Origin of the sequence: Prosthecobacter sp. SYSU 5D2, assembly GCF_039655865.1 — a bacterium.
In the GTDB taxonomy this organism is placed as follows: Bacteria; Verrucomicrobiota; Verrucomicrobiia; order Verrucomicrobiales; family Verrucomicrobiaceae; genus Prosthecobacter.
Genome location: NZ_JBBYXL010000013.1, coordinates 1 through 56,156, shown reverse-complemented (window position 1 = coordinate 56,156; position 56,156 = coordinate 1). Strand labels below are relative to the sequence as shown.

General features: G+C 60.0%; 52 protein-coding genes and 1 pseudogene (1 of these 53 running past the window's edge). 25 read left to right on the top strand and 28 right to left on the bottom strand.

Annotated elements, in window-relative coordinates; translation table 11 throughout:
• The 4 genes from WJU23_RS20335 to WJU23_RS20320 form a co-directional block, all read right to left on the bottom strand.
• Positions 1 to 182, bottom strand: partial view of an SDR family oxidoreductase gene (locus WJU23_RS20335; protein ID WP_346334458.1) — the start only. Its footprint begins 592 nt before the window's first position; only the first 182 of its 774 coding nucleotides appear in the window; its start codon is at positions 180 to 182; its stop codon lies off the left edge, out of view.
• Between the two features lie 15 nt (positions 183 to 197).
• Entirely contained in the window at positions 198 to 1,007 is an 810-nt protein-coding gene (locus WJU23_RS20330) for an aldolase/citrate lyase family protein (protein WP_346334457.1), read from the bottom strand.
• Between the two features lie 48 nt (positions 1,008 to 1,055).
• The gene (locus WJU23_RS20325) at positions 1,056 to 2,486 is read right to left on the bottom strand and encodes a hypothetical protein (RefSeq protein WP_346334456.1); all 1,431 of its coding nucleotides are present in this window, start codon (positions 2,484 to 2,486) and stop codon (positions 1,056 to 1,058) included.
• Between the two features lie 161 nt (positions 2,487 to 2,647).
• Positions 2,648 to 4,675: an FAD-dependent oxidoreductase gene (locus WJU23_RS20320; RefSeq protein WP_346334455.1), complete on the bottom strand. Its 2,028-nt coding sequence runs from the start codon at positions 4,673 to 4,675 to the stop codon at positions 2,648 to 2,650.
• 72 nt (positions 4,676 to 4,747) lie between these two features.
• Between WJU23_RS20320 and WJU23_RS20315 the strand changes: the two genes are divergently transcribed.
• A complete protein-coding gene (locus WJU23_RS20315) occupies positions 4,748 to 5,491 on the top strand; it encodes an AraC family transcriptional regulator (protein WP_346334454.1) in 744 nt (247 codons plus the stop codon).
• A 59-nt stretch (positions 5,492 to 5,550) separates the two neighbouring features.
• On the opposite strand, the gene WJU23_RS20310 is transcribed toward WJU23_RS20315, so the two are convergent.
• Both WJU23_RS20310 and WJU23_RS20305 read right to left on the bottom strand, forming a co-directional pair.
• Entirely contained in the window at positions 5,551 to 5,721 is a 171-nt protein-coding gene (locus WJU23_RS20310) for a hypothetical protein (RefSeq protein WP_346334453.1), read from the bottom strand.
• A gap of 33 nt (positions 5,722 to 5,754) precedes the next feature.
• Complete coding sequence (locus WJU23_RS20305) at positions 5,755 to 6,111, bottom strand: hypothetical protein (RefSeq protein WP_346334452.1); 357 nt, start codon at positions 6,109 to 6,111, stop codon at positions 5,755 to 5,757.
• Between the two features lie 545 nt (positions 6,112 to 6,656).
• Here WJU23_RS20305 and WJU23_RS20300 point away from each other — a divergent pair.
• Complete coding sequence (locus WJU23_RS20300; protein WP_346334451.1) at positions 6,657 to 7,382, top strand: SUMF1/EgtB/PvdO family nonheme iron enzyme; 726 nt, start codon at positions 6,657 to 6,659, stop codon at positions 7,380 to 7,382.
• Between the two features lie 283 nt (positions 7,383 to 7,665).
• A complete protein-coding gene (locus WJU23_RS20295; protein ID WP_346334450.1) occupies positions 7,666 to 9,363 on the top strand; it encodes a VWA domain-containing protein in 1,698 nt (565 codons plus the stop codon).
• A 217-nt stretch (positions 9,364 to 9,580) separates the two neighbouring features.
• Here WJU23_RS20295 and WJU23_RS20290 read toward each other — a convergent pair whose 3' ends face one another.
• Together WJU23_RS20290 and WJU23_RS20285 are read right to left on the bottom strand one after the other, a co-directional pair.
• Positions 9,581 to 9,973 (bottom strand): DUF6799 domain-containing protein, encoded by a 393-nt coding sequence (locus WJU23_RS20290; protein WP_346334449.1) that lies wholly within the window; start codon positions 9,971 to 9,973, stop codon positions 9,581 to 9,583.
• 181 nt (positions 9,974 to 10,154) lie between these two features.
• Positions 10,155 to 10,475 carry a hypothetical protein gene (locus WJU23_RS20285; protein WP_346334448.1) on the bottom strand — a complete coding sequence of 107 codons (321 nt, stop codon included), beginning with the start codon at positions 10,473 to 10,475 and terminating at the stop codon, positions 10,155 to 10,157.
• Between the two features lie 77 nt (positions 10,476 to 10,552).
• Between WJU23_RS20285 and WJU23_RS20280 the strand changes: the two genes are divergently transcribed.
• Positions 10,553 to 11,635, top strand: a complete 1,083-nt coding sequence (locus WJU23_RS20280) for a mannose-1-phosphate guanylyltransferase (RefSeq protein ID WP_346334447.1) — start codon at positions 10,553 to 10,555, stop codon at positions 11,633 to 11,635.
• A 54-nt stretch (positions 11,636 to 11,689) separates the two neighbouring features.
• Positions 11,690 to 12,439, top strand: coding sequence for an HAD family hydrolase (locus WJU23_RS20275; protein ID WP_346334446.1), 750 nt, complete (start codon positions 11,690 to 11,692; stop codon positions 12,437 to 12,439).
• A 72-nt stretch (positions 12,440 to 12,511) separates the two neighbouring features.
• On the opposite strand, the gene WJU23_RS20270 is transcribed toward WJU23_RS20275, so the two are convergent.
• The 7 genes from WJU23_RS20270 to WJU23_RS20240 form a co-directional block, all read right to left on the bottom strand.
• On the bottom strand, positions 12,512 to 14,791 hold the full coding sequence (locus tag WJU23_RS20270; protein ID WP_346334445.1) for a bifunctional SulP family inorganic anion transporter/carbonic anhydrase: 2,280 nt from the start codon (positions 14,789 to 14,791) through the stop codon (positions 12,512 to 12,514).
• A 247-nt stretch (positions 14,792 to 15,038) separates the two neighbouring features.
• Positions 15,039 to 15,542, bottom strand: coding sequence for a hypothetical protein (locus WJU23_RS20265; RefSeq protein WP_346334444.1), 504 nt, complete (start codon positions 15,540 to 15,542; stop codon positions 15,039 to 15,041).
• Positions 15,539 to 16,186 (bottom strand): hypothetical protein, encoded by a 648-nt coding sequence (locus tag WJU23_RS20260; protein ID WP_346334443.1) that lies wholly within the window; start codon positions 16,184 to 16,186, stop codon positions 15,539 to 15,541. The genes WJU23_RS20265 and WJU23_RS20260 overlap by 4 nt, the downstream gene beginning before the upstream one ends.
• Positions 16,170 to 16,781 carry a sigma-70 family RNA polymerase sigma factor gene (locus WJU23_RS20255; RefSeq protein WP_346334442.1) on the bottom strand — a complete coding sequence of 204 codons (612 nt, stop codon included), beginning with the start codon at positions 16,779 to 16,781 and terminating at the stop codon, positions 16,170 to 16,172. Before WJU23_RS20255 ends, WJU23_RS20260 begins: the two co-directional genes overlap by 17 nt.
• Before the next feature lie 122 nt (positions 16,782 to 16,903).
• Positions 16,904 to 17,344, bottom strand: coding sequence for a RidA family protein (locus tag WJU23_RS20250; RefSeq protein ID WP_346334441.1), 441 nt, complete (start codon positions 17,342 to 17,344; stop codon positions 16,904 to 16,906).
• Positions 17,345 to 17,375: 31 nt separating this feature from the next.
• Entirely contained in the window at positions 17,376 to 17,858 is a 483-nt protein-coding gene (locus WJU23_RS20245) for a hypothetical protein (RefSeq protein WP_346334440.1), read from the bottom strand.
• A 10-nt stretch (positions 17,859 to 17,868) separates the two neighbouring features.
• Positions 17,869 to 20,604, bottom strand: a complete 2,736-nt coding sequence (locus WJU23_RS20240) for a valine--tRNA ligase (RefSeq protein WP_346334439.1) — start codon at positions 20,602 to 20,604, stop codon at positions 17,869 to 17,871.
• A 73-nt stretch (positions 20,605 to 20,677) separates the two neighbouring features.
• On the opposite strand from WJU23_RS20240, the gene WJU23_RS20235 reads away from it, so the two are divergent.
• Positions 20,678 to 21,571 carry a potassium channel protein - like protein gene (locus tag WJU23_RS20235; RefSeq protein WP_346334438.1) on the top strand — a complete coding sequence of 298 codons (894 nt, stop codon included), beginning with the start codon at positions 20,678 to 20,680 and terminating at the stop codon, positions 21,569 to 21,571.
• Between the two features lie 24 nt (positions 21,572 to 21,595).
• Here WJU23_RS20235 and WJU23_RS20230 read toward each other — a convergent pair whose 3' ends face one another.
• Complete coding sequence (locus tag WJU23_RS20230) at positions 21,596 to 22,825, bottom strand: folylpolyglutamate synthase/dihydrofolate synthase family protein (RefSeq protein WP_346334437.1); 1,230 nt, start codon at positions 22,823 to 22,825, stop codon at positions 21,596 to 21,598.
• A gap of 140 nt (positions 22,826 to 22,965) precedes the next feature.
• Between WJU23_RS20230 and WJU23_RS20225 the strand changes: the two genes are divergently transcribed.
• Positions 22,966 to 23,472, top strand: coding sequence for a hypothetical protein (locus WJU23_RS20225; RefSeq protein WP_346334436.1), 507 nt, complete (start codon positions 22,966 to 22,968; stop codon positions 23,470 to 23,472).
• 11 nt (positions 23,473 to 23,483) lie between these two features.
• On the opposite strand, the gene WJU23_RS20220 is transcribed toward WJU23_RS20225, so the two are convergent.
• A complete protein-coding gene (locus WJU23_RS20220) occupies positions 23,484 to 24,215 on the bottom strand; it encodes a 16S rRNA (uracil(1498)-N(3))-methyltransferase (protein WP_346334435.1) in 732 nt (243 codons plus the stop codon).
• A 45-nt stretch (positions 24,216 to 24,260) separates the two neighbouring features.
• Complete coding sequence (locus WJU23_RS20215; protein ID WP_346334434.1) at positions 24,261 to 25,502, bottom strand: PQQ-binding-like beta-propeller repeat protein; 1,242 nt, start codon at positions 25,500 to 25,502, stop codon at positions 24,261 to 24,263.
• 262 nt (positions 25,503 to 25,764) lie between these two features.
• Here WJU23_RS20215 and WJU23_RS20210 point away from each other — a divergent pair, with 262 nt between their 5' ends.
• From WJU23_RS20210 to WJU23_RS20180, 7 genes are all read left to right on the top strand, one after another.
• Entirely contained in the window at positions 25,765 to 26,685 is a 921-nt protein-coding gene (locus tag WJU23_RS20210) for an adenylate/guanylate cyclase domain-containing protein (RefSeq protein ID WP_346334433.1), read from the top strand.
• A gap of 22 nt (positions 26,686 to 26,707) precedes the next feature.
• Positions 26,708 to 27,451 carry a DUF2071 domain-containing protein gene (locus WJU23_RS20205; protein ID WP_346334432.1) on the top strand — a complete coding sequence of 248 codons (744 nt, stop codon included), beginning with the start codon at positions 26,708 to 26,710 and terminating at the stop codon, positions 27,449 to 27,451.
• A gap of 39 nt (positions 27,452 to 27,490) precedes the next feature.
• Entirely contained in the window at positions 27,491 to 28,396 is a 906-nt protein-coding gene (locus WJU23_RS20200) for a TIM barrel protein (RefSeq protein WP_346334431.1), read from the top strand.
• Positions 28,397 to 28,485: 89 nt separating this feature from the next.
• On the top strand, positions 28,486 to 30,540 hold the full coding sequence (gene waaF, locus WJU23_RS20195; protein ID WP_346334430.1) for a lipopolysaccharide heptosyltransferase II: 2,055 nt from the start codon (positions 28,486 to 28,488) through the stop codon (positions 30,538 to 30,540).
• A gap of 9 nt (positions 30,541 to 30,549) precedes the next feature.
• The gene (locus WJU23_RS20190) at positions 30,550 to 31,197 is read left to right on the top strand and encodes a Uma2 family endonuclease (RefSeq protein WP_346334429.1); all 648 of its coding nucleotides are present in this window, start codon (positions 30,550 to 30,552) and stop codon (positions 31,195 to 31,197) included.
• 193 nt (positions 31,198 to 31,390) lie between these two features.
• Positions 31,391 to 33,007, top strand: a complete 1,617-nt coding sequence (locus WJU23_RS20185; RefSeq protein ID WP_346334428.1) for an LptF/LptG family permease — start codon at positions 31,391 to 31,393, stop codon at positions 33,005 to 33,007.
• A 16-nt stretch (positions 33,008 to 33,023) separates the two neighbouring features.
• On the top strand, positions 33,024 to 33,773 hold the full coding sequence (locus WJU23_RS20180; RefSeq protein WP_346334427.1) for a hypothetical protein: 750 nt from the start codon (positions 33,024 to 33,026) through the stop codon (positions 33,771 to 33,773).
• A 2-nt stretch (positions 33,774 to 33,775) separates the two neighbouring features.
• Here WJU23_RS20180 and WJU23_RS20175 read toward each other — a convergent pair whose 3' ends face one another.
• The 3 genes from WJU23_RS20175 to WJU23_RS20165 all read right to left on the bottom strand — a co-directional run bounded on the left by WJU23_RS20175 (position 33,776) and on the right by WJU23_RS20165 (position 38,560).
• Positions 33,776 to 35,701, bottom strand: a complete 1,926-nt coding sequence (locus WJU23_RS20175; RefSeq protein WP_346334426.1) for a hypothetical protein — start codon at positions 35,699 to 35,701, stop codon at positions 33,776 to 33,778.
• Positions 35,702 to 35,708: 7 nt separating this feature from the next.
• Positions 35,709 to 36,107 carry a hypothetical protein gene (locus tag WJU23_RS20170; protein ID WP_346334425.1) on the bottom strand — a complete coding sequence of 133 codons (399 nt, stop codon included), beginning with the start codon at positions 36,105 to 36,107 and terminating at the stop codon, positions 35,709 to 35,711.
• A gap of 92 nt (positions 36,108 to 36,199) precedes the next feature.
• Complete coding sequence (locus WJU23_RS20165; RefSeq protein WP_346334424.1) at positions 36,200 to 38,560, bottom strand: tetratricopeptide repeat protein; 2,361 nt, start codon at positions 38,558 to 38,560, stop codon at positions 36,200 to 36,202.
• Between the two features lie 132 nt (positions 38,561 to 38,692).
• Between WJU23_RS20165 and WJU23_RS20160 the strand changes: the two genes are divergently transcribed.
• Positions 38,693 to 39,253 carry a YaeQ family protein gene (locus WJU23_RS20160; protein WP_346334423.1) on the top strand — a complete coding sequence of 187 codons (561 nt, stop codon included), beginning with the start codon at positions 38,693 to 38,695 and terminating at the stop codon, positions 39,251 to 39,253.
• A gap of 12 nt (positions 39,254 to 39,265) precedes the next feature.
• Here WJU23_RS20160 and hflX read toward each other — a convergent pair whose 3' ends face one another.
• A complete protein-coding gene (gene hflX / locus WJU23_RS20155; RefSeq protein ID WP_346334422.1) occupies positions 39,266 to 40,594 on the bottom strand; it encodes a GTPase HflX in 1,329 nt (442 codons plus the stop codon).
• A 154-nt stretch (positions 40,595 to 40,748) separates the two neighbouring features.
• Between hflX and WJU23_RS20150 the strand changes: the two genes are divergently transcribed.
• From WJU23_RS20150 to WJU23_RS20125, 6 genes are all read left to right on the top strand, one after another.
• Positions 40,749 to 41,261, top strand: a complete 513-nt coding sequence (locus WJU23_RS20150) for a hypothetical protein (protein WP_346334421.1) — start codon at positions 40,749 to 40,751, stop codon at positions 41,259 to 41,261.
• Positions 41,262 to 41,341: 80 nt separating this feature from the next.
• Entirely contained in the window at positions 41,342 to 42,358 is a 1,017-nt protein-coding gene (locus tag WJU23_RS20145; protein WP_346334420.1) for an alpha/beta hydrolase, read from the top strand.
• Positions 42,359 to 42,457: 99 nt separating this feature from the next.
• On the top strand, positions 42,458 to 43,411 hold the full coding sequence (locus tag WJU23_RS20140; RefSeq protein WP_346334419.1) for a hypothetical protein: 954 nt from the start codon (positions 42,458 to 42,460) through the stop codon (positions 43,409 to 43,411).
• A gap of 9 nt (positions 43,412 to 43,420) precedes the next feature.
• Positions 43,421 to 44,071 carry a hypothetical protein gene (locus WJU23_RS20135; RefSeq protein ID WP_346334418.1) on the top strand — a complete coding sequence of 217 codons (651 nt, stop codon included), beginning with the start codon at positions 43,421 to 43,423 and terminating at the stop codon, positions 44,069 to 44,071.
• Positions 44,072 to 44,111: 40 nt separating this feature from the next.
• Complete coding sequence (locus WJU23_RS20130) at positions 44,112 to 44,885, top strand: aldolase/citrate lyase family protein (protein WP_346334417.1); 774 nt, start codon at positions 44,112 to 44,114, stop codon at positions 44,883 to 44,885.
• Entirely contained in the window at positions 44,854 to 45,393 is a 540-nt protein-coding gene (locus WJU23_RS20125; protein ID WP_346334416.1) for a hypothetical protein, read from the top strand. Before WJU23_RS20130 ends, WJU23_RS20125 begins: the two co-directional genes overlap by 32 nt.
• Here the strand turns inward: WJU23_RS20125 and WJU23_RS20120 are convergent.
• The gene (locus tag WJU23_RS20120) at positions 45,390 to 45,776 is read right to left on the bottom strand and encodes a helix-turn-helix domain-containing protein (protein ID WP_346334415.1); all 387 of its coding nucleotides are present in this window, start codon (positions 45,774 to 45,776) and stop codon (positions 45,390 to 45,392) included. The genes WJU23_RS20125 and WJU23_RS20120 overlap by 4 nt on opposite strands.
• Positions 45,777 to 45,837: 61 nt before the next feature.
• Between WJU23_RS20120 and WJU23_RS20115 the strand changes: the two genes are divergently transcribed.
• Positions 45,838 to 46,449 (top strand): DinB family protein, encoded by a 612-nt coding sequence (locus tag WJU23_RS20115; RefSeq protein WP_346334414.1) that lies wholly within the window; start codon positions 45,838 to 45,840, stop codon positions 46,447 to 46,449.
• Between the two features lie 74 nt (positions 46,450 to 46,523).
• Here the strand turns inward: WJU23_RS20115 and WJU23_RS20110 are convergent, their stop codons facing one another.
• Complete coding sequence (locus WJU23_RS20110) at positions 46,524 to 46,760, bottom strand: hypothetical protein (protein ID WP_346334413.1); 237 nt, start codon at positions 46,758 to 46,760, stop codon at positions 46,524 to 46,526.
• Positions 46,761 to 46,874: 114 nt separating this feature from the next.
• On the opposite strand from WJU23_RS20110, the gene WJU23_RS20105 reads away from it, so the two are divergent.
• The gene (locus WJU23_RS20105) at positions 46,875 to 47,213 is read left to right on the top strand and encodes a hypothetical protein (RefSeq protein WP_346334412.1); all 339 of its coding nucleotides are present in this window, start codon (positions 46,875 to 46,877) and stop codon (positions 47,211 to 47,213) included.
• 99 nt (positions 47,214 to 47,312) lie between these two features.
• Here the strand turns inward: WJU23_RS20105 and WJU23_RS20100 are convergent, their stop codons facing one another.
• Positions 47,313 to 49,100, bottom strand: a complete 1,788-nt coding sequence (locus WJU23_RS20100; RefSeq protein WP_346334411.1) for an ATP-binding cassette domain-containing protein — start codon at positions 49,098 to 49,100, stop codon at positions 47,313 to 47,315.
• 105 nt (positions 49,101 to 49,205) lie between these two features.
• On the opposite strand from WJU23_RS20100, the gene WJU23_RS20095 reads away from it, so the two are divergent.
• Positions 49,206 to 50,747: a hypothetical protein gene (locus tag WJU23_RS20095; RefSeq protein ID WP_346334410.1), complete on the top strand. Its 1,542-nt coding sequence runs from the start codon at positions 49,206 to 49,208 to the stop codon at positions 50,745 to 50,747.
• 6 nt (positions 50,748 to 50,753) lie between these two features.
• Here WJU23_RS20095 and WJU23_RS20090 read toward each other — a convergent pair whose 3' ends face one another.
• The 3 genes from WJU23_RS20090 to WJU23_RS20080 form a co-directional block, all read right to left on the bottom strand.
• Positions 50,754 to 51,890, bottom strand: coding sequence for an ROK family protein (locus tag WJU23_RS20090; RefSeq protein WP_346334409.1), 1,137 nt, complete (start codon positions 51,888 to 51,890; stop codon positions 50,754 to 50,756).
• 90 nt (positions 51,891 to 51,980) lie between these two features.
• On the bottom strand, positions 51,981 to 52,409 hold the full coding sequence (locus WJU23_RS20085; protein WP_346334408.1) for a hypothetical protein: 429 nt from the start codon (positions 52,407 to 52,409) through the stop codon (positions 51,981 to 51,983).
• Positions 52,410 to 52,435: 26 nt separating this feature from the next.
• Positions 52,436 to 54,319, bottom strand: coding sequence for a KUP/HAK/KT family potassium transporter (locus tag WJU23_RS20080; protein ID WP_346334407.1), 1,884 nt, complete (start codon positions 54,317 to 54,319; stop codon positions 52,436 to 52,438).
• A 626-nt stretch (positions 54,320 to 54,945) separates the two neighbouring features.
• Between WJU23_RS20080 and WJU23_RS20075 the strand changes: the two are divergent.
• Positions 54,946 to 56,156: pseudogene (locus WJU23_RS20075) on the top strand (RNA-binding protein); the annotation flags it as partial.

Below are 56,156 nucleotides of genomic sequence, written 5' to 3'. Positions count from 1 at the left end.
AGGACACGGTGGCCGCGTGCGGTTTCTTCCTCCGCCACGGCCTGCAACTTGTCCGCACTGCGGGAGGCGATGATGAGCGTGGCACCGGCCTCGGCCAGGGCGCTGGCCAGTCCGCGACCGAACAAGCCGGCGGCTCCGGTGAGCAGGACGGTGTGATCTTTGAGGGAGAAGGAAGGAAGCATGGCAGAGCGCAGCGGTTATTTGGAGGCGTACACGGAATCGGCGGCGGCTGCGGGAGCATCGCCATGGAAACTGGTGACCATTTTGCGCAGGGCATTGCCCAGTTCAATCACGTCGGCACCGAGGGTGAAGATGCGGGTGCCTTCTTCGATGAGCTGTTCCTTCTGGCCAAAGAGGGAGGCGACGGCGACGTGCTTGCCATGCTTCAGCGCGGCGGCGGCCACACGCTTGCGGGCGGCGACGACATCCGGATGCGTGGCCTGGCCTAGCAGGCCGACGCGGTGGCTGTAATCACCCGCGCCAAAGAGGAGCGCATCATAACCGGGGACGGCGGCAATCTCGTCCACCTGCTCCAGGGCCTCGGGGGATTCGATCTGGAGAATAACCAACTTTTCGGTATTGCAGTGGGTCACGTAGTCGGCCAGGGACACCTGGCAGAAAAGACCGTCCATGTTGCCGCCGTCCAGGGCCTTGCTGCCCAGCGGGCGGCAGCGCACCATGTCCACGACATTGCGGGCTTCTTCGGCACTGGTGATGTGAGGCACCATGATGGCGGTTGCATCGCACTCGAAGGGTTTCACATATTCGCTGTAGCCGCCTTTGTTCACGCGCACGATGGTGTCCATGTCATGGAGCTTGGCGGCGCGGATCTGATGCTCCAGGTTCAGCCAGTCATTGGGCACGTGCTCATTGCAAAGCCACACAGCGGAGGCCCCGGCGAGGCCGGCGAGCTCGATGATGCGCGGATCTATGAGGTTGAGTTTGAAGACAGTGGGATTCTGACCGGCACGGAGTTCGCGAAGGATTCGGGAAGGGCGGAGTTTCATGTGGGAGTGGACAAAGAAAAAGGCCTGGGCGCAACACGGCAGCCAGTGTTATTCGGCAAATCGCAGGGCGTAAAGGTCAGCATCACGCAGGACGATGCGCAGGCGGACGGTCTGGCCGTTGAGCGTGGAGAGGGAAGTGCCGTTTTTCCAGGTGGCGGCGGCTTCAAATTCATCGCCATAAAGCTCAGCCATGTCTGTCAATGCAAAGCCGGGGAGGGGCTGACCGGAGGCATCCTGAATCTCGATCTGCACGCTGCCGCTGGCGGAGGTGGCGTAATTGAGCAGCAGCTTTTGGCCGGTAAAAGTGAGCGGCGGCGTCACAAACTCGCCGCCTCTGGCATCGGCATGGACGGAGGCGAAACCCTGCTTGCGGACGGTGAGGCGGCGCAGGCGGTGGTCGGGGTAGCGGTAGTGCTCACTGGCATAGAGGGACCATTCGCCGGGGCCGGTTTCGACAATGCCGGAGGCGACCATGTTGTTGCGGTCCGTCCAGTTGAGGGGATCCGGGCCGGGGCGCAGCCAGGCTTCCAGGAAAGGCCGGTCCCACTTCACACCATCGCGGCTGGTCATGAAGATGGTGTCTGAGACGCCTCCAATCTTGTGATCGGGAATCTTCTTGCGGGTCTGGACGAAGCGTTTGGGAAAGGCCAGGTAGAGGTGCGGAGCTGTCGGGCAGGGAACGGTGGCGGAGGTGTAAAAGTGCTCCCGGGGTGCGTCTTCCGCATAGCGGTTTTGAGTGGAGTCACCCCAGCTCAGAAAGTCGGGTGAAGAGCTGCTCTGGATGGCGCGGGTGCGGTTGCTGAAGATGCGGGTGTAGCTGGTGTAGCGGTTGTTTGGCGCATCCCAGAAGGCGATGTTTTGGGAGTCAAAAGCGCCTTTGGTCATGACGGTTTCCGGGCGCATCTTGCGCCAGGTGAGGCCGTCTGCGGAGGCAAAGGCATAGAGGCCGCCGGGAGTCTCGCCAGTCTGCCAGTTCTTGCCGGGCTGCTTGACGCCACCGAGGGCCTTGAAGCGCTCCTCCGGCCTGGCAGCGGGGTTGGTATCGAGAAAAGCGGCGAAGTTATGGGACTCGACACCGCGCCAGAGGACATTGTTTTCCTTCGTGCCGCCGGCTTCGATGAGGTTGAGATTGGGGCGGGTGAAATGGATGCCGTCCTCGCTTTCCACCACACAGGTGACCTGGTCTGCCGAGTGGTCCGATCCGCCCGATGAGCCACGATAATAAAGCCGCACTTTTTTTCCATCCTGCACGGCAGAAAAGTACGCGCAGGTGGGGCCTTCCCAGGGCTTGTCGGTGGTCAGCACCACCTCGCGGCGGACCGGTTCGTGCAGCTTCAGGGAGACGCCTTCTTTTTTGGCAATGAGATGCTCATCCAAAAACAGTTCCCAGCGGGACCCGAGATCGAGAGGCTTGGCGGGGTCGGCTGCGGACAGCAGCGCCGTGGTCAGCAGCAGAGCAAAGGGGAGCAGCGTTTTCATAAAAGGCAGGTGAGGAACAAACGCCGCAGGCTGCTGAAAAAACAACCGGTTCCCCTGGTCACATTGTGAGGCCAGGGAAACCGGTTGGGTATCCAAGGTGTGAGGCTGTCCCGGCCTCAGGTTGAGGGCAAGATGCCCTCACGCCTTGTTGGCGGGCCGGCTTACTTATTCAGCAACTGCACGGCGTCGGCGCCGACGATGCCGTCGGTGTCTTTGTTGCTGATGGTGATGATGGCGGGCTTGTCGGCGCTGAAGGTGAAGGTGCCGAGGCTGGTGAAGATTTTCTCCACGGTGGGTTTCTTTTTTTGGTTCACCAAGACGGTTTCACTGCCATTGGCGTGCTGGATGGTGACGGGTACATTGGTGGCGCGGTTGGGCGCATGAGCATAGGACACGCGTACTTCGTAGCTGCCATCGGCAGGGATCTGGAGACGGTAGATGATGCTTTTTTCGCCTTTGTCCGTGTTTTTGTCATGGCGGCTGGTAGCATCCACCGGGGCACCATAATTGCTGGAGGACCAGTCTCCGATGAGCTCGGCAGCTTTGTCATCCATGACGAGGCCGGGCAGCTTGGAGGAGCGGATGAGATTGGCCATTTCCGTCAGTTCGATGACGGCTTTTTGTTTCTTTAACTTTTCTCGCAAAGCTGGGACATCAATGGTCTGCACGGAGCTGCCACTTTGAATGGCCATCACGGCTGCCAGGCCGGAGGCATGACCCATCGCCATATACACGGGCTCCATGCGCAGGGAGCAATAGGCAATGTGGCTGGCGGAAAGGCAGACGGGGACGAGCAGGTTTTCACACTCGGAGCGCTTGGGCGTGAGGCTGCGGTAGGCGATTTGGTAGGCCATGGCGGGATCATCCGGGAAGCTGCCTTCATCGCGGACGGTGCCGTCCTCAGCGACGATGCGCTGGACGATGTGGCAATCAATGAGGAAGGAGCCCATGGCGATGGAATCGTCCTTGAAGATGTCGTTTTGCAGGTCGCCCTGGATCATGACGTATTCGCCGATCATGCGGCGGCCTTCGCGGATGTAGAGGGCGTAGGGCCAGTGGTTGTTATCGGCAAATTCATCTTTGCAAAGCCCCCAGGAATTGGCCTGGTCGCGCAGGGTTTGCGGCACGCGCTCATCGTGGCCGAGGAACCACAGCATGCCCTGGATGAAGTCCACGTGATCCTGCCAGATGCGGGCGCGGGTGGCGGCATCGCCATCGGGATACTCGGTGTTCGCACCGGGATAGTCGGTGGAAAACAGGCCCTGGGCATTGAGGTCAAATTTGCCATGGGAAGTGCTGCCGATGTGGAAGATGCGGCCAAAACGGATGCCAGGGAAGGCTTTGATGAGGCGCAGGAGAAGCTCGTATTTGTGGGGTTCGTAGTTCGCCGGCTTGGGGAAGGGGATCATGATGTCCGGGCGCTGGGTGACACAAAGGCGGAAGTTATAAGCCTGGGTGCGGTGGTCGGCGCTGCCGGGTTCCAGCTTGGGATCTTCATAGACGCCGAAGATGGGTTTGCCGGCGTCATCCAGGGCCGGGATGGCGATGGGGGTGCCGTGGACATAGGCAGGGCCGGTGCCGCCGATGCTGGGGCAATCGCTCTCCATCACTTCCACGGTGCGCGGGCGGATGGGCATGGGGTAGTAGCCGGCAAGTGGCTCGCCATACTGCGCGCGGCTTTCGCGACCCACGATGTAACTGACTTTGGCGGCGGCCATGAGGTCGCCCTCATAGGTGGCATCGACGAACATTTTGCCTTTGTAGGTGCTGCCATCGCTGGTGGTCAGGCTGGTGATGCGGGTGCCGTCTTGGGTGATGGATTTTAAGGACTGGGCGGTGATGACTTTGACCCCGGCTTCCTTCAGCATTTCCTGATAGGTGGCCAGATTCACTTTGGGTTCGGCATACCACATGACGGTGTCCGGTTTGGCGGCGGCGGCGCGGGTGAAGAACTCACGCGGAAAGCCGCCTATGGTCTGTTCCTTGCCTTTGTCTGTGCGGCTGAGGCCACCGGTGACCATGCCTCCAATCCACTTCGTGGGTTCGATGATGACCACGGATGCACCTTCACGGGCGGCGGTGACTCCGGCACTGATGCCGGCTGGTGTGCCGCCATAGATGACGAGGTCGGTTTCCTGCGCGCCGAGCAATGGCGTGAGGGTGAGCAATGAGAAAATCAGAGTGCGCATGACTTTAAGAAATAGCAGAGGTAAACGGACTGCGTCTTGTGAGTGAGCGCCAATTTTTGTTAAATCCCTGCCATGAACCGACCCCGGCTCCAGACTGACTTTTTCTCCCGCATGTCCGATCCGCAGGCGATGCGGACGATGTTCGACCATCTGCCTGGGGTGTTCTTTTTTGTGAAAGACGCGCAGGGGCGGATGATCACGGCGAATGCGGCCAAGCTGGAGCGCCTGAGGCTGAAGAGTGAGCGGGAGATCGTTGGCAAGACGGATGATGATTTTTTCCCGCCGGACGTGGCCGTGGCCTTTCGCAAAGATGACCAGGAGATCATCCGCACGGGCCGCCCGGTGGTGAACCGGCTGGAACTGTGGCTGGATGAGCAGCGGGTGCTGAACTGGTTCATGACGACCAAGCTGCCCATCCAGGGCAAGGGCGGGAAGATCATCGGCATCATGGGCCTGAGCCGTCGTTATGATGAGCAGGCTACAAGACACACCGCGCGTGAAGTGACGGCGGCGGTGGCTTATTTGCAGGCGCATCTGCATGAAAGCCTGAGCGCTGCGGATGTGGCCGTGGCCGTCGGAGTTTCCGAGCGGCAGCTTCACCGCAAGCTGCGCGAGGCCCTGGGAACCACCCCGCATGAGCTGATGGTACGGATGCGCATTCAGGCAGCGGCGGAGGCGCTGACGAATACGGGCGACAGCCTGGCGGACATTGCGCTAAACCATGGATTTTGCGACCAGAGCGCGTTTACGCAGCAGTTCCGCAAACGCACGGGTATGACACCCCGGCAGTTCCGTCAGCGTCATGCACCAGTATAAAGAAAACGGGGCGGATGGACTGGTGCCATCCGCCCCGTGGGGGTTTTAAAGTCTCCTGGTTACAGGCCAATGGAGGTTCCCACATTCGCCCGGACACTGGTGTCGGAACGGTTGTGGGAAGCTTTGGATTTTTTAACGCCAACGCGGGAGTTGGAATTGACACTGGTGCTGCAACTTGGAGCGGCCAAGGCCAGAGTGGTGAGGAGACCGAGGGTGACGAGGTGTTTCATGATGCGTATATGGTTGGCTGAGAATGCTGACCGTTAACGGAAGATTCCAAGGTTGGTTCTCACGCGGGCGTCCACTGCACTGCGTGAGCTGCGGCTGCTGCGAGGGCTGTAACGGACATTGCGGTGGCCGTCATGGCGGTCGCGGTCATAACGGTCATGACGATCTCGACGGCCATAATCCCGATGACCGTAGCGCGAAGAACTCCGGTAGGAGACGGGGCTGCCCCGGTAGTAACGGTTGCTGCTGGTATAAAGAACCCCCTGGTTCAAGCTGGAACTGCGGTAGTGACCGACTGGACGTGAGGAGACATAACCTTGGTCATAAGTCGCACAACTGGACAGACCCAGGACGGCCACGGCAAGAAAGAGAATTTGGAAAATGCGTTTCATTTGGGTGGGTTGGTTAGGTTTTGAAATGAAGGCCGGTCAAGAACTGGCGGCCTGCTCGCTTATTCTCTCCAGCGAGATGCGTGCCGAGGGTGTCTGGATCCTGTATAATGTGTTGAATATGAGCATATTAAGCATAATTTATGGCCGCTTTAATGAGGTGCTTTTATGTTGCCATTTGCAGCACATTTCCTGGTGATTCAGACTTTTGCACGATATCCAAGGCACACATGACTTCGCGGATGAACCATCTTTATGGCGGACACCAAGTTCTGCCGGGCCTCTGAGAAGCTCCTCAACCAGGCGGGCAATCCTTGAAAATAGGCTAGGCTATACTTGCCGGAAATGATCAAACCCCACGCGGTCACAGCAGCATTCAGACTCCACGAATCGGTTGACGGGTGATTTTCCAGGCCGTCACTGGTTCATCACGGTCCTTGCTCCCGAACATCCTGGCCGTTGCACCTATGAACTGCTTTTGTCTCCCGACCGTCTTCCGATGGCTGCCAGTCACAGTGCTCATGATTGCGGTCAGCGGCTGCGTTTCCATGGATCCTAAGCCTGTAAATCATGCGGCCTGGATCAACAGCCTGGGCATGTCCTTTGCAGAGGTGCCTGTGGGGACGGGGAGCATCCTGGTGGCAAGGGAGGAGACGCAGGAGCGGCATCTGGCTCTGTTTCGCCGCTCGCGGAATCAGCCTTTTTCACATGCGGCACGCCCCGCCACCCAGGTGAGCTGGACGGAGGCGGTGGCCTTTTGCGACTGGCTCACTCAACGGGAACGGGCGGCGGGGGGGCTCAGTTTCCGACAGCGCTACCGCCTGCCCTCGGATCATGAATGGAGCTGCGCGGCAGGCATTGGACATCTGGAATCAGCCACCAGGCGACCGGAGGAAAAATCCAACCGCCTTCCCGGCCATTACCCCTGGGGCAGAGCCTGGCCACCGCCACAGGATGCGGGCAACCTCTGCGGGGAGGAGTCGGCTGGCGACTTCCCGGACAACTTCATCGCCGGCTACCAGGATGCCTGGTCCGGTGGCGAGGTGCATGCGCGGGCCTCCGGGCCGAACCCCTACGGCCTCTATGACCTGGGCGGCAATGTGTGGGAATGGTGTCAGGACCGCTACCGTGAGGACAAGGACTGGCGGGTGCTGCGCGGCGGCTCCTGGAAAAGCGCACGCCGGGAAACACTGCTGACCTCCCATCGCACGCATGATCCTGAAAACTACCGGAGTGACAGCGTGGGCTTCCGCTGCGTGCTGGCGGAAGAGTGAGAACATATCGCCTAACTAATTATGCCTTTTGGCTGGTTCCGGTGTCAACCGCTCTGGCTGAGACGGCCGCAGTCTTCAAAATCCGCCCGCACCGGCATCGGCGAGCGCGCGCTTCAGCGGGCTTTGCCATCCTTTTCAATACATTGCTGTTTCCGACGATGATACGGTCGAAGTCACTGGCCGGGATTTTTTTCCATGCAATGCTGCGGGCATCATTTGCATTCAGGAGAATACTGAAACGAAGCCATCGGAAAGGGGGTATCATTCACTGCACCTGCGACCTATGAAAAATCGTTTTCTGATAGCCCTCCTGGCACTGGTTTCCTTGCTTCATCCAGGGTTCGCCCAAGAGCTGGCGACTCCTGCACGCGCGGTATTGATCCTGGACTGCTCCGGCAGCATGTGGGGAAAGATCCAGGGACGTGCCAAGATTGACATCGCCCGGGCTGCGGTCGCGCAGATCATCGAAGGCCTGGATACGAATCTGCATCTCGGACTGATGGTTTATGGGCATCGCAAGCGCGGTGACTGCGCGGACATGGAGATGCTGATCCAGCCCGGCCCGGTGGACAAGACGGCCTTCATCAAGACCGTGAACGCTCTCATCCCCAAGGGACGCACCCCGCTCACAGGTTCCTTGATTCAGGCTGCGGAGGCCCTGAAAAATGCCGAACAAAAAGCAACGGTCATCCTGGTGAGTGACGGCATCGAAACTTGTGACGAGGATCCCTGCCTGGCCGTGAAGGAACTGGAGAGCCTGGGCATTGACTTTACAGCTCATGTGGTGGGTTTTGACCTGGGGAGCGACGAGCAGGATGCCATCCGCTGCATCGCTGAAACGACCGGGGGTGAATTTCTGGCAGCGTCTGACGCGCCCACCCTTCTCAATGCGCTGGCCACAGCGCTGGTCAAAACCGCAGATCCCCAGGCGGCTGCCCCGGAGGTGATGCCCGCCCCTGCTCCGAAACCCGAGCCTCCTGCACCGGCACCGGCACCCAAGCCGGAGGTGGACATGGCGAACGTGACCTTCATCACGCTGCTCTCAGAGGGCGGCGAAGCTGTGAAGAGCTACTTTAACATTACTCCAGATGGGGAGACCAAGATGGTGGCGCGCGGGTCTGGTGAAAGCTACAAGCTGGCCCCTGGCAAATATCAGGTGAAGGCCACCTGGGGCACCGCGGTCATCACGGAAGCGGTCACCGTCCCGGCCGAGCCTGATCCGCAAATCACCCTGGTTTACAATGCCGGCATTCTCCGGCTGCAAGCCCTGGCCCGTGAAGGGGGAGAAAAACTCAAGGCCTACTTCACCATCTCCCGGGCTGGAAAAGACCTCAAAGGCAACCGGCCCCGCGTAGCAGGCGGCTCGGGTGATGAATACAAACTGCCTGCCGGGGAATATCACGTGCAGGCCAAGTGGGGCGGCTCCCAGGCAGAAGGCATGTTCGAAGTCACGCCCGGTGAGGTGACGGAGGGGGAATTGATCGCCAATGCCGGAGTGCTGAAACTGACGGCCTCCCCGGTGGAGGGAGGCGAGCCGCTGAAAGCTTATTACACCATTCTGTCCGCAAGCGCCAAGCTGGACGGCAGCCGCCAGCGCATCGGAGGCGGAAGCTCCAGCGATCATCAGGTGCCGGCCGGACGTTACCTCATTCAGGCCAAATGGGGCGAAGTCACTGGCGAGACCGAGGCCGAGGTGAAAGCTGGAGAGGTCACCGAAGCCCACGTTTTGTTGCCGGGTGGAGTGCTCAATGTCACGCTCAAGGACGCATCCGGAGCCGTGGTGAAATCCTACACGACAGTGTACACTGCCAAAACAAACCTGGAGGGCAAACGCACCCGCATCACCGCCAGCTCCAACACTTCATTCATCATCCCTGCGGGAGACTATTATCTGGAAGCGAAGATTGGCAAAGAAACGGTTTCCGCAGAGGCCGCCGTCAAAGCAGGGGAAGCCTCATCCGTGACTTTGCAGGCCCGGTAAGTCATCGCATCATGAAGGCCATGAAGATGCCCGGACTCATCTTGGTGGCGCTGGCTGTAATCTACCTCATTTTCGAGCTTTTTACACCTTTCGGACTCAAGATTTAGAGAAGGCCAGACAAAAAAAACAAGCGCGAAGGGGATGCCTTCGCGCTTGGTGGAATGGAGGAAGCATGGATTTCCTGAGGTAAAGCCATCAGGGAAGCTGCCTCATCCGCTTATTTCTTTTCAGCTTCCTTGGCGGCTTTCGCAGCCTTCTTCTCCTTGTGCTTTTCGATGTCCTTCATGACTTTGTCATGGTCGGTCACCTTGCCCTTCCAGGTGATGGCTTCACCTTCCTTGAGCATCTTCTTTTCAGCACCGGCTTTCTCCATGTAGGAGCCGTCTTGCATGACCTGGGTGCCGTCCATCAGGGTGACGGTTTCGGTCAGCTCAGTGGTCTTGCCGTCTTTCATGACCCACAGCTTGCCATCTTTCATGGCGATGTGGTTCATCTCGGCGGCCTTCTCCGCCATTTTGGCGGCTTTGTCTTTATCATCGGCACCAAAGCTGGTGTTCACGACGCAAAGACTGAGGCATGCAAATGCCAGGGACTGGATCAATGTTTTCATAATGGGGTAGGAATCAGTTTTTTTGAAGCCGCCACCTGCCAGGACTGGCAGCCCTGTCTCAGGCGGCAGACACAGTTATTCGCCAGCACACTTCAGGCTGGTTGTATGGCAGTTGATTCCTTTGTCCGGCAGCAACGTGGCTGCGGATTCACCTGGTTTTAAGTTTCACCCTCACTGCAGCTCAGGGCAGCAATGGGTTAGGGGAGTCCACGTAAAATTCCTTCAGCCCGTCATCAGGGAGGGCGCCGTTGCGGATGCCTTCCAGGCGGCGGCGGCTGCCCCGTGCTGAGGTGGGGCGGTTGGCCGTGCGGGAGACGATGTCTGTGATCAGCGGAGCCGCAATGGCAGCGCTGGCGGCCAGAAGGGAAAGGGAGACGATGTTGGACGTGCCACGCCCCATGCCGCGCCCAAAGAGGATGCCCAGAGCACAGCCTGCAGCGGCAGGAGCGATCATGCTGGCGTAGGTTTCGTAGTGGCGTTCGGCGGTGGTCTCGGGTGGCATATCATTGCCAAGATAGCATTCATGCAGATTCTCTAAAGTGGAATTTGATCCACGGCCCGATTGCTCCATGATTCTTGATGAGCCAGCCTGCCTCACCCTCACGATATGCCCTCATTTTAGCAGGGGGCAGCGGACAACGTTTTTGGCCCGTCAGCCGGGATGCCCTGCCCAAGCAGCTTCTGAAACTGTTCGGCGGGAAAACCCTGCTGGAGATGACGGTGGAGCGTCTTGAGGGTGTTGTCCCGAAGGAAAACATCGTCATTCTGACCAACAGGCAGCAGGAGGCGGCGGTGCGTGCCCTGCTGCCGCAGCTTCCTGCGGAAAACATCATCGCCGAGCCGGAAAAACGTGATACGGCCCCTGCGATCGCCCTGGGCGTCGGCTGGGTCGTGGCGCGGGATCCTGGTGCCACCATGATGGTGTTGCCTGCGGACCACCTGATCCAAAACACGGCGGAATTTCAAAAAGTGCTTCTTTGCGCCGCCCAGGCGGCGGAATCCGCCAGCAGCCTGGTCACGGTGGGCATCAAACCCACCTGGGCCTGCCCCAGCTACGGGTATGTGGAGCGGGGAAAACGCACTTCCGTGCTCGGCGTCAGCGATGTCGCCATCTACGAAGTGGCCCGCTTCCGTGAAAAGCCCAATCCGGATCTGGCGGAGCACTTCATTGCCCAGGGAAATTTCACCTGGAATGCCGGCATGTTCATCTGGACCATCCCTGCCATTTTCAGCGAGCTTTCCCGCCATTGTCCGGCCCTGGCGGATTTTGTTTCAGAGCTGCGCGGCTCCAAGGATTTCAATGCTACCGTGATGCGGCAGTTTTCCAAGCTGCCCAAGCTCTCCATTGACTATGCGCTCATGGAGCGCGCTTCACGGGTGCTGAACATCGAGGCCACCTTTGACTGGGATGACGTGGGCAACTGGACATCCGTGGGCAAGTATCTGAAAACGGATGCGGATAACAACCAGCACAACTGTGCGCTGTCCCAGCTGGATGCGGCGGACAATCTGGTTTTCACCCAGACCGGCCAGCATGTGGCGCTCCTCGGTGTGCAGGATCTCATTATTGTATCGTCCAAGGACGCTCTGCTGATCACCTCAAGGGCGCATGCGGAAAACATCAAGAAACTGGCGGACCAGCTTCCCAAGGAACTGCACTAAACGGCGGTCGCCTGGATCAATCCTGCCATACTAAGGCGTTGAAGCCTTCTCCCGATGCGATACGCCTTTTTCGACCTCGACCACACCCTGCTGCCTTTTGATACGCAGACGCTGTTCTGCAACTACGTCCTGCACCGGCATCCCTGGCGGATCGTTTTGCACGCCTGGTTTGTGCCATTTGCCCTGGGCAGGGCTGTGGGGCTGGTGGATACTGCCCTGGCCAAGCGGGCCTTCCTGTCCTATCTCTGGGGCATGAAGCGGGCGCACCTGCGGCGCCTGGCGCGTGACTTTGCCCATGATTGTGTGGACACCTGGATCTATCCGGAACTGCGCGCGGAGATCCTCCGGCACAAGCATCAGGGCCGCAAGCTGGTGCTGAACACGGCCAGTCCGGACTTTTATGCCGAGGAGATCGCCGCCGTTCTGGACTTTGACCATTGCGTGGCCACCGGCTTCAAAATCGGCACCATCGTGCCTCTCCGCCCCCCCCTGACGACCACGAATAACAAAAGAGAGGTAAAGATTGCCGCCATGAAGGCCGCCATTCCTGGAGTGGCGGCCCTGACGGATGAGCAGCGCTTCCACTGCTGGGCCTACAGCGACAGTGCCGCTGACATCCCCCTGCTGGAGTTCTGTGGCAACCGCATCCTGGTGCATCCAAGCAGCGGCTTGCGGAAACACTTCCCGGAGCATGATGTAACGGTCATCACCCCACGCCGCCCGTATTGGGGAAAGGTGGGGGACATGCTGGCCTCCCTTCGCCAGATCTTCGGGCTGCATGGTGAGCGTGGACCTGCGCGGTAGTCCGGCCAGGATGGGTGACAAAAAAAGCCCCGGACCTGTTGCCAGGGCCGGGGCGGAGGGGGGTAAAGAGTATCAGACCATCGTGACCATGGCGACTGGCAGCGGAGCCTGGCTGGACTCCGGAGTCTGGAAGAAAGAGACCTGACCGGTGGAAACGTCATACATCCCACCGACAATGGCAATTTTGCCTTCGCGCACCAGCCCGTCCAGGGTGCTGCTCCGTTCCCGGATTTTGCGCATCGTGCGCAGCACATTGCGGCGGGAGACTTCATTGGCATAGGCCTGTTTCTCTCCGTCCAGCCATTTGTCAGGCTGCTTGCAGGTGCCCATGTCCACGGACTTCTGGATCTCTGTGATCAGGGAGTCCAGGTTCACACAGCCGGTCGCTTCGGCGGCTGTTTTATTGCTGCAAATAAGGTCCACAGCTGCATTCACCGCCCCGCAAGAGGTATGGCCCATCACCAGCACCAGCTTGGCCCCGGCCACGGCACAGCTGTATTCCATGCTGCCCAGCACCTTGTCGCGGGCGATGTTGCCAGCGATGCGGACGCTGAAGATATCCCCCAGACCGAGGTCAAAGACGAGTTCTGTGGGGGTGCGGGAGTCAATGCAGCTCAGCACCACCGCCATCGGGAACTGGCCGGCGGCCGTTGAGCCCACCTGCTTGCCCAGATCACGGGTCAGGCGGGTGCCGTTACGGAAGCGCTCGTTGCCCTGCTGAAAGATTTCCAGCACGCGCTGGGGGGTAAGGGCGCTCTGCACGTCCCGGCTGCTGAAATCCACAAACTGGATGCGGTCTTCAAGCTGTGGATACTTGTCCTTGAAGCCCATGAAGCTGACTTCCACCCCGTGAACCGATGCGGTGGTATCGCGGAAATCCCGGATCAGGTCCATGATGTCCGGGTCAATGTAGTCTGTGTTGCGTGCATCCAGCAGGACGTGGCCGCCGCGGGGCACACTGCGCAGAGTTTCTTCCAGTGTGGCCCGGGTGAAGAAGCTCACTTGGTTGGCCAGCTCGATGCGCAGCACATCGCCGGTGGCATGTTTTTCCATGACCTTCCGCAGCGGGCGGCGCATGTTGCTGTGCAGAATAAAGCCGATGGCCACGGCGAGGCCGATGAGGATCCCGACCAGGAGGTCGGTGAGGACGATGGCCACGACCGTGATGATGAACGGCAGGAACTGGGTGCGGCCTTCGCTCCACATCTGTTTCAGCAGTTTCGGGCTGGCCAGTTTCAGACCGGTCATCAGAAGGATGGCCGCCAGGGCTGAGAGGGGGATCTCATTCAGCATGGTCGGCACAAACATAACGCAGCTCAGGAGTAGCACACCATGGAAGATGGCACTCAGCTTGGTCTTTACCCCAGCGTTTATGTTGACCGAGCTGCGGACGATGACACTCGTCATCGGCAGTCCGCCGATGAGACCCACGGCCAGATTGCCCACGCCCTGTGCCAGCAGTTCACGGTTGGGGGGGCTGCTCCGCTGCTCAGGGTCCAGTTTGTCCACCGCGTCAAGATTGAGCAGGGTTTCCAAGGAAGCCACGATTGCAATGGTAATGGCCGCCATGTAAACCGCCGGATTGCTCAGAGCGCTGAAATCGGGATAAGTCAGAAAACTGAAGAATTCCTGAGGACTGTTTGACACGGGAACCTGCACCAGATGGCTGGTTTCGATAGTCCAGTAGCTGCCGAAGGTGCGCAGGAAGAGGCTGAGCACGACGCCGAAGATCACGACGACCAGCGGGGCTGGAATCGGAGATTTTTTGAGAACTTTGATTCTCTCCCAAAAGATCATCAACAGGAGCGACAGGATGCCCACCAGGGCGGCTCCTGGCTGAATGTCAAACAAGGCTGCTCCCAGCTCGGTAAACGTGTTTTCGTTGTCAGCCTGGAGGAAGGATTTGTTGCCCATCGGGTCGGCATCATGACCGACCACATGCGGAATCTGCTTCAAGATCAGAATCACCCCGATGGCGGCCAGCAGCCCTTTGATCACGCTGGACGGGAAGAAAGCGGCGATAAAACCTGCTTTGAAGATGCCAAGCACAATCTGGATGACCCCGGCCAGAACCACGGCGACCAGGAAGGCCTCAAACGTTCCCAGGTTGCCGATCTGTGCCGCCACCACCGCCGTCAGGCCGGCAGCAGGGCCGCTGACGCTGGTATGGGATCCGCTTAAAACGCCCACCAGCAGCCCCCCCACAATCCCGGCCAGAATCCCGGAGAAAAGCGGAGCATTGGAGGCCAGTGCTACCCCGAGACAAAGCGGCAGCGCCACAAGAAAGACCACAAGGCCGGCGAGGAGATCGCGGGGCACAGTTTTTGGAGAGAGGGGATTGATGGTCGTCATAGATTTTTGAAGCCGGAGGAAGCCTTGACTTAAGTGGTTGGATTGGGACGCCAAAATACGCACATCACGAAACCCTTTTCCGCTAAAAATGTGCCCGGTTGACACTTATCTGTATATAAAGGAATCCTTTATTAGCCACTCAAAAGAGGCAAAGATGGGCGAAAAGCGTCCACGATTGAGCATTATTCAGGCCGTTCGGCCTTAGGGAGGGTGGTTTTCGCTCATCCTGGGATGACGAGTTGCAGCTTTACTGCAAAACCAGTACGAAAATGAGCTGGCCGTTGCGCCATTTGGGCCCGCCAATGAACAGCGGGCTTCCTGCCCGCAGCACCGCATCCGTTTTCACCAGCACTTGCTGGTCGCGCCAAAATTGAAGGTGCAAGTTCACCCCGCCGCCCGCCGCCGGTCCTTTGGAGTCCACCTTTAAAAAAAGGTCCTTGGACGGCACCACCCAAGATTCATACTCGCGAAACACATCCTGAAGATGCTGGCCCAGGATCTCGAAGTGCTGGTAATTAAAAACCTTGCCCAATCGCTGCGGCAGGTCCTTCAGATTATCCGGTGGCTGCTCTGTCCCCCCGCCCTTGGCCGGCTCATTGCTGGCGAAGACGAGCGCGCCCCAGACTTTCCCGTCGGTAGCAGGTTTTACTGCAGGCAGCTGCTGCGCTCCAGCCGGCGCGGTACTCTGGGCTGCCGCCTGAGTAACGGGGGCCAGCAGGATAGCCAGGGCGATGGGGAGCAGCTTTTTCATCCGCGTGGATTCGCAGCAGCCAGCAGGCGAGGCTGGTTGCGGGCATCTTTGGAGACGACCAGCACCACTTCACCACGGTCACCATAAAGGGTGGTCGTGGCCACTGCCTGCTCGGTTTCGCTTCGCTCGATGTGATATCCCACCACCTTGCGGTCGGCAGGCAGATCTTCCAGGCCGTTCAGCATGAGCACGGTGGCGTGGGCCTCTGCCGAGTGGTAGGCATTGACTTGCACCTTCTGGTTCGGCGCATAGGTGCTCAGGACGTAACTGTCACCCGTCGGGCTCTGTTGGAAAATCATCACCGCTGCGATCACCACGGCAGCGCTCACGGCGGCAATGGTGGCGAATCCCGGCAGGTGGAACCAGTCCAGCCAGGAGGCCCGGGCGGCTGGGGCGGCGCGCTCGTTGTTCTCTTCCTGGGAAATGCGGATCTGGATCTGGGAATTAAAAAAGTCCCCAAACGGCACCTGCATCTCTGCTGGCAGGCTGCTGCGCACGTCATTGCTCATGCGCTGCATCATTTCCGCTTCCGATTTCAAAGCAGGGTCAGACTCCAGACGGGCGGTGAAGCGGGCGAGCTCCGCCGAATTCATCTCCCCGTCCAGCCAGCGGATCAGGTCATGGTCTTCAGATGGCGTTTTCATAAGTGTCCTTCAGCATTTCCTGGAGTTTCTTTCGGGCGTAAAAAAGGCGGCTCATCACCGTGCCCAGGGAGCACGGGATGGTGGCGGCGATTTCCTCATACTGCATGCCTTCCACCTCGCGCAGCAGGATGACCTGCCGGTGGTCCGGGCTGAGCTGGGCGATGGCGGCGCGGATGCGCTCCCCCAGTTCCGCATTGTTCATGGCCGTATCCGGCGCATCATCCCCTCGCGGCACGGCCTCCGCCCCGGCGGCGATCTTGTGCTCCGTGCGGGAATCATCAAACTCCCCGTCGCCCTGGATCTTCTTCTTCCGCAGCCAGTCATAGGTCACGTTATGGGCGATCCGGTAGAGCCAGGTGTAGAAACTCGAATCCAGTTTGAACCGCGGCAGCGCGCGCCAGGCCTTGATGAAGGCCTCCTGCGCGAGGTCCCAGGCCTCGGTCTCGTTCTGGATCATGTGGTAAGTCATCGCGTATATCCTTCCCCGGTAACGGTTCACAAGGACATCAAATGCCCGCGTGTCGCCCGCCTGGCAGCGCTTGACCAGGTCGGAGTCCGGGACTTCGCCAGGATCAGGCGCAGTGGAGGCGGGCATGTTTTAGGAATGGCAAAGGCTAAGACGGGCGTGGAATACGCCTTATTCAGATGAATGTTCGTCTTTATATGGGCGGGAGTCAAAGAGATGCGTCAAACGCAGCGCTTTGTCCGTCCTCACCTTTAGCTGACGATTTCGAAAATCGCCTCCACCTCCACCGCTGCACCGGTGGGCAGCTGGGCAAACCCCAGGGCGCTGCGGGCATGGTAACCGTCACCCTCTTTGCCAAATATGACGTGCAGCAGATCTGACGCGCCATTGATGACCAGATGCTGGTCCGTGAAGTCCAGGGTGGAATTCACGCAGCCGAGCACCTTGATCACTCGCAGGCCGTCCAGGGTGCCGTGGGTGTTCCAGACGGATTTCAGGATCTTCTCCATGCAGTTGCGGGCGGCTTTGTAACCGTCATCCACACTGGTGCCATCGCCCAGCTTGCCTTTAAGATCACTGACGTGACCGGACGTGATGAGCTGGTTGCCCGATTTGATGCAGAGGTTCAGGTAGCCAGGAGTCTGCTTTTCAAAGGTGATTCCCTGGGCTTCGGCGTTTTTTTGGTAGGACATGGTGGGTTCGGTGGAGAATGGGTTTATAGGGTTACGAATCTTCAAGGGGTAGCCATTGACACTTTACGTCGTCACTTTCGATGATCCATCTTGCCGTGGGTTGAGGTCCACACCACTCGATTTCATGTATCAGATGGTTTTCCTCAGACAGGCGGAATTCATTGTAACGCCAATCGAGGTGACCTCTGGAAGAGTTGTGGGTATCAAAAGAGTAGCTAAAGACCCGTGGGTAGTGAAAAACTAGGTGCCCATCGTGATAGGCTCCCAGCAGCTTTAGCGTGATGGAGGTCCAGCGTTCCTCATGACGTTCACCGGAAGAGTGTTCAGTGATCGTGGCTGATTCCAACCACGCATCATGGGGATTTCGAGGATCATCGGAGAAATACCAGTCCGAATCAACGAGAGAGAGCGCACCTGGAGGAAACCGATGCCGGTTTTGGTCCAGGTAACGCCAATACTTCGCAAAAGAGCCCTGAGGATCTTCATCAAGCTGATCTGTCAAAATGAATGCCATGACAGGAGGATCACCCCAGCGCACTCATCATCTCTTCCAGCTTGGCTTTCTTCTCCTTCCAGTCGGCTTTGCGCTGCTGGTGCTCATCCAGCACCTTTTGCGGGACCTTGGCGGTGAAGTTTTCATCGGCCAGCTTGGCGCAGACTTTTTGAAGTTCCGTGTTCGCTTTGTCGAGTTCCTTGGTGATGCGGGCGCGCTCGGCTTCCACGTCAATGAGGCCATCCAGTGGCAGGTAAATGGTGCCTAGCGGGGTGAGGGCGCTCGGAGTGCCTTTCGGCGCGGCGTAGGCGGCATCCACATCCAGGGGTTCGGCATTCAGCAGGATGCGCAACACTTCGATCTCATGCTCAGGCAGTTCTTGGCTGGGTTTGAGGACGAAGCGAACCTTCTTGGTGATGTTGAAGCTGCTCTTCAGACCACGGCCCAGGTTCACGGCCTCATACTTTTCGTTAGCCGCTTTTTCATCTTCCGGCAGGATGCCAAAGTAGGCGAGTTCATCCGCGTTCAGAGGCTTCGGCCAGGGGGCGAACATGATGCTCTTGCCACCCTGGTTTTCTGGCAGGTCTTCATTGAAGCCCATGCCGTGCCACAGCTCCTCCGTGATGAAAGGCAGGAAGGGGTGAAACAGGCGCAGGGTATTGCCGAGAACGAAGTCAATCACGGCCAGGGTATTGGCCTTGCGCTTCTCGTCCGTGCCCTGAAGCACCGCCTTGGAGGCCTCCACATACCAGTCGCAGTACTCGCTCCAGAAGAAGCGGTAGAGCGTGGCGGTGGCATCGCTGAAACGGTATTCTTCCAGAGCGGTGGTGACTTCCGCGATGGCGGTATTGAGGCGCAGCAGGATCCACTTGTCGTCGCTGCTGAGCAGCTCGGCGCTGATCTCCGTTTCCGTCGTGCCGCCTTGCATCTGGCGGAAGCGGGAGGCGTTCCACAGCTTCGTGCAGAAGTTGCGGCCCAGCTCCACGTTCTTCTCGTCAAAGCAGATGTCCTGGCCCAGCGGCGCGCTACGCATGATGCCGAAGCGGAGAGCGTCTGCACTGTAGTTGGCAATGAGGTCCAGCGGATCCGGCGAGTTGCCGAGGGATTTCGACATCTTGCGGCCCTGCTTGTCGCGGATGATGCCGGTGAAGTACACGTTCTTAAACGGCATCTCACCCATCCACTCATATCCCGCCATGATCATGCGGGCCACCCAGAAGAAAATGATGTCTGGCCCGGTCACCAGATCCGTGGTCGGGTAGAAAGCCTTCAGATCATCCGTCTTGTTAGGCCAGCCCATGGTGGCAAACGGCCACAGCCAGGAGCTGAACCAGGTGTCGAGAACGTCGGGGTCCTGCTCCCAATTTTCGGGATCGGAAGGTGGCTCGATGCCGCAATAAATGTCGGCATCAGACAATGACGAATGAGGAATGACGAATGATGAATCTGACTTTTCGTCATTCGTCATTCGGGATTCGTCATTCTTTCTGTACCACACCGGCACACGGTGCCCCCACCACACCTGGCGGCTGATGCACCAGTCCTGGAGGCCGCCCATCCAATGGTCGTACACCTTGGCCCAGCGATCGGGGTAAAACTTCATCTCGCCCTTGGCCACCACGTCCTGAGATTCCTTCACGCTCGGATACTTCAGGAACCACTGCTCGCTGAGGCGCGGCTCGATGGGCACACCGGCGCGCTCGGAATAACCAACGTTGTTCTGATGCGGCTCCTCCTTGATGAGAGCTTCCATTTCCTTCAGCAGCTCAACCGCTTTCTTGCGACCTTCGAAGCGCTCCAGCCCGGCGAGGTCTTTGCCTGCCAGGTCATTGAGCACGGCATTCGGATGCAGGATGTCAATGATCTCCAGACCGTGACGCTGGCCGATTTCAAAGTCGGCCTTGTCATGCGCCGGGGTCACCTTCAGCACGCCGGTGCCGAATTCGAAATCCACATGCTCATCGCCCACGATCGGGATTGGCGCCTGGTTTTCCAGCGGCAGGGGGCGGCGGATGTGTTTACCGATGAGGTGCTTGTAGCGCTCGTCATTCGGGTTCACGGCCACGGCGGTGTCGCCTGGGATGGTCTCGGGGCGCGTGGTGGCGATGGTCAGCCAGGTGTCCGGCTCCTCCACCACCTGCACCTTGAAATGATACATAAAACCGTTCTGCTGCTTCATCTCCACCTCCTCATCGCTCAGCGCGGTGAGGGAGGAGGGGCACCAGTTCACCATGCGCTTGCCACGGTAGATGAGGCCTTTTTTGTAAAGGTCCACAAACACCTGCATCACGCAGCGGTTGTAGTCTTCGTCGAAGGTGAAACGCTGGCGGCTCCAGTCGCAGGAAGCGCCCAGTTTTTTGAGCTGCTGGATGATGATGTCACCTTGCTTGTCCTTCCACTCCCAGATTTTTTCGATCAGCTTTTCACGGCCGAGGTCGTCGCGATGCTTGATCACGCCCTGCTTCTTGAGCGTCTTTTCCACCACGTTCTGGGTGGCAAGGCCGGCGTGGTCGGTGCCGGGCAGCCACAGCACTTCCTTCCCCATCATGCGGGCATGGCGGCAGAGGATGTCCTGAATGGTGTTGTTGAGCACATGGCCCATGTGCAGCACGCCCGTAACGTTCGGTGGCGGAATGACGATGGAATACGCTGGACGTTTTTCGCTGACGCGGGCCGGGTTGGCTTCAAAGCACTTGTCGTCCAGCCAGCGCTGGTACCAGCGTTCTTCGGCTTCGCTCGGCGTGTAGGTCTTGGGCAGTTCAGGCATAAAAGGGCTGCCAAGATGGGGGAAACTGCGCTTTTTGCAAATGCAGAGGGTGTGGTGTAGAAAGTCGGCCGACATGAGCGCTCCCGAAAAGGTCCTTTCCGCGCCCCCACCCGCAGCCCCCCTGCGTCACGGGGTCATGCTCGTCGTCGCGCTGCTGTTTCTGCTGCTGGTCGCCATCGTCCTGCCGCATGGGGACAGCGGGGACAGTTTTCGGGAGGCGGCGCGGCTGCACCCGGCTTATCTCACGGTCCTGCTGGGTGCCTGGGCCTTCATCGCACTGGAAAGCCTGGCCGGCCTATTTTTGGCGGCAGATGCTTGGCCTGCGCGGCTGAAGCGCCTGCTGCTGATCACCCTCCTGCCGCCGATCCGCATGACCACGGCCACCAGCACGCCGCCCGGCTGGCTGTGGCTGCCCGGTGCCGGCTGGCGGCCCACCGGCCCGAAAACAACGGAACGCCTGGAGCAAAAGCTGGCCCTGCCGATGCTCTTCCTGACCCTTCTGGTTCTCCCCGTATTGGGAGCTGAACTGGGCGCCGGGGAGGCTTTGGATAAGCGGCCCACCTGGGCCCTGGCAGTGCATCTGACCACCTGCCTCATCTGGATCGGTTTCGTGGCTGAGTTTGTCTGGATGATCTCCGCCACACCGCAAAAGCTGGGCTACTGCCTGCGCCACTGGATCAATCTCGTCATCATCCTGCTGCCGCTCCTGGCCTTCCTCCGGGTCCTGGCCGTTTTCCGCTTCGCCCGCTTTTTCCGCGCGGGAAAACTGCTCCGTGCTTACCGCCTGCGCACCTTGAACAGCCGGTTGCTAAGATTGGCCCTGCTGTTTAACCTCTTCGAGCGCATTCAGCAGCGCAACCCGGAGAAATACTGCACTTCTTTGGAGAAGAAGATTGCAGAACTGGAAGCGGAGCTGACCGGTATGAAGGAGAAGCTGGAGGCCTTTCGCGTCAAGAAAGCGGATTGAGGACTACAGAGCCCCGCTCCCACCTCACTGCACGCTCGCCTGATATCCGCCTGAAGCACTCACTTTGCTGAGAAACTCGCCCACCAGGAAAAGCGAGCCGGTGACCAGCACGCGCTCCGGGAACTGGCGGGCGACTTCATAGGCATCGTCGAGATTCCGCGCCTCCATGGATTCCACCTCACCATCGCTGTCGGCCAGGGCTTCCGCCAGGGCCTCGGACAGGGTTTCCACCGGCACCGAACGGGGCGAGGCAAAAGGCGTGAGCACCCAGCGCTCGGCGATCTCTGCCAGCGGCCACATCACTTCCACCAGGTCTTTGCCCGTGGAGCCGCCAAAGATGATCGTGGCCTTTTTGCCGGGGAATTCCGTCTTCCAGGTCCAGGCCAGGGCCAGGGCGGCATCGCCATTGTGCGCCCCGTCCACGATGACACGGCCCTCTTCCAGTTGATGAAAACGCCCGGCCCAATGCACCTTTTGCAGTGCTGCCTCCAGCACCACCGCAGGCACCCGGATGCCGGCCTCGCGCAGGGCCTCCAGCGCCACCGCAGCATTCCAGGCCTGGTGCGGCCCCATGAGGCCTAACTTCACGTTTGTCAAAGGTCCGTCCACCAGCGTGAAAGGGGACTTCAGCGACTTGGCCGTCCGCTCGATCACCTTCAGGGCTGGCTCATCCTGCGATGCAGAAACCACCGGCACGCCCGGCTTGATGATGCCCGCTTTTTCGCCAGCGATCTTCGCCAAAGTATCCCCGAGCTGCTCGCGGTGGTCCATGCCGATGCGGGTGAGCACGCTCACCTCTGGCGTGATGGCATTCGTGGCATCCAGGCGGCCGCCAAGGCCCGTCTCCAAAACCACCCATTCATTGCCCCGCATGCGGAACCAATCCAGCGCTAGCGCCAGGGCAATCTCGAAGAACGTCGGGTGCGGATCCCAGTCCGCCACCAGGCGGCGGATCTTGTCCAGCCCGGCCTCCAGCTCCTCGTCACTGATCTCCCTCTCCGTATCGCGGATGCGTTCATTGAACCGGATCAGGTGCGGCGAGGTGAACAGCCCTGCATTGATGCCGGACTCCTTCAAAATCGCATGCATGAAAGCACAGGTGCTCCCTTTGCCATTCGTGCCCGCCACATGGATGAACTTCATGCCCGCCTGCGGCAGCGACATGGCTTCCAGCAGTTTATGGACATTCTCGAGACCGAGTTTGATGCCGTAAAGTTGCGTGCTGTAGAGCCAGTCGAGTGCGGGAGATGCCATGGAAGATTGAATTTGCTGAAAGTGGCCCCTCCTGGTATCCTTGTCCATCATGCAAGTCCTCGAAGCTCCATCAAATACCGGGCCGAGACTCCACTAGCCTCCCAGTCGGTTTATCTTTCCAGCGGCTGCATGTGGCGCGTATGAAAACACTGCTTACCTTTTTGTTCTTTGTTTGCCTCTTTTCACGTGGGGTTGCCGATGAATCATCATTTGCTCAAAACATGACGCCGGATGCCGTCCTAGCGGAAGCGAAAAGCGCAAACACAGGAGCGAAGGCAACCCAACTGGTAGAACGGGTTTTTCATTCAAAACGCCTTGATTCAATCGCTGCGTGCTTCCGGGCACCCAACGTACATGGGATATTCGTTGGTGAGTTTGTTAAGCTGCCAGCCGGGCAATTTAAAAATGAGGTTGTTTATACTCTTCTGCAGGAAAGATGGCCATTTGATGCGACTCCGGATCGGCCATACGTTGGCAGTATGCCGCCACCCATATTTGAAGATGACTGTTTGGGTGTGCTAAGATCATTGCTCCCCGATGAAGGTTTGATTGTGGGAGATCCCCGATCCATTGAAAAAATTCGAGATGTTAACTATCGTAAGGAACTGGCAAGGAAACTGGAGGCAATCTTCCATCCAGCGAAATAGCTAATTTGCTATTATCCGCCTGAGAACTCATGCCCCAACACCGCCAAGCTTGAAATGGCCGCCGTCTCCGCCCTGAGAATCAAGGGGCCAAGCGTCACTGGAATGAACCCCTGCTGCTGGGCCAAAGCTTCCTCGGCAGCAGTGAAGTCACCCTCCGGGCCGATGGCGATGCAGGCTTCCTGATGCCCGGCAGCGATGCCGTGGAGAGTTCGGCTGTGCTCGCTGAGGGCGGGCAGGATTTTAAGGCTGTTTGCGGGCAGGCCGGCGATCACCTGGGCAAAGGGGCGGGGTTTTTCCAGGCGGGTGATGAAGGGGGTGTGGCACTGTTTGGCGGACTCGATCATGTGCCGCTGCCATTTGAGCATCTTCTTTTCCAGATGCTCTCCGGCCAGATGCACGATGCAGCGCTCAGTGAGGATGGGCTGAATGCTGGTGGCACCCAACTCCACGGCCTTTTCCAGCAGCCACTCGAAGGGCTCGGCCTTGATCATCGCGGGCAGCAGATGAATGCGGAAGGGCAGGGGATCATGCCGTTTTTCCGAGGTGATGCGCAGGGCTACGCTGCTCTTGCTCACGGCGGTGATTTCTGCCTGGGCAACCCGGCCTTCGCCATCGAAGACCTCCACCGCATCACCCACCTGGCGGCGCAGCACGCGGGCACAGTGGGCGGCTTCATCACCGCCCAGAGTCAGGGTTTCCGGCTGCCAGTCGGCGGCGGGAAGATAAAAGCGGCTGAGGGACATGGCTTCAATTTGGCCAGGGATGGGCGCAGGGCAAATGCTGTCCGTTCACTCCCCACCCAGCGGGATGGCCACCACCTTTTCGGTATCGCGTGCATACAAAATGCCATTCGCAAAGGCCGCGTGGCTGCGGTGGCTGGAGCGCAGGATCTGGATGGCGGTGAGCTGGTCGAATTTTTCCGGTGTGGCCTTCACGATCCAGAGTTCTCCTTGCTCGGTCACGACCAGGAGCTTGTCCCCGGCCAGGAGCAGGGTACCGCCAGGGATGCCGGGGGAATCCCAGCAGACTTTGCCGGTGGCCACCTGAATGCAGCGCAGCTTCTGCCCGGTCTCCTGGCGGCCATCAAAGCCATACAGATACCCGTCATGATAAACGGGCGTGCTGTAATGGCAGTCCATGACGTCCTGCTTCTGCCACACAGGCTCAAAGGTGGGCTGCTTCAACGGGGAGATTTTGTATAAATTAGCTCCCACGCCATAACCGGCGGTGACAAACCAGCGCCCATCGCCGCAGGGGATGGGAGTGGCGGCATTCACGGAGGCCTCCATGCTGGCGCGCAGGGGGATGCTAGCGAGCACGAACCCGGTTTCAGGATTCACCAGCCAGAGCTTGTTGCGCATCCAGGACAGGACCATGTCTCCCAAAATAACCGGGGAAGCATAACCGGCCTCGTCATCGGTGCTGTTCCAGACCAGCTTGCCTGTGGCCACATCCAAGGCGATCAGGCCCGCCGGTTTGTCATCGAGACTGCCGCCGGCGGCGATGATGACCTTGTCCCCCACCACCAGGGGCGAGGGTGCGCGGCCAAAGAAACCGGGCTGGGAGTTCACGGCGGAGGCGGTGTCATAGGCCCAGATTTCTTTGCCTGTTTCCAGGTCCATCGCGGTCACACGCCCCTCAGGACCATGGGTGAAGACGCGCCCATCTGCCACGGCAGGCACCGCGCGTGGGCCGTTGTCGAAGCCGAAGCTGTCCACGTAGTCGGTGATGTAAACGGTGCGCCAGAGCACCTTGCCGGTTTTTGCCTCGACGGCCTCGGTGGTCATGTCACTTCCTTCACGATGAAAGAGGATGACTTTGCCGCCGCTGACCACCGGGCCTGCGAAACCGGCACCGATGTTCTTTTCCCAAAGCGGCTGGATGTCACTCTTGAAGTGGCCATTCAAAGCAGGCTCTTCAGCAGCGGCGATGCCATTGCGCTGGGGTCCCAGAAACTGTGGCCAGTCCGCTGCCATCAAAAGCGACGAAGCGAGGGCACTGACAGAAAGGAAAAGGAAGGCAAACCGCATGGGATACCATACGCCGCGTCTTCACCGCGCCAGCACAAAGCGTCCTGCATCTGGGAGAATCCTGATCACCCCTGTCAGGCAAGCTCAAGCCTGGATCAGCCATAATAATGCGCAGGAGAGCTGATTTTTCGAAGAACTTAGGGTCTTTACGCGTCAATTCGTGCTCCAAATGGTGCGGGAGGCCACGTATTTCGGAAAACTTCCGTCTGGGTGCTTGACTTCCTTCACGCCAGTTGCTTCAAGAGTTGTCCGACTAAATATCATGCCTGCCTTTCTCCGAGCTCACGACAAAGGAGTGGAGCACTCACTCGAGGACTTCACGCTCCTGGGCCGTAGCCCTGATGCCACCATCCGCCTCACTGATGCAGGTGTCTCCCGGCAGCACGCCACTATCCGCCGTGACGGCACTCTCTACTGGGTGTCTGACCTGGGCAGCGCCAATGGCAGCTTCGTCAATGACGTGGCCGTGACCACCGCGCGCGCCCTCCGGCATGGGGACCGCATCCAGCTCGGCACCTGCATTTTCATTTTTGAGACGGATGAAGGCGAAGGTGCCCAGAGCGGCGGCAGCGGCACGCAGATGCTGCATACGGTGGCCCTGCCCATGCGCAGTGTCACAGCCACCCTCCTGGTAGGAGACCTGCGCAATTTCACCAACCTTTCCGCCCGGCTCAGCGCCGAACAGGTGGCCACCATGCTGCGCGAGTGGTATGCAGACTGCGAGCGCATTCTGAAGCCGCGCGGGGCCATCATTGACAAGTTCATCGGCGACGGTGTCTTCGCCTACTGGGTGGGGGATTCCGCAGAGATCCGCAGCCAGGCCACGGAGGCCGCCCGCCTGCTCAGCAGCCCGGAGGCCAGCGAATCCCCAGTGCGCAAAATGATGCGCGATGACATGAACATGGAAGTCTATTGCCATGTTGGTCTGAACATCGGTGGCGTCGCACTCGGGGCCATGGGCCGCGGGGTGAATACCGCCGTCGGCGAGGCCGTGAATGTGACCTTCCGCATCGAAAGCCTGACCCGCAAGCTTCAGGTCCCTGTGCTGGCCGGTGCCTCCTTCCTGGCTGGCTGGCCCGATGGTCTCAAGGACTATAAAAACGTCGGCATCCATCCTGTCAAAGGCCAGCCTGAGCCGGTGGAAGTTTACGCCCTGGTTGAGAGCAATCCTGTGCTGGAGTGACCTGCGGCGGCGTATCCCGTCCATGGTTCCCACGCCCGCCTCCCGTCTCCTGCTCCGCGAGATTCCACCCCTGCCGGCGGTGATGTATCAGAAGTGGGAGAAGCTGCTCTTTTTGCATTGGGCGTTTGAGCCTGGGCTGATCCAGAAGACCCTGCCTCCCGGTCTGACGGTGGATGCCTTTGATGGCCAGGCCTGGGTGGCCATCGTGCCCTTTCTGATGCGGGGCATCCGTCCGCGCTTCCTGCCTGCCGTGGGAGGCATAAGCAATTTTTTGGAACTAAACCTCCGGACCTATGTGCATGATGACCATGGTCGGGCAGGGGTGTGGTTTTATTCCCTGGATTGCAACCAGCCGCTCGCGGTGAAGATCGCCCGTAGTCTTTTTCATCTGCCTTATCAGCATGCGCGCATGACTTCGGGAAAGGCCGCTGATGGCCTTTACAAGTATGCTTCGCAGAGGGCAGGGGATGAAGTGGTCTCAAAGTTTAAATATCAACCGGCTGGCGAAAGCTTTGAAGCCGCACCGGGCAGCCTGGAGTTTCATCTGGCAGAACGATACCTGCTTTTTTCCAAAACGCCGCGCGGACTGCGCATGGGGCGTGTGCATCACCGGCCGTATCCGTTGGCCAGGGCGGAACTTCGTCAATGGGACACCCGTCCCTTTGTTCTCAATGGCCTGCCCGTGCCCGACCGGACTCCTGATCACGTCCTCGCCTCCTCCGGGGTGGAGGTGAAGGTGTACCCTTTGCAGACTCTTGACGGATGAGCTGCAAGATTCGACTTTCTCACGGGTTTTCCTTTCACCATGTCTGACCGCCGCTCCTTTTTGAAAAACGCCGCCCTTATCGGCGGATCCCTCGCCCTCGGCAGCCCCGCTCTCGCGGCCAAACCCCGGACCAATGAACTGTGCTTTTTCACCAAGCACCTCCAGGGCCTGCCCTATGATGAGATCGCCAGCCTAGCGGTGGAAATGGGCGTGAACGGCATTGAGGCCCCTATCCGCCCCAAAGGTCACATCGAGCCTGAGGCTGTGGAAACTGAGCTGCCTAAATTCGTCGAAGCCCTGAAAAAACAGGGGCTTAACCTCAGCATCATGACCTCTGGCATCAATGAGGTCAGCGCGGAGCAGCATACGGAAAAAGTCCTTCGCACCGCCGCCGGGCTGGGCATCAAGCGCTTCCGCATGAGCTACTTCAAGTATGATCTGGACAAGCCCATCTGGCCCCAGCTCCAGGACATCAAACCGAAAATCAAAGACCTCGTCCAGCTCTGCCAGGAGATCGGCATCCAGCCGCTGTTCCAGAACCATTCCGGCAAGGACTACGTGGCCGCGCCCATCTGGGACATGTATTCCATCATGCGCGAATACGATCCCAAGCAGTTCTCCTTCGTCTTCGACATTCTCCATGCCACCGTGGAGGGCGGTTCCGCCTGGCCCATCAATGCCAAGCTGACCGAAGGGCATTGGGGTGCCGTTTATTTCAAGGACTTCCAGTGGATTGGCCGCAAATCCCAGACCTGCCCGCTGGGCACCGGCCAGGTGAATCCGGCCTTTGCCAAAATGCTGGTCAAAAATAACTACAGCGGCCCCATTTCCCTGCACCTGGAGTATCTGAAAGGCGATGCCAAGAGCCCGGCCTTCATCAAAGAATGCCGCGAAGCGCATCTGCGCGACCTGAAGGTGCTGAAGGAGTGGATGGGCTGGAGCTGAGAAGCTCTCCTCGACCTGCCCCTGTGCCCACCCTGATGCAGGCGCGGGGTTGCGTAACCCAATGCGTTGAGCCATAGGAGGCGGGACGCATGGGCAAGGCCTCCACCCCGAAAAACAAAACTCTCCAGCTCATCAGCCACTGGCTGGTGTATGCGCTGTTTCGCTGCATCGAGGGCCTGCTGTGGCTGCTGCCGGTGGAGTTCATCTGGTACCTGGGGCGCGTCCTGGGCAGCATCGGCTTTTACATCCTGCCAAAATACCGGCGGCTGGCCAAGCATAACCTCCAAATCGCCTTTGGCCGGGAAAAGTCGGCGCATTGGATCCACCATACGGCCAAGGCGCACTTCCAGTCCCTGGTGACGAATGTTTTATGCGGCTTCAAACTGCCCATGATGGACAAGGAGGACGTGCTGCGCCGCGTCACTGTGGAGGGGATGAACCACACCCATGAGGCGATGGCTAAAAAGAAGCCCATCCTTTACCTGATCTGCCACCTGAGCTGCTGGGAGATTCTAACCCAGGTGCCTTCACTATTCGTCTTCGACCGCAAACCAGCCACGGTTTATCAGCCGCTGCGCAATCCCTTTTTGAATGCCCTGGTCCTGCGCCGCCGCCGCAAGCTGGGATATACCCTTTTTGACCGCCAGGATGGCTTCACCGGCCCCATGAGGCATATGAAGGAAGGCGGCTGCCTGGGCGTGCTGGTGGACCAGCATGCCGGGGATCACGGAGTCTGGGTGCCCTTTTTCGACCGCCTGGCCTCCACCACCCCCATCGCAGCGATGATGGCCCAGCGCAGCCGCGGAGTGCTGATGCCGCTGGCCATTTATGATGACGGTCCCGGCCGCTGGCGCATGGTGTGCAGTCCGCCAGTGGATACGGAGGAGATCAAGCAATCCGTGGACGGCCTGACCACCTGGATGAACCGCAGCGTGGAAATGATGGTGCGCCGCCAGCCGGAAAACTGGTTCTGGGTGCATAACCGCTGGAAGCTGCCCAAGCCCCGCTTTCTCCTCCAAGGGTATAAGCGCGGCATCGCTTATCCGGCAGACTACGACCATTCCAAATTGCAGCCCTTTGAGCTGCTGGTCCGCTCGCCGAACTGGCTGGGAGATGCCTGCATGGCCTTCCCCACCGTACGTGCCATGAAGGCAGGCCGCCCGGACTGCAAAGTGACCGTCTTCGGTCCTGAAAAACTGCGTGAGCTGTGGGAATCCCAGCCCGAGGTGGACCGCTACATTGGCAAGGAGAACAAGGAGGGCCTGTTGAGCGTCGCCCGCCGCATCAAGAAAACAGGCATCCGTTTTGATGCCGCCATCCTGCTCACCAATTCCACCCGCAGCACGCTGGAATTCTGGCTCGCCGGCATCCCCCGCCTCGTCGGCTACAAAGGCTCCCTGCGCTCCCGCTTTCTCACCCAGATCGTCAAAGAGCCGAAGAAAGTCGCCGGACCGCCGATGCATCATACGCTGCGGTATCTGCATGTGGCCAAGACTTGCGGGGCGGATACGGAGAACAGTATTCAGTTTTCAGTCTCCAGTGTTCAGTCTTCAGGAGGCAGTATTCAGTCCGAGGGCAGGCTGAATACTGAAAACGGAATACTGAATACTGAAAACCGAACACTGAACACTGCCGTGCGTGTCGGCATCTGCGCCGGGGCGGAATACGGGCAGGCCAAGCGCTGGCCCATGGACCGCTTTGCAGAGGTGATGAAACAGGTCTCCGCCCGCTATCCGGAGATCGAATGGGTTTTCTTCGGTGCTCCGGGCGAGGCGGCGATGGGTGAGCAGCTTTCCCAAATGGTGGGCGAGGTGAGGCATACAAACCTCGTTGGCAAAACCAAACTCTCCGCCCTCATCACCGAGCTGCGCACCTGCCGCCTGCTCGTCACCAACGATACCGGCACCATGCACCTGGCCGCCGCCCTGGGCGTGCCCACTGTCAGCATCTTCGGCTCCACCGAACCCGTCCTCACCGGCCCGCTCGGCCCCCAGCACACCGTCATCCGCCATCACGTGCCGTGCAGCCCCTGCTTCAAGCGCGAGTGCCCCTTTGGCCACTACAACTGCATGACCCTCATCACCCCCGGCCAGGTCGCGGCGGCGGTGGAGGACAGGCTTGCCAGCCAGCCACTTCAGACGTAATTTCAAATCATGCCTGCCGTCCTTTCCAAACCGCGCCCCAAGGTTGCTGCGCCCAAGGTCCCTGGAAGGATGCTCACTTCTGAGGAATTTCTTGACTGGCTTGAGCCCGGAACATTGGCGGATCTGATCGGAGGCCAGGTTTTTATGCACTCGCCCGTCAACCTACGACATGCCACTTTGGTGAATTTTCTGGACCGACTGCTGGCGGCTTATCTCGAAGAAGCCGACCTTGGCGGCGCACTTCATCGGGAAACCGTCGCTGTTCGACTCAGCGCCCGTGAGACTTTTATGCCGGACTTGGGTTATTTCACTGCCTCCCAGGTGACCCGGATGGGCACGACACATGCTGCCTTTGCGCCCATCTTCGTGGCCGAAGCCCTTTCTCCTTCGACGGCAAAACGGGACCTGGGAATGAAGTTCGCCGCGTATGAACTCCACGATGTGCAGGAATACTGGGTGTTGGATCCGGACAAGCTCGCGCACAGGTTTTTCCGCCGCGCAGGTGACTTGCTGGAGGAATTTTCCGCAGGGACCGAAAAGATCCATAGCACCAGCATTGCCGGTTTTTGGGTGAAACGTGCCTGGCTGGACCCGGAAAAGATGCCCAAAGTCAGCACTTGCCTGAAAGAGATCCTCAAGAGCGCCAAGCGGCACTGAGTTGACCCTGATCCGCCCGGACTGTATTCCGGGCTGCCTCCGCCCTTGCCTCCCGGTCCATCCTCGCCATCTCTGAGGGGCAGAAAGAATGACCTGGCTCCCCACACTCCTTAAAAAGCTTCGGATGCTCGCACACAGGGTGCGCGTGTGGCCTTATTTAGGTCGGTCGGCTTTCTCGCTGGCGCTGCTGGTCATGATCCTGCTCGTCACCCAGGGCCATCACCTGGACCACCCTCCAGAAGTGGCCGGTTATGACATTCAGGCAGGGAAGCTCATCGCCCAGCAAGGCGTGAGTCCGGCGGGTCCGGTCCTCAAAACCGTCTCCCTCGTCCTGCCTTACCTGGATAGCTGGATCCTGGTCGGCGGGGCCGTTTACCTCTTCATCCTCCTGCGTCAGTGGGGAAATCCGCCCAAACTGGTCTTTCCCACCTGGGTGGCCGGCATCTCGGTGGCCGCTTGGGCCATCGGCACGGATATTGCACATCAGCTCGGTGCCATGCAAATGACGGAGCTGGGCGAGCCCCTGGCGATGACCGCCTACTGGATGAAGATGGTCATGATCTATGTGGCCTGCATCACCGTGCCGCTGCTCATTCATTATTATGTCCGCAGCGGTGCCTTAGAACGATATACCCTGCGCACCTTTCTGGCTCCGCTGGTCTTCTGCTTTGTGGCCTTCTGCTCCCTGTGGATCATCATGGATCTGCTGGATAATCTCAAAGAGTTTCAGGAAGCTGATTCCGGCCTGGGCCGAGTGGTGAAATTCTACTTCAGCGTCATCCCGTTCATCTTTGTCTCCGTGATGCCTGCCTCCCTCCTGCTGGCGGTGCTCTATACCCTGACGAAAATGTCCCGGGCCAATGAGATCGTGGCCATGCTGACCGCAGGGCGCAGCGTGGGGCAGATTCTGCAGCCCATCTTTGTCGTCGTCATCGCCGTCTCCACCATCAGCCTGGCCGCCAATTACCACTGGGCACCCCGTGCCGAAGGCAATCGCGAGGCCGTCATGCGCGCCCTGGGTGCCAAGCAGCGGGATTCCATCATGGCCGCCGCCGTGCTTTACCGGGACCCCATTTCCGAGCGCGTCTGGTACCTCTCCACCCTGCCATTTTCCCTGCGTGGTGACCGCCTGCGCGGGGTGCAGGTGCGAGAAATCGGCAAAGACGGCAAACCCGTCCGCGTGATCCATGCGGACTCCGCCATGTGGTGGCCTGGCGGCCTGTGGCGCTTTTACGATGGCAAGGAAGTCCTCTACAGCGAGGGTAAACCCACCTCCGTCAATCCCTTCCCAACGGATGCCGAAGGCCGCCATTCGCTGGATGTGAAAAACTATGACGAAACTCCCTGGGGCATGGTCAGTTACGCTCTCCAGCCCGATTACATGGGCGTGCCGGAAATCGTCTCCTACCTCAAAGCGCATCCCAAGGACCCCAAAGAACGCCTCGCGCCCTTCTTCACGCATTATCATCAGCGCTTCGCCCTGCCCTGGCAGAGTTTCGCCCTCGCCCTGGTGGCCGCGCCATTGGGCATCGCCTATTCCCGGCGCGGGGCCGTGGGCGGCATCGCCGGCTCCATTTTCATCTTCTTCGCCATCCTCTTCCTCAACAACCTCTGCCTGAACCTGGGCAAAGGCGGCCACGTTCCGCCCTGGTTCAGCCCGTGGATTCCACATCTTTTGTTCGGCGTTCTCGGCATGGTCCTGCTGCATTACCGTTCCCAGAACAAAGACCTCCCCCGGATTTCCCTGGGATTCTTGAAGAAACGCAAGGCCCAGATCGCCCGCCCGCGCAATGCCAGGACGGCATCCTGATAAAACCCGTCATACCTTGATGATCCAGAACTGGTCCATCCGCTCCCGCGCCCATCAATGCGCCCACTCCGCCCGCCCCTTTGTGGAAGGGGAGGTCTTCCATACCGCCATTTACTTCGACCCCGAAACGGGAGGATACCTGCGCCGCGATGTCGGCCTGGATGCCTGGAAAAATGAGCTGGCCGAGCGCACCCCCATCGCCTATTGGCGCACCACTTACACACCGCACATTGTCGAGCAGCGGCCCGAGGTCACCAGCAAGGAAAGCGCCATGGCCCTGCTGCAGCGTTTCATTGAAGAGGACGAGCCGCAGACCGAGGACGCCCGCTACATCCTGGCCCTCATGCTGGAGCGCAAACGCATCCTCTCCCCCACTGCCACCAAGGAGACCGAGCAGGGCCGGATGCTGTTTTATGAAAACAAAAAAACCAGCGAGGTCTTCATGATCCGCGACCCCGAGCTTCGCCTGGATGAGCTCGCCCAGATGCAGGATGAAGTGGCCATGCTCCTCGGCTTCGGCGGCCCGGCGGCGGAAGCAGCCAAAGCCGCCGGCATGAAATTCACACCCGAGGGCAAGCTGGAGAAGGCGGATGCTCCTGAGGTTGCTGAAGTTGCAGACGCAGCTTCAGCGGAACCCGAAAACACAACCGCAGACGAACCTGCGGAAGAAGACCTCTCCTCAGCAAAAACGCCTGCTTCAGATTCAGAAGCAGAACCCCCTGGGGAGGATGACGAAACGGCCTCTGAAGAACCCGCGAAGGAGTAAATTCAAGGATTGCTCTCGAAGCTGCCTCCAGCCTCTGTGCTGTCTCCAGCCTTGAGGCCCTGCACCAGCCGCTGAATGCCATTGCGGGCGAATTCGCTCGGCGGATAGAGGCGGCGGGCTTTCAGGTACCAGGCAATCGCGGAGCCGCTCTGCTTGCGCTGCTCATGGGTCTTGGCCTTTTCAATCGCACTCACAAACTCGCTGGCCTTCACACTCAGGTCTGAGCGCATCTTGGTGATCTCCGGATCTTCCGGGAACTGCTCATACTCCCGCTCGATCGCCTCCCAGGCACCGAAGCTGTTGCCATTGCGGGCCGCCTCGCCAGCGGCATGTACCACCATGTTCACGCGGTTCATGTCTGTCAGGACTTGCTTGAGCTGCTCCTGCCGCACCGGGTCATTGAGCGCCGAGGCCAGAAAGCGGCCCTGGTCATTGAACACCTGGCGGAAGTTTCGCTGGCTCAGCAGCCGGTCCAGATCCAGCAGTGCCTGAGCCTGCACATCGCTGTTCTGGCCGATCATGTTGGAAACCTCCCGCAGCTTGGGATTGGTTGGCCAGATCTCCGCCGCGCCTTTCAGCTCGGCGGCGACCCCCGCCTGGTCGCCTTTCACTGCTGCCGCGCGGGCGGCGGTCAGCCGCATGTCACTCAGCGTGCGCGCTGTCTCGATGGCGGCCAGGGGTTTGGAATAATCAAAGTCGCTGGAGGACAGGCGGAGTTTTTTCACCAGCTCTTCCGCCAGGCCGAAATCCCGCATCTCCAGGGCATTGATGAGCTGGTTGCCATCGCGCACATAGTCAAGGACCTTCAGCTTGATGTCCATCGGCAGCCGGCGGATGCGCGGCAGGTATTCGCCGATGGCATAGGCCTCCATCAGCCGCTTGCTGGCGCTGTCATAGTCCTGCCGGAGAACGAGCTGCTCAAAGGCCACCACTGCCTCATCCACCCCCCGGATCGCCTCGGCCGCGAAGCCGTCAATCAGGCTCACCGTCGGCGGCACGCCCATGCTGGCGGAAAACATCTTCTTCAGGTCGGAGTTGTCATCCAGCTGAAGAACACTGTCACCGTCCCGGAACATGTGCGGATACAGCCGGCAGGCTATGATGGCGTGCTCAAACCGCCGCTGCATAAAAAGCTGCACCATCAGCGCCTGAAACTGCGTCTTGCTCGTCACCTCGGACAGGCCGATGGCCGTGTCATTCATCTTCATCCGGGCCTCAATGTCGGCGATGCTTTTGATGTAACCGGAAAGGCGGCCATAAGTCATGCTGTCTGACTTTTGTTCTTTGACTGCCTGCTGCCGTGCACTCCCCTGGCCACCGCCTTTGGTGGACCCGCCTGTCGTGCTGGGTGCCAGCGGGACGCTGTTCATTCCCATCTCCGTGTTCCATTCCAGATCCTTCCGCCGCTTCAGCATCGCTTCGTTGGTCTGCCGCAGATTGGTCACCTTGCGCTGGGCCAGCCACACGTCCCACACGCCGTTGGCAATGGTGTTGGAAATGCCGCCGTCAATCGGATAGGCACCTGCCTCTGGCAGCAGCGCCAGGGCCTTGGACACGTCCGGCCCGCCCTGCCGTGTCGGGGCCAGCAGCAGCGTGATCTGCGCCATGATGTCCCGGTAGGCCTGGTCTTCCGCGCTCTTGGCCTCGGGCGTGGCCAGGTAGATTTCGAACTTCGCCCGCGCGATGCGGTTGTTATTCATGTTCCACATCTTGCCATCCCAGGTCACCGTCTCGCTGCCGCCGTCCACATGCGGCACCAGACCGCCGAAGATGGACTGCTGGCCGCCACCTCCTCCAGCACCGCCCCCGCCTGATGCGGGAGCGCTGGCAGGTGCCGGTGCCGGTGCAGGGGCGGCGGGCGGGGGCAATACCTGGGCGGTCAACGTCCCGGTCATCAGGCAGGCTAGGGTGAAACTCAGATTGTTCATATCATCATCAGGCTTTCAACATTTCCAACACTTCCAACACTCCCGTTTCCAACACCCGCACCTTAAAAACGTAGCGCTGACCTCTCTGAATATTGGTTTCCAGGCCAGCCGGCACCCACACAGGGACAAATGAGCCAGCCTCGGATACCTGCACGCTGAAAAGCCGTCCGTCGGCCGCCCGCCAGTTGTCCAGCCGGTCATCCACCGTGCCTTCGACCTTATAGGTATTGCCGCTCAAGGCCGTGGAGCTTTCCAGATACTCCTCCGTGCTGAGAGCAGTGATCCCCGTCATCGGGTCAGTCGTGCGGTTCAGCAGCGCATAGCCCCCGCCAATGCCCGCCCCCAGCAGGGCCAGCAGGCCGATGAGGTGCATAGGTTTAAGTCCGGACTGAGCGCGTCTTGCCATGTGATTTAGGAATTTTGTCGAGTCTAACGGACCCGGCCCCGCAGGGCAACCATCACCGTGCGTTTTTCCCAAATCTATCTAACGGCCTCCTTTTACCGGCTCAGCATCATCAGGAGCTGACGCGCTTCCTGGAAGCCGGGGTTGATGCTCAGGGCCTTCTGCGTGGCGGCGATGGCCTCCTGCTTCTGTCCAAGCTGGGCGAGAATCGTCGCCCGGGCATACGGAATGCCGGGGTCTCGGGGATCGGCGGCCTCTCCACGGCGCAGTGCATCCATGGCCTCGGCGGTGCGGCCCAGGCCGTTCAGGGCCAGGCCCAGGTTATACCAGGCACGGGCATACATTGGGGCCACGCGCACGCATTCTTTCAATGCGGCCACCGTGGCCTCCATGTCGCCGGTTTCGCTCAGGGCCAGGCCCAGTTCATAATGATACTGGCCTTCATTCGGGGCCAGCTTGATGGCATCCCGGAGTTTCTCGATCACCTTCGGCGTATTCCCGGCGGCGCTGTAGAGCATGGCCAGATCGTGATGGAATGGCGGTGAGTTGGGGTCCCAATCAATGGCCGTTTGCATGTGCTTGATGGCACGGGGCACATCCCGGATCGCGTAATAAAACTGGCCCATCTGCATCTGGCCGCTCGGCTGGTCGGCATTGAGGCGCAGCATGTGCTGCAGGTCCATGCCCGCAGCGCTGTCCAGGTTCAGGCGGTCCCGCAGGGACCAGGCCGCCGTCACGCGGACGCTGCGGACCGGATCCTCCAACAGCTTCTCCGTGGCCTGGCGCAGGGAGCTTTCCTGCAAAACCGGCTCCAGCATGCGGGCGGCGGACTGGCGCACCAGCGGGTGCTCATGCTCCAGCTGTTTCGCCACCGCCTGCTGCACCTGCGGCTCGCTCATCCAACGGTCCAGCAGCAGGGTAGCGCTGGCTTTCCAGTGCGGAATTTCATCGCTCTCCAGCAGGGCCAGCAGCTCATCCCGCGCCTCCGGATTACCCTGCCGCGCTTTGGCGATGGTGATGGCCCGCGTGCGTGTCTTGCGGTTCATTTTTTCACCATACCATTGGTTAGTCGCTTCCAGCGCCCAGTCCACGGTCTGGTCCGTGTGGCACTTGTTGCAGGCATTCGGCACGCCGTATTCCTTGGTCAGCAGCGGATCTGGAATGGTGAAGCCGTGGTCATGCCGGGGATCGCGCTGCATGTAGGTGGTCTGCGGCATGTGGCAGTTGATGCATTCATTGCCGGTGCTCTTGGCCTGGTGAAAGCTGTGCATCTCCGGCAGGATCACCGGCGCATTCGGGAAGCCGCCCGGTGTGTGGCAGCGCATGCAGAGATTGTTGCCCGGCAGCACGGTCTTCATGCTGTGCATGTCATGGCAGTCCATGCAGCGCACACCGGCGTGGTACATCCGGCTGCTGAAGAAGCTGGCAAATTCATAGTTCTCATCCCGGATCTGCCCGTCTGGATAATAGACATCCGTGTGGTCCGTGATGGTCAGCAGGTAGTGGTCCCAAAAGGAATCTCCGGGCACAAAATCACCCGTGATCTCCCCGCGCCGCGCGTGGCAGCCGGCGCAGTTTTCCACATGCTGGTCACGGCTCCATTCCACCAGGGTGGGGTCCTTTTTCCCACTGTCCTTGTATTCACGCTGCCAGTCATCATGGGCTTTCATCGGCCCGTGGCAGGATTCACAGCTCACGGTCAGCTCCGTCATGCTCGTCCGGTAACTGTCGGTCTCCAGGTCGTAGTTTTTCCGCACACGGGTGTTGTGGCAGCTCGCGCACATCTGGTTCCACACCATGCCGCGTCCGGTCCAGTGGCCCCATTCCCCTGGCACCCGGTCCTCGTCGCCATAGACATTGAACCAGTCGCGCACCTTCGGGTCGTAGCAGGCCTCCATGGCATGCAGCCGCCCTCTTTCCCCTTCCACCAGGAACTGCCTCAGCGGTTCATGGCCGATGACCCGCTGCACCGGATAGGCCTCCTTTTCGCCGCCAAAACCCAGCGACAGGATTTCATAAATGCCGTCCTTCTTCCGCGCCTCAGTCGTCTGCGTGCCGTGCTTGAAGGCCTGAGGCGGTTCAAACCCGGCCAGGTCCAGCTTGTCATCCGGCAGCCTTTCGGCCAGCCCGTGGTTGGAGCTCTCCCATTTTTCAAACTCTCCCGCATGACATTCCTTGCAGGACTGGGAGCCCGCATACTCCGCATAGGCCTCCTTTTCATCCCGCATGACAAACGGCTCGATTTTCTTCTTTGTAGGCCCCCCCTTCACGGTGGCAGCCACCGGCACGGGCGTGTAGTTCTTCTTCGGCCACATGGCCCAGCCTATCAGCCCCACAACGGCCACCATGGCGATGACAAATCCTGCCATCTTCATGCCTCCCTGCGCAGGCTCTCCTCCACCCGAAGGCGGTGGCGGAGTCTGTGGCGGGCTGGCGTCCTGGCGGCGTTTTTTCATCTCATCTCAATACGTGGCAAAGCGAAGCTCCGTCAACGTCATGTGATCCCCGTCCTGTCACCCGGTTTTGCAAAACCGTTTCCAAGACACATCTTGTGACTGACGCCAGCCGCTGTAAGGTGGCGGCCCCTTATGGCACTCAAAGCCACCATCCACAAAGCCAGCCTCGAGATCTCCGACATTGATCGCAACCAGTACAGCGATCACAACCTCACCCTGGCACGCCATCCTTCGGAAACGGATGAGCGCATGATGATCCGCCTCCTGGCCTTTGCCCTCAATGCCCCGGACAACAACGACCAGGGCACCCTCGAATTTGGCAAAGACATGTGGGAGCCTGATGAAGCCTGTCTCTGGCAGCGCGACCTCACCGGGTTGGTCGTCCATTGGATCGAGGTCGGCCAGCCGGATGAAAAACGCATCACCCGTCTGTGCAGCCGCGCCGCCCGCGTCACCGTTTACAGCTTCAGCTCCAGCACCGCCACCTGGTGGGCAGGCATCGCTGGCAAGCTCACCCGTCTCCGCAACCTCACCGTGTGGCAGGTCCCGGCGGACCAGAGCCAGAAGCTCGCCGCCATGTGCCAGCGCTCCATGAGCCTGCAGATCACGCTTCAGGACGGAGCCCTCTGGATTGGCGATGGCACGGAATCCGTGGAGATCACCCTGCAATCTTTGCAAGGCGGTCCAGAATAAGTCCCGGCGGCGTCAGCTCGCCGGCACGGCTTTGCCCGCTTTTTTCTTTTTTACCAAAAAGCTGGTGAAGCGGGACTCAAAACGTTTCGGTACCACACACTGGATCTCAGCCAGGCCGCGGTCGTAATTTTCCGCCAGCACCTTGCCCTCCTGATGCGCCAATGCCACCAGGTCCATTCGGTCCAGGGGGATGCTGAGGTCCAGCCGCACCACGCGGTCGATCAGCATGTCATGGACGCGGTGGAAAAGATCCTCCATGCCCTGGCCGGTCTTCACGGAGATGAAGATGCCTTCGGGGAACTGGCGTCGCAGTTCTGTCTGCCGCTCATCGTCAATGAGGTCGGCTTTGTTCAATGCCAGGACCACCCGCTTGTCCCCTGCGCCCAGCTCGGCCAGTACCTCGGTGGTGGTTTGATAAAAGCTAAATGCATGGGGTGAACTGGCATCCACTACATGGATCAGGAAATCCGCCAGCACAGCCTCCTCCAGGGTGGCCCGGAAGCTCTGCACCAGATCATGCGGCAGGTTGCGAACAAAACCCACCGTATCCGTCACCAGCATGGCCTGGCCGTCCGGCAACTCCATCCGCCGCGTCGTCGTGTCCAGAGTGGCGAAAAGCTGGTTCTCCACATACGCATCCGCATCCGTCAACCTGTTCAGCAGGGAGGATTTCCCCGCATTGGTATAACCAACGATGGCGGCGTGAGGAACCGGCACGCGGCTGCGCTCTTTGCGCATTGTATCGCGCTGCTTTTTCACCTCCTCCAGCTCCGCCTTCACGCGGTCCAGCTTTTTGTAGGCCATCCGCCTGTCCACTTCGAGCTGGGTTTCACCCTCACCACGGGCCGCGCCAGCACCGCCGACACCACCGCCTGCACCACCGCCTTGACGGTCAAGGTGAGCCCACATCCGCGTCAGGCGCGGGATGGAGTATTCCATGCGTGCCAGCTCCACCTGCAGCCGCGCCTCGCGGGTCTTCGCCCGCATGTTGAAGATGTCCAAAATCACCTCATGGCGGTCAATCACGCACAGGCCGGATTCGCTTTCCCAGGCCCGCTGCTGGGCCGGGGAGAATTCGTTGTCGAAGACGATGCACTCTGCCCCGGCTTCCTTGGCCGCGTCCATCAGCTCCTTGGCCTTGCCTTTGCCGATGAGATGCCGCGCCGTCATTTCCCGCGCAAAGACCAGCTCCGTCGCCACCACCTCGATGCCCAGCGTCTCCACCAGTTCCTTCAGCTCTTCCAGCAGATCGGTGGATTCCTGCACCTTCCGGCGGTCAAAATAAGCCCCGACAAGAAAGGCACGGTCCACGTTCTGAGGCTTTTCACGAATATCAAACATCGGCTACCTATACCGAGCATCGCTCACTTGCCAAGCCCGGTCCGCTCACCCCCACCCCATCTCCATTCAGGTTCCGTCATTCGGATTTCCTCATTCACCTGTCAGCACCGCCAGTTGCCCTGCGGCGTATTCCATGCCACAGACCCTCCTGCCCATGACCCGACGCCTCCTTGTCCTCGCCAGCCTTTGCCTCCTCACCCTCACCGCCTGCGGGCCGGTGGACCGGGAAGGCCTGCGCCTGGACACTTATGAAACCGACGCCACCGAGGCCCTCGTGAGGGAGATCATCCGCACCCTGCCGGACCCTAACCCAGGCGTGCCGAAAAGTTACTCCATCTCCCTGGGAGAAATCGTCCCCAACCGCGACTACACCCCCGCCAGCATTCCCTTTCTGCGCCGGTTTGACGACCTGAATCTGCGCATGATCAGTGCCTCCGTCCTGACTACCTCCGATCTGGACAACCTCATTGTGGATCCAGAGCGCGGCATCGCCGTTTACGTCATCCAGATCCGCCTGATGACGACCACCAGCCCCACCTCGTGGGAATACGAGGCTGGCTGGTCCTATAAAAAGCACTTCCAACGCCGCACCTGGGCCGTCGCCATGGAAGGGGAAAAATACACCGTCACTGACAAAGGTGTGCTGGATGGCAATTGGAAACCTTGAGCCACGCATGCTGGCGCTGGCAAATGCGGCCGCTTATTGCGTTAAGATCAGCAGCGGCCCCATCGTTAATGATTTCTGCCATGCGTCCAACCCATCTCGCCTTAGCCGTCCTCTGCGCCTTTGCCGGAACCGTTTCCCTTTCCGCCCAGGAAAAGCCCGTCAAACCCAAGACCCCGGCGAAAGCCCCGGCCAAACCCAAGGCTGCCGCCAAGCCTAAAACCGCCCCGTTGCCCACCCCGACGATGGCCAACGTCGCGTATGGCACGCATGAGCGTCAGGTCATGGATTTCTGGAAAGCGGAGTCGGATAAGCCCACCCCGCTGCTGTTTTTCATCCACGGCGGCGGCTGGATGGCGGGTGACAAAAACCGCGCCATCGCGGTGGATAAATACCTTGCCGCAGGCATCTCCGTCGTCTCCATTAACTATCGTTATGTCTCCCAGGCCCACGCCGCAGGCATCAAGCCCCCGGTCAAGGCTCCGCTGGAAGACGCCGCCCGCGCCTTGCAGTTCGTCCGCAGCAAGGCCGGCGAGTGGAACCTCGACAAGGAGCGCATCGGCGCTTCCGGCGGCTCGGCAGGTGCCTGCTCCAGCCTCTGGCTGGCTTTCCATGATGACCTGGCCGATCCGAAAAGCAGCGACCCCATCGCCCGCGAGTCCACCCGCCTCTGGTGCGCCGCCGTCAGCGGTGCCCAGACCAGCCTGGACCCCCAGCAGATGGTGGAATGGACGCCCAACAGCACCTATGGTGGCCACGCCTTCGGTTTCATCACCACGGATCCCAAGAAGCGCAAAGACCAGTTCGCCCTCTTCCTGGCCGGGCGTGAGGAGATCCTTCCGTGGATTCAGGAATACTCCCCTTATGCCAACGTCACCGCCGATGACTGCCCCATCTACATGACCTATGGTGCGCCGCCCGCGCTGGGCCAGGACCAGAAGGACCCCACTCACAGCGCCAATTTCGGCGTTAAGCTCCAGGAAAAGCTCCAGAGCGTCGGCGTTCCTTGTGAACTCGTTTATCCCGGTGCCCCGGAGGTGAAGCATGCCCAGACCTACGATTACCTCATCGCCCGGCTGAAGGCACCCTCCGCCCGCTGATCTGGCGTCGGTGCCGCTTTGACCCGGTGATTTTTCGTCTGGTCAAAATGAACGCTCGTGCATAAAAAGGGGACTGTTTAGTACCAGCCCCCCTTTTGCATGAAAAACCTCCTTATCCCCGTTCTCGGCGCGGTCAGCATCATCTCCATCGGTGCCGTGGCCTGGCTTTTGGCCACCCCGGCTTCCGTGGATCCCCGATCCGTGAAGCTGGAATCGGAACTGCAGGAGGCCCGCCAGACCATCGCCAAGCTGCGGGCCGAGCTCGCCCGCAAACCCGCCGCCCAGCCCGCCTCCACCCAGCTGGGCAGCGCCGCCACGGACTCCCCGGCCCCGGCCACCGCAGCGACAGACAGCCAGGGCAATCTTCAGGAAATGCTTCGTACGCCTGCCATGCGCGCCGTCATTGACGAGCAGCAGGCCGCGCAGATTGAGGTGGGGTATGCCCAGCTTTTTGAGCACCTCGGCCTCAACCCGGAAGAAAGGCAGAATTTTAAACAGCTCCTCACCGCCCGTCAGAAGGCGCTCACGGATCTCAGCCTCCAGCTCATGAACCCCAACCTGACGCCTGAACAGCGCCAGGAGCTCATCGCTGAGGCCAAGAACCAGCAGTCCGTGTACAACGCCTCCATCCAGAAATTCCTGAACGAACCCCGCGATTACCAGACCTTCCAGCAGTGGGAAGCCGTGCAGCCGGAGCGCACCCAGTATGACACCATCGGTCGTAGCCTCTTTGGGGCCTCGGGCGAGCCCCTCTCCCCCGAGCAGGAGCAGCGGTTGTTCACTCTCATGGCCCAGGTCCGCACCAGCCCTTCTTCCGTCGGCGGCCTCAATGACCAGACCGGCACCGACCCCAACCTCCTCACCGATGAGGTCATCGCCCAGCAGCTGCGCCAGATCCAGGACAACCACCGCATCGTCGCGGAACGTGCCCAGGAATTCCTCACCGCCGGTCAGCGGCAGACGCTGAACTCCTATCTGCAACAGCTCGAAGCCATGTCCCGCTCCAGCATCAACGTCTCCAAGATGATCCTGCGCGGCGCATCCGGAAACTGACCTGCCCCCATGCAGCAGCGCAGCGTCCAGCCGGAGCTTTTGGAAACCCTCCCTCATGACCACCCGGATGCCCTGCGCAGCCGGGAGGATCTGCTCACGGTGAATGCCGTCATGGGCAACCATCGCTGGATCGCTCGCATGCTCCGCCGCCATGCCCGGCCCGGCTGGCGCATCACGGAAATCGGCGCTGGCGACGGCGCCCTCTCTCTCCAGCTCGTCCGGCAGGGCCTTTGCCAGCAGGCGGATTTGCACGCCTTTGACCTCGCCCCCCGCCCGGCCACCTGGCCCTCCGCCGCCGCCTGGACCCAGGGGGACCTTTTCGCCCAGCCGCTGCCGCCTTCGCAGGTCCTCATTGCGAATCTTTTCCTGCATCACTTTCAGCCCCCGCAGCTCCTCCTGCTTGGCTCACGCATCCCGGCGGAGACTAAAGTCATCCTCGCGGCCGAGCCCGCCCGCTACCGCATCCATACCCTCCTTGGCCGCCTGCTTTGCAGCCTCGCCCAGTTTCACTACATCACCCGGTATGACATGCAGGTCAGCATCCGCGCCGGGTTTCGCCGCCAGGAACTGCCAAATCTTTTAGGAATTGAAACCGGTTGGGAGATCACCGTTCAGGAGACCGTATTCGGTGGCTACCGCATGATGGCCTTGCGCTCCTGACATCGCTGCTCACGGCCCTTCTGCCAGCTCCCGCCCACCCATGAGAAAATCCAAAATCCGTCAGAAACTCGATGCCGGTCAGGTCGCCCGCGTCTGTGCCCTCGGCTCCAATGTTCCCTATTATCCCCAAATGGCCGCCCATTTCGGCTACGACGGCGTCTGGGTGGATGGAGAGCACCGCGTCTGGGACCCGCGCGAGATTACCGAGCTCGTCGCCCGCCATCATCTGGCCGATATCGACTGCCTCTTCCGTCCCGCCACCACGGAGAAAAGCGGCATCTCCCGCCTCCTGGAGGATGGCGTCGCCGCCCTCATGATCCCCCAGGTCAATGATACCGCCCGCGCCCGCCATCTCATGGAAGCCGCCAAATTCCCCCCCGTAGGCGATCGCGGCCTGGACGGCTCCGGTGTGGACGCCGGCTTCTGGATCCAAAAAGGCGACGACTACATTAAGCAGCGCAACCACGAAACCGTCCTCATCCTCCAGATTGAGACCCCCCAGGCCCTTGAGGCCATGGCCGACATCATCGCCATTCCCGGTGTGGATGCCCTCTTCCTCGGTCCTGGGGATCTCTCTCTCCGCCTCGGCTGCACCGGCTCCATCCGCGATCCCCAGATCCTCGATGCCGCCACCCGCCTCGCCGCCGTTTGCAAAGCCGCCGGCAAAGCCTGGGGCATGCCCGTCGGCAACATCGAAGACGCCAAAACCGTCGTGGACCTCGGCTGCCAGATCCTCGCCATGGGCAATGAATTCTGGGGCATCCACGACCACCTCAAATCCAATGGCGAACAGCTCCAGTCCCTCCTCGGCTGACCCCGAAACCGGCAGCGTCCTGCCCTACACCGACGTCAAGCCCGTCGGCGCAGCCGATTTCTACACCGCCGTCAACGCCACTTTCCGCTTCATCCAGCGGCGGCTCGGCCATGACGGCCTCCTGCGTTATTGGGCAGAGCTGGGCCGCAGCTACTACGCCCCCGTCACCCGCCGCTGGCAGGCCGGCGGCCTCCCCGCCGTCGCCGCCCACTGGCGCGCCTTCTTTGCCGCCGAGCCCGGCGCCGACGTCGAAGTCACCGAGTCCGAAAGCGAAGTTACCGTCCAGGTCCACACCTGCCCCGCCATCAAATTCCTCCGCGACCACAACCGCGAAATCCACCCCACCTTCTGCCACCACTGCTACCACGTCAGCACCGCCATCGGCGAAGGTGCGGAGGTTGAGGTTCGAGTCTCTGGAGGCAACGGCACCTGCACCCAGCGCTTCGCCAAGGCAGGTCACTTCCCCACGCCCCAGTCTCCCGAGGATATCCAAACCGCTACCTGTTAATCCCCCACCAGCCCCAGCCGCGTCCCCTCCTCCCACGCCAGGCCCCAGTCCTTCATTGCCCGCACCACCGGCAGCAGCGCCGTACCCTTGTCAGTCAGCGCATACGCGAGATGCCGCGATCCCCCCGCATCCCTCACCTGGCACACCACTTCGTGCTCCAGGAGCCGCTTCAGTCGCTCGGTCAAAATATTCGTCGGAATTCCCTCGGGCGAAGCCAGGAAATCCTTAAACCGCGCCTTCCCCAGCAGCAGATCCCGGATCACCAGCAGTGTCCACCGGTCTCCCAGGATGTCCAGGGTGCAGGCCACCGGGCACGGCGACCTCCGCCCGCCGCTCTGCGCTGGCTTCTCCTCATTCTTCTTTCTCGGCTTCACAACAGACATCCTCCAACCTGCCTAAAACTTTACTTGCAATCAACAAGTAACTTGCTTGCATATCGCAAGTATGAATGAGCTGACAAATCCCGCCTCCACAGCCGTCGCCCCCCATCTTGCACCCCCCGGCGCAGGCCTGCCCCCGCTGGAGATGTTCTTCGCCAGGCTCATCTTCCGCTGGCAGGCCCGCCGCACCTCGTCAGCCGCTGCTGCCGTCACCTTCGTTCAGGAGCAGGCCGCCATCCTTGCCCTCATTCACCGCACCCCCGCCGCCCACCTCGCCCAGCCCGTGCTCATCCAGCGCCTGCCCGGCCTGGAGGACAGCAGCCGATATTGGTCCCTGCTCATGGTTCTGGACCACCTCCGCATCGTCAACGTCCAGATCGCCCAGGTGATTGCCAGCCTCCTGCAGGACCGCCTGCCCGCTCGTGCCGCCAGCACCGCCGCCGTCAAGCCCAGCCCCCACGTCACCCCGGACGTCATCGCCACCTTCGACCAGGCCTGTCACCAGCTCAGCGAAACCGTCGCCTCCCACCCCGCCCCCGCCCTCCAAACTCGCCTCAAATTCCCCCATCCCTGGTTCGGCCCCCTCACTGCTGCTCACTGGCACTTCATGTCTGCCTTCCACATGCGCCTCCACCGCCGCCAGATGGAACGGATCAGCGCCCGTCTTGCCAAATAAAATGTACGGCTGCAGTGCGTCAGGCCTGGAGGCTTACCGATGTGCGCAGGGACCGGGGCTTTTGACAGGCTCTGCTACACTTCCGGTGGAAGCGTGATCTGGATGATCACATCTTCCCATTCAATGGTGATGATGGTGGCTTCCTCCAGCGAACCGTTGAACTCCGCCAAGACCTCTTTCGTTTTCGCTTCTGCCTCGAAAGGGTCAATGACGACCGGAGAGGGCTCCGCTCCTAGAAGGGCTGTCGTGAGCATCAAAGCGGGCAGCAAGACCATCATCCAAAGCCTGGACAGAAAAGGGAGCGCATTCATTCTGCTTCTGAATAGGAACAGGCAGGCTCCATGGATGTATGCTCATGCAGGATATTGAAGGGGTCCGCCTTTTTCCCATTGAAAGCCATAGGAAGGGCAACGACCCCTAACCGCATGTCGAGACTCGTCGTCCTCAAGATTTTGGCATTGATGCTTCTTCAGGCGTGTGAAAGCCGCTGCCAGACCCAGGGGCTCAACCACAGCAGGATCCATGAGCTGGATGGGCTGATGCGGAAACTTAACACCACGTCATTAAAAGAAGTCTTGATGTGGGACGGCATCGTTTTCTCCAAATCGGATCATGTCCACCTGGATCGGGCGACGGGAGCCTTTAAAATCTGCGGCACGCCCCAGTTTCGCGCCCAGGCCGCCATCTGGTTGAACGAGGTCAACCGGGGGCGGATCCAGGAGATGATGGCCGGTTTGGACGCCCAGACAAGTTGCTTCCCATAAAGCAACCGGACTGTACCAGCCCCAAAGGGGCGACAAAAGAGCCCAGCATATTCACAGACTTGCCACCTCCTGCCTGAGTCGTTACAAACATTCGTCATTCTACTCCCACTGGCTGTTCTTGCTGCCCACATAGGCCATACACAGGCCGATGACCACATGCGCCAGAAGCACAAAGGCGGCGAGCTCCGCCGAGACCAGGGAGGTGTCGGTGACTTTTTTCACGGCGTCGTAAAAGGCGGTGTCACTGAGGCTGCGCAGGCTGCCGGACCAGGCCCAGAAGGCGGCGATGAAGGGATTCACCGCGCCTTCCAGCCAGCTTGGCAGCGTGAGCACCGCGCCGGAAAGGGGCAGTTGGAAACCGACCAGGTAGATACTGAGGATGGTGGCTTTTTCCGGGCTGCGGCTCAGGGCGCTGATGCCCAGGCAGATGCTCGTCATCGCGGCGGAGGCCAGGACCAAAAGGACCAGCTTCACCAGCAGATCCCCTGGCAGGCCACCGACGACCATGTCCACAAACAGCCCCATCCACAGGCTTTGCGCCAGCACAAAGACCCCCAGGAAAAGCACCTTGCTGATGAGATAGGCCAGCGTGCTGAGCCCTCCCAGTTTCTCGCGTTCCAAAATCAGCCGTTCACCGGAGATCTCGCGCGCGGCGTTGTTGCTGGCCATCAGCGTGACCAACACCACCTGCAGCATGATGAGCCCGCTGACGATGCCCCCGGCCTGGAGCTGCTCGAGCTGATGCTCGGCCTGCCTTTGCATCTCATAGACGATATCTCCATCCTGCCGCTGGTTGAGCTGCTTCAGCGGGGCGATGCCATCCAGCGCAAAGATGACCACCAGCAGCGGAAAGCCAAAGAGCATGGCCAGATGCAGCCACACCTGGCCCTTGTCCCGCCGGAAGATCGTCCAGCGCCGCGACAGCAGGGTGAAGACCTGGCTGAAGAGGCCCGGCAGCTCCTCAGAAGCCAGCGGGTGCGGCTTGTCCCCGTCGGAATCTGTGTCCTCCGGCTCCCCGGCGCCGGACTCCCGCAGAATTTCCTTCTTGGGCCCGAACTCTGGCATGTCCTTCTTTTCCATCAGCATCTGCTCGTAATAGCTGCGCTTTTTCTGCCAGGATTCATGCCACTCCTGGGCCTCGCGCTGGGTCAGGCGCAGATAGACATCTTCAGGATGCTCCACGGTAAAGTAATGAGTGAGCAGCTTCGGCGGGCCATGGTAAACGAGCCGCCCCTGATACATGACCAGCACGCTGTCGAAGGCCTCCAGGCTGGCCAGGCTGTGGGTGACATTGATCACCACCCGGCGTTTGTTTTCCTGCGCCAGCACGCGCAGCAGCGAAGTGATCTCATGTTCGGACTTCGGGTCCAGGCCGCTGGTCACCTCATCGCACAGCAGCAGGCAGGGATTGGTGACGAGCTCCAACGCCAGGCCCAGCCGCCGCTTCTGGCCGCCGGAGAGCACCTTCACCCGCCGGTCCGCCAGCTCCGTCAGGCCCGTGACGGCCAGGATGTGGTCCAGCTTGGTTTCAAAGTCATCTGATCCCGGAAGCTGCGTGCGCAAGGACATGCTGCTGACCACGCATTCCTCCACTGTCAGCAGATCATGCGCGACGCTGAACTGCGGCACATAACCCAGCTCCCCTGGATGCAAATCCTCCTCCTCCTTGAGGTCTCGGTTCTCCCACTTCAGCACGCCATCACTCTGCTCAAGAATGCCCGCGATGACCTTCAGCAGCGTCGTCTTGCCACAGCCGGATGGGCCGACGATCGCCATCAAATGACCCTGCGGCAGGCTGAAGCTGACCTCGCGCAAAAGGTGCAGGCTTTCCGCCTCCGAGCCAGGAGGGGCATCCACTTCAAGACCGATGTTGATGGATTCAAGCATACGCGGTTGTTATACCGGGTATGGAGAACCGCGTGGCAAGATAAAGTCTCTCCGGGTGAACATTTTTTTGCGTTCACCGGCATTCTAGGCAGTTATGCTGGCCATATGAGCAAGCGCACCCGTCGTCGTTCAGGCAAAAGCTCCCGCTGGCTGTTCGCAGCTGCCGGTCTGGTGGTGACGGGCATCGTGCTGATATTGCTGATGCCCATGCTGGTGATGAACTGGGTGCGCGGCTACCTCCAGGAGGAGGCCTTTCGCAGCCGGATGGAGCAGGCCTTTGGGCGCCAGATGCAGGCGCAGGTCACCCTCTCCCCTCTGCGCTGGACGGGCGACGAAGTCACCGCCACGGAAGCCGGCCTGAGCACCGCCACCGGCTGGCAGGCCCGCCTGAACGGCTTCCACACCACGCTGGACTGGAACGCCTTCCGCCAGGGCAAATGGCGCACCGTCGGCACCGGCGTGGATTCCATCACTGTCGAGCATCTGCCTCAGGCCGTGGGCGCAGCGCCCGCCCCGGCCAGGGCATCCACCCCGCCGCCGGAAGTCCAGATTGAAGCTGCGGACAGCGGCATCCCCGCCTGGCTGCGCCGGTATCTGCCCACCGAGGCAGAGGTGGATGGCATCCGCGTGGACCGTTTCACATTGCTTCATCCCGGACCGTGGAACCTGCGGGATGCGGGGGTTCGCCTCAGCACCTGGCAGCAGGGGGAGACCTCCCTGCAAGGCGTGGTGGAGGGCGGCATTGTCGAGACGCCCATCATGCTCCCGGCGCAGACGGTCCCCATGAAGCTGAACCTCAGCCGGGCCTCCGTGCGGGTCAGCCGCGATGACTTGCATCTGAAAGAGGCCACGCTGACCTGGCTGGAGGCGGGCGAGATCACCGCGCGCGGCCACCTGCGCCCCCTGGACGGCACCTGGGAAGGCAGCGCCAGTATCACCGGCATCCCCCTGCGCGAATGCCTGACGGAGGACTGGCGCATCCGCCTCAGCGGCAAACTGGACGCCGACCTGAAAGCCCGTGGCAGCAGCCTTTCCGCGCCTGTGGTCTCGGGCCGGCTGGAATTGCGTGAAGGCGTGCTCACCGCCCTTCCCATTCTTGACGAACTTGCCAGTTATACCGGCGTGGAGCGCTTTAAGCGCATTGTGCTGGATGTCGCCACCTCTGAAGTCACAGTCAACGGTAGCCGCCGCCAGTTTGACAAAGTTATCCTCCAATCCAACGGTTTGTTATACCTGGACGGAAACCTGCTCGTCGAGGGTGACCAGATCGAAGGTCACTTTTTGTTAGGCGTGACGCCGGAAACCCTGAAGTGGATCCCCGGCGCGCAGCAGCATGTCTTTACCAGCACCCACCCCACAGGCCCTGCCGGCATGTTATGGACATCCTTGCGCATCACCGGCAGCATGCAGTCACCCCAGGAGGACCTGAGCGCCCGCCTGGCCGCTGCGGCAGGCAAGGCGGTGCTGGACGGTGCCGGCCAGATCGTCGGCCAGGGCAGCGAGCTTTTGCTGACCCCAGTTCTGGGCAAGGAAGCCGCAGTGCTCCCGGGCGGTGTGATCAAAGAGGCCACCGATACGACAGGCAAGGCCGTGGAGACCGGAGTCAGGCTGCTGGAAGGAATCGGGGGCGGTTTGTTAGGCCGCTAAAAGGTGTTAAATGTGGTTAGGCGACCAGTCTTCCATCGCCAGGCTGGCTGCTCCCAGTGCCCCGGCTTCGTCACCCAGTTGCGTGCAGTTCAGGATCAGGGGAATGTCGTTCAAAGCCGGCGCGATGCGCAGCGCCGCCTTCATGATGGCGCGGCAGAAGGGCTCTCCCAGCGCGGTCAAGGGTCCGTGCAGCAGGCACAGGCGCGGATCCAGCAGCAGTTGCACGCAGGCCAGCACCCGGCCGAAATCTTCTGCCACCCTGTCCCAGCGCTCACCTCTTTCGTGGGCCAGGCTGAACAGGGCCGTGTACAGGTCCTTGGGCACCGGGGCGGTCTCGCTCAGGCCGGCCAGCCGCCGGTACACCATGGGGGCGCTCAGGCTGTGATGCAGCTCCTGGGCCGCGCCTTCCCCGGCCGTCTCCCATGGCCACAAGCCAATCTCGCCCGCAGCATGATTGGCCCCGTGCATCAACTGGCCACCTTGCACGGAGGCGATTCCAAACCCGCTGCGGGCAGCGACAATGAGGTAGTCCTTCTCCTTCTGGTGGCTGCCAAACCACCGCTCGGCCAGCGCGATCGCCCGCAGGCTGTTTTCCACCCTCACCGGCACGCCAAAGCGATGATACAGGCTGTCCCGAAGGGGGATGTTTTCCCAGCCGGGAATGAAGTCAAACCTCAAACAGACGCCGGTCCCGGTATTGACCAGACCGGGTGCTCCCACGCCGATGCCCAGCAAGCGGAGCGGCTGCTCATGGATCATGTGTTTGAGAGCATCGAAAATCAGGTGCTGGATTTCGGGTGCTGCGGGCTTGTTGGGCAAAGGAATTTCCATGGCACCCATGGCCATTCCAGCAAAGTCCACGCCGGTCAGTTGCACTCGGTTGGCCGTGAACTCCACCCCCGCAAACCAGCCTGGCACGGCACTTGTCCTAAGCATCCGCTTAGGCCTTCCCATGCTGCCATGCTCCAGGCCTGTTTCGGTCAGATGCCCCGTGGCCAAAAGCTGGTCCACATAGATCCCCACCGTCGAAGCCGAGATCCCCAGGGTGCTGGCCAGGGTGGTCCGGGAGGTCGCTGTGCCGCTTCGCACATGCAGGATGATGGAAGCGTACAAGTAACGCAGATCAGAGGTTTTTTGACGCATGGATTGGGGGGAGGGGAAATAATTACAGAATGCTTGGGGCGTCAAAGGGGATTTTAACGTCCTTTTTCCTCCCCCATCCTGGGAATAGTATCAGTCCAAATACTCGCCGCTAACCACGTCTTCTTCAGCAGCATCTTCATGAATTCCCTGGCGGATCACCTGCTCGGTCATCTCGTCCAGATAGTTCTTTAGCACCGCACTCAGCTCCAGAAACTCCGGCCACAAGGTCTGGTCCACAAAACTGCGCGGCACGCGCACCATGACGGTGGTGCGTCTCTGCCGCGCATACCTGTAGGGCCGCAGGGAATACCGCCGCAGCAGGGCGATGAAGAGCTTCTTGGACCAGGCATCCGTGAGGGTGAACTTGTATTCGATGGCGGCCTCGGTGCGCACCGTTTCCTGGAGCCGGCGGGTGATGCGTGCCATGGCATCCGCAGCCGCCTCCTTCTCGCCTGCCGTAGTAGCGCCTGCGTACAGACGCTCGATCTTCCTCAGCTTTTCCAGGAGGTCCTTGTCCATTGTTACACTTTAGGTTAACCCGGCCCTCACACCTCGAGCTGGATGCCCAGCTCGCAGACCTGGCGTGGCGGCAGCTCAAAGTATCCTGTCGCCGGGCGGGACATGCGGCTGAGGGTGACGAAGAGGTTCTTCCGCCAGCGGGCCATCTTGCCGGGGCCGTTGGTGAGGAGGATCTCCCGGCTTTGATAAAAGGTGACGGCCCCGCGCTTGAGCTTGGTTTTTTCAGTGAGGGCGTCGCAGAGGTCGTCAAACACTCGCGGCGATTCCGCAAAGCCGTAGCGCAACACCACGCGGTAGAATTCATCGCAGTGCTGCTCGATCTCATGACGGGCCTCCTGGCCCACATGGGCGACGTCTTCAAACTTCACGGTCAGCAGGACCACCTGTTTGTGCAGGGCTTTGTTATGCTTCAAGTGATGCAGCAGCGCCAGCGGCAGACCGTCCGCACTGGCGGACATGAACACAGCGGTGCCCGGCACGCGGATGATGCGGTCCTTTTGGATCTCTTCGATCAGGAAGCTCACCGGCAGCCGGCCACGCTGCATGGCCTGGAAGAGCACCGCCCGCCCGTCCATCCAGGTTTTCATGATGATCCAGATGACCGCAGCCATCGCCAGCGGGAACCAGGCGCCCTGCATAAACTTCACCAGACTGCCGGCCACATACCCGGCCTCGATGGTGACAAAGACCATGACCGGGAGAAAGGCCTTCCAGAAAGGCCAGCCCCAAATGCGGCGCGAGACAAAGAAGAACAAGATGCTCGTCAGCAGCATCTCCAAGGAAACGGAAAGGCCATAAGCAGAGGCCAGCGCACTGGAGGTCTGGAAGCCGATGACGAGGGCGATGCAGGCCGCCATGAGGATGAAGTTCACCTGCGGCATGTAGATCTGGCCGCGCACATCGGGGTTGGTATGGACGATCCTCAAACGCGGCAGGTAACCGAGCTGCACGGCCTGCTGGGTCAGGGAGAAGACGCCGGTGATCATGGCCTGGGAGGCGATGATGGTGGCCCCGGTGGCCAGGATGATCATGGGCACCAGCAGGCCCTGCGGCACCAGGTGGAAAAAAGGATGCTCTAGGGCGGCAGGATCATGCACCACCAGGGCACCCTGGCCGAGGTAGTTCAGCGTCAGCGCCGGCCAGACCAGGACGAACCAGGCACGCTGGAGCGGCTTGTGCCCAAAGTGGCCGATGTCCGCATACAGCGCCTCACAGCCGGTCACCGCCAGCAGCACCATGCCCATGATGACAATGCCGTGATACCCATGGTCCCACAGATAGAGGATGCCCCAGTGCGGGGAGAGGGACTGGATCACTTCCGGGTGCTCCAGGAAGCGGTATAAACCCAGCCCGCCCAGTGCAAAGAACCACACAATCATCAGCGGCCCAAAGGCCACGCCGATCTTCGCGGTACCATGCTTCTGCACCATGAACAGGCCCATAAGAATGCCCACGGCGATGGGCACCACCCAGTGGCTGAATTCCGGATTGAGCTGCTTCAGGCCCTCCACCGCCGACAGCACCGAGATGGCGGGGGTGATCATGCCATCTCCGTAGAGCAGGGACGCCCCAAACAGCACCACCATGAGCACCACGCCTTTGCTTCTGGGTGACAGGGCCTCCTTCTTGGAGCGCAGCAGGGAAAGCAGGGCAAACATGCCGCCCTCGCCCTGGGCGGTGGCATAGCTGAGCAGGCTCAGGTACTTGATGGAGACCATGATGGTCAGGGACCAGAACATCAGCGAGATGGGTCCATAGACCATCTCCACCCCGTGCACAGCCGGATCGTATCCGGCATGGTCCAGGCTTTCCCTCAGGGCATACAGGGGGCTGGTGCCAATGTCCCCAAAGACCACACCCAGGGCCACCAGGGCCAGGGACCAGTTGTTAGACGCTTTATGTTCGGACATCGGGATGCTCCGGGAGAGCCGGACATAAATCTAGAACGGGAAACCCCTGAATCAACCGGGTGTTTGCGGGGGTTGGGAGTTCGACGACGCCATCGTGAGCAAGTATGGCCGGGCGTGCGCCGCACGGACCGCAATTCCTGAGGACCGGGCACGAACTGACACTCTGGGAAGGGGCGCTGTTCTCGGCTTAGGTTTGATATATGGTGTGGCTTTGGTCAAAGGATTGAGGAGGAGTGCATCTCTGCAAGATCCAAAAGGCTTAAAAATTTCGTCTTGCTAGACAAAATAACCAAAATATTATTGAAATAATTTCTTAATTTTGAGGACTTTGTTCTGGCCAACAGCGAGTTACTGTACAACGATCCGTGTTATTGTGGTGTCTTGAAACGGATTCAACGTGAACAAGATTTCGCGAAACGAGTATGAATTAAGGGCTAGTGAACGAATAATCCCTGCTGGGCAACCCACCCGATTGAAAAATGCGACTATGGCGGAAAAACCAAAAAAGGACAGCCCGACCGAAGTCGGGCTGTCACAGCGATACATTAATTGCTCCTTGGTATGGCCAAGTGGTGTTTACATGGGCCTGTATTGAACTCCATTGCGCTGAGACTTCAACCTAAATTATGACGAACCAGTCGATCATTCCGCTCCCGTCCACTGCCGACGGGCTTGAATCAGAGAGCGATGTGGAGCAGAAATTCCTCGCCCCCTTTCTGTCAAATGCCCAACCCTTTGGCCTGACAATTCCACCCACATGCATCTTTACCAAGGCCAATATTCGGGCCTTCAGCATCGGGAAAGGCACCTCTGCCAAACTTTATTACCCCGACTACCTTGTCGTATTCTATGGATTGCCTGTGCTCGTGGTGGAGGCGAAAGCCCCTGATGTTGCAGATTTGATAGAAGCCGCCCGCGAAGCCCGGTTGTATGCAGGCGAAATCAATAGTTGCTATCCTTCGGGGATCAATCCCTGCATTTTTTGCCTCGTATCGAACGGCATGGTGACCGAGCTTCGGAAAAGCGACAGTGATGAAGTCATTCAATCATTTTCCCTGCAAGATGCCCACGCAGGTACGGAAAGCTTTGCTGCAATAGTTACTGCACTTGCTTGCAAAATGCTAATGCAATGTGCTGGTGAGATTCACGCGCGTTTGAAACCCCGAAAGTTCGAACGACCGCTGAATCTGATTGGTGGCACTTCCGCTCGTAATGAACAAATCGAATATAATCAATTCGGACGCTTACTTACATCTCGATTCCAGAATTTATTCAACCCTAGTAGCTGGGAAGATCGCAAAAAAATTGTCGAGGATGCTTACGTGCCATCGCGAAGAAGAACCCGATACGTCGACGAGATTGACAGTTTGATTCGTTCATCGGCCCCGCCCGTCGTAACTCAGGCCCAGCTCATTGAAGACACTGGTACACCAAAGGAAATAACTTCTCGCCTGTCTCAACCCAACGAATTGCGCAACAAAGTTCTCCTACTTATCGGAGCCGTAGGATCAGGGAAATCCACATTCGTGGACTACTTGCAGAACGTAGCGCTGGCCCCAGAACTTGTGGCTGCCACAACGTGGGTTCGACTCGATTTGAATGAAGCTCCAGTGTCTGTCAATGAGGTTTACACATGGTGTCGGGCTTCCATCATTAATGGACTTCGAGAAGCCTTTCCGCAAGTGGATCTGCTGTCCCCCGTAGGTGCACGCAAACTCTACAAAGATGAGGTCGATGATTTCGACAGCTTCAATGCTGAGTTGTTCCCCCGCGAGTCACTTGAATACAAGACACGCTTTGCAGACCTTATTACATCCTTGCGTCGTGACGATGCTGG

Bases quoted from the DNA above. Each gene is read 5' to 3' on its own strand.
- WJU23_RS20330 (WP_346334457.1), bottom strand. From the start codon at position 1,007: ATGAAACTCCGCCCTTCCCGAATCCTTCGCGAACTCCGTGCCGGTCAG.
- WJU23_RS20325 (WP_346334456.1), bottom strand. From the start codon at position 2,486: ATGAAAACGCTGCTCCCCTTTGCTCTGCTGCTGACCACGGCGCTGCTG.
- WJU23_RS20320 (WP_346334455.1), bottom strand. From the start codon at position 4,675: ATGCGCACTCTGATTTTCTCATTGCTCACCCTCACGCCATTGCTCGGC.
- WJU23_RS20315 (WP_346334454.1), top strand. From the start codon at position 4,748: ATGAACCGACCCCGGCTCCAGACTGACTTTTTCTCCCGCATGTCCGAT.
- WJU23_RS20310 (WP_346334453.1), bottom strand. From the start codon at position 5,721: ATGAAACACCTCGTCACCCTCGGTCTCCTCACCACTCTGGCCTTGGCC.
- WJU23_RS20305 (WP_346334452.1), bottom strand. From the start codon at position 6,111: ATGAAACGCATTTTCCAAATTCTCTTTCTTGCCGTGGCCGTCCTGGGT.
- WJU23_RS20300 (WP_346334451.1), top strand. From the start codon at position 6,657: ATGGATCCTAAGCCTGTAAATCATGCGGCCTGGATCAACAGCCTGGGC.
- WJU23_RS20295 (WP_346334450.1), top strand. From the start codon at position 7,666: ATGAAAAATCGTTTTCTGATAGCCCTCCTGGCACTGGTTTCCTTGCTT.
- WJU23_RS20290 (WP_346334449.1), bottom strand. From the start codon at position 9,973: ATGAAAACATTGATCCAGTCCCTGGCATTTGCATGCCTCAGTCTTTGC.
- WJU23_RS20285 (WP_346334448.1), bottom strand. From the start codon at position 10,475: ATGCCACCCGAGACCACCGCCGAACGCCACTACGAAACCTACGCCAGC.
- WJU23_RS20280 (WP_346334447.1), top strand. From the start codon at position 10,553: ATGAGCCAGCCTGCCTCACCCTCACGATATGCCCTCATTTTAGCAGGG.
- WJU23_RS20275 (WP_346334446.1), top strand. From the start codon at position 11,690: ATGCGATACGCCTTTTTCGACCTCGACCACACCCTGCTGCCTTTTGAT.
- WJU23_RS20270 (WP_346334445.1), bottom strand. From the start codon at position 14,791: ATGACGACCATCAATCCCCTCTCTCCAAAAACTGTGCCCCGCGATCTC.
- WJU23_RS20265 (WP_346334444.1), bottom strand. From the start codon at position 15,542: ATGAAAAAGCTGCTCCCCATCGCCCTGGCTATCCTGCTGGCCCCCGTT.
- WJU23_RS20260 (WP_346334443.1), bottom strand. From the start codon at position 16,186: ATGAAAACGCCATCTGAAGACCATGACCTGATCCGCTGGCTGGACGGG.
- WJU23_RS20255 (WP_346334442.1), bottom strand. From the start codon at position 16,781: ATGCCCGCCTCCACTGCGCCTGATCCTGGCGAAGTCCCGGACTCCGAC.
- WJU23_RS20250 (WP_346334441.1), bottom strand. From the start codon at position 17,344: ATGTCCTACCAAAAAAACGCCGAAGCCCAGGGAATCACCTTTGAAAAG.
- WJU23_RS20245 (WP_346334440.1), bottom strand. From the start codon at position 17,858: ATGGCATTCATTTTGACAGATCAGCTTGATGAAGATCCTCAGGGCTCT.
- WJU23_RS20240 (WP_346334439.1), bottom strand. From the start codon at position 20,604: ATGCCTGAACTGCCCAAGACCTACACGCCGAGCGAAGCCGAAGAACGC.
- WJU23_RS20235 (WP_346334438.1), top strand. From the start codon at position 20,678: ATGAGCGCTCCCGAAAAGGTCCTTTCCGCGCCCCCACCCGCAGCCCCC.
- WJU23_RS20230 (WP_346334437.1), bottom strand. From the start codon at position 22,825: ATGGCATCTCCCGCACTCGACTGGCTCTACAGCACGCAACTTTACGGC.
- WJU23_RS20225 (WP_346334436.1), top strand. From the start codon at position 22,966: ATGAAAACACTGCTTACCTTTTTGTTCTTTGTTTGCCTCTTTTCACGT.
- WJU23_RS20220 (WP_346334435.1), bottom strand. From the start codon at position 24,215: ATGTCCCTCAGCCGCTTTTATCTTCCCGCCGCCGACTGGCAGCCGGAA.
- WJU23_RS20215 (WP_346334434.1), bottom strand. From the start codon at position 25,502: ATGCGGTTTGCCTTCCTTTTCCTTTCTGTCAGTGCCCTCGCTTCGTCG.
- WJU23_RS20210 (WP_346334433.1), top strand. From the start codon at position 25,765: ATGCCTGCCTTTCTCCGAGCTCACGACAAAGGAGTGGAGCACTCACTC.
- WJU23_RS20205 (WP_346334432.1), top strand. From the start codon at position 26,708: ATGGTTCCCACGCCCGCCTCCCGTCTCCTGCTCCGCGAGATTCCACCC.
- WJU23_RS20200 (WP_346334431.1), top strand. From the start codon at position 27,491: ATGTCTGACCGCCGCTCCTTTTTGAAAAACGCCGCCCTTATCGGCGGA.
- waaF (WP_346334430.1), top strand. From the start codon at position 28,486: ATGGGCAAGGCCTCCACCCCGAAAAACAAAACTCTCCAGCTCATCAGC.
- WJU23_RS20190 (WP_346334429.1), top strand. From the start codon at position 30,550: ATGCCTGCCGTCCTTTCCAAACCGCGCCCCAAGGTTGCTGCGCCCAAG.
- WJU23_RS20185 (WP_346334428.1), top strand. From the start codon at position 31,391: ATGATCCTGCTCGTCACCCAGGGCCATCACCTGGACCACCCTCCAGAA.
- WJU23_RS20175 (WP_346334426.1), bottom strand. From the start codon at position 35,701: ATGAACAATCTGAGTTTCACCCTAGCCTGCCTGATGACCGGGACGTTG.
- WJU23_RS20170 (WP_346334425.1), bottom strand. From the start codon at position 36,107: ATGGCAAGACGCGCTCAGTCCGGACTTAAACCTATGCACCTCATCGGC.
- WJU23_RS20165 (WP_346334424.1), bottom strand. From the start codon at position 38,560: ATGAAAAAACGCCGCCAGGACGCCAGCCCGCCACAGACTCCGCCACCG.
- WJU23_RS20160 (WP_346334423.1), top strand. From the start codon at position 38,693: ATGGCACTCAAAGCCACCATCCACAAAGCCAGCCTCGAGATCTCCGAC.
- hflX (WP_346334422.1), bottom strand. From the start codon at position 40,594: ATGTTTGATATTCGTGAAAAGCCTCAGAACGTGGACCGTGCCTTTCTT.
- WJU23_RS20150 (WP_346334421.1), top strand. From the start codon at position 40,749: ATGACCCGACGCCTCCTTGTCCTCGCCAGCCTTTGCCTCCTCACCCTC.
- WJU23_RS20145 (WP_346334420.1), top strand. From the start codon at position 41,342: ATGCGTCCAACCCATCTCGCCTTAGCCGTCCTCTGCGCCTTTGCCGGA.
- WJU23_RS20140 (WP_346334419.1), top strand. From the start codon at position 42,458: ATGAAAAACCTCCTTATCCCCGTTCTCGGCGCGGTCAGCATCATCTCC.
- WJU23_RS20135 (WP_346334418.1), top strand. From the start codon at position 43,421: ATGCAGCAGCGCAGCGTCCAGCCGGAGCTTTTGGAAACCCTCCCTCAT.
- WJU23_RS20130 (WP_346334417.1), top strand. From the start codon at position 44,112: ATGAGAAAATCCAAAATCCGTCAGAAACTCGATGCCGGTCAGGTCGCC.
- WJU23_RS20125 (WP_346334416.1), top strand. From the start codon at position 44,854: ATGGCGAACAGCTCCAGTCCCTCCTCGGCTGACCCCGAAACCGGCAGC.
- WJU23_RS20120 (WP_346334415.1), bottom strand. From the start codon at position 45,776: ATGTCTGTTGTGAAGCCGAGAAAGAAGAATGAGGAGAAGCCAGCGCAG.
- WJU23_RS20115 (WP_346334414.1), top strand. From the start codon at position 45,838: ATGAATGAGCTGACAAATCCCGCCTCCACAGCCGTCGCCCCCCATCTT.
- WJU23_RS20110 (WP_346334413.1), bottom strand. From the start codon at position 46,760: ATGAATGCGCTCCCTTTTCTGTCCAGGCTTTGGATGATGGTCTTGCTG.
- WJU23_RS20105 (WP_346334412.1), top strand. From the start codon at position 46,875: ATGTCGAGACTCGTCGTCCTCAAGATTTTGGCATTGATGCTTCTTCAG.
- WJU23_RS20100 (WP_346334411.1), bottom strand. From the start codon at position 49,100: ATGCTTGAATCCATCAACATCGGTCTTGAAGTGGATGCCCCTCCTGGC.
- WJU23_RS20095 (WP_346334410.1), top strand. From the start codon at position 49,206: ATGAGCAAGCGCACCCGTCGTCGTTCAGGCAAAAGCTCCCGCTGGCTG.
- WJU23_RS20090 (WP_346334409.1), bottom strand. From the start codon at position 51,890: ATGCGTCAAAAAACCTCTGATCTGCGTTACTTGTACGCTTCCATCATC.
- WJU23_RS20085 (WP_346334408.1), bottom strand. From the start codon at position 52,409: ATGGACAAGGACCTCCTGGAAAAGCTGAGGAAGATCGAGCGTCTGTAC.
- WJU23_RS20080 (WP_346334407.1), bottom strand. From the start codon at position 54,319: ATGTCCGAACATAAAGCGTCTAACAACTGGTCCCTGGCCCTGGTGGCC.